The sequence below is a fragment of the Bradyrhizobium sp. BLXBL-01 genome (assembly GCF_051853025.1).
In the GTDB taxonomy this organism is placed as follows: domain Bacteria; phylum Pseudomonadota; class Alphaproteobacteria; order Rhizobiales; family Xanthobacteraceae; genus Bradyrhizobium.
Genome location: NZ_CP182471.1, coordinates 905,023 through 962,693, shown reverse-complemented (window position 1 = coordinate 962,693; position 57,671 = coordinate 905,023). Strand labels below are relative to the sequence as shown.

47 protein-coding genes and 1 pseudogene (2 of these 48 only partly in view) are annotated in these 57,671 nt (G+C 62.7%); 24 read left to right on the top strand and 24 right to left on the bottom strand.

All coding sequences use genetic code 11. The annotated features are described in order from the left end of the window. Both ACNJYA_RS04480 and ACNJYA_RS04475 read left to right on the top strand, forming a co-directional pair. Positions 1 to 714: the 3' portion of an alpha-D-ribose 1-methylphosphonate 5-triphosphate diphosphatase gene (locus ACNJYA_RS04480; RefSeq protein WP_439402105.1), read on the top strand. It extends 480 nt beyond the left edge of the window; the window shows 714 of its 1,194 coding nt (coding positions 481-1,194); its start codon lies beyond the left edge, outside the window; its stop codon occupies positions 712 to 714. A gap of 18 nt (positions 715 to 732) precedes the next feature. Then, on the top strand, positions 733 to 1,431 hold the full coding sequence (locus tag ACNJYA_RS04475) for a DUF1045 domain-containing protein (RefSeq protein WP_439402104.1): 699 nt from the start codon (positions 733 to 735) through the stop codon (positions 1,429 to 1,431). A 129-nt stretch (positions 1,432 to 1,560) separates the two neighbouring features. On the opposite strand, the gene ACNJYA_RS04470 is transcribed toward ACNJYA_RS04475, so the two are convergent. Further along, positions 1,561 to 2,148, bottom strand: coding sequence for a hypothetical protein (locus ACNJYA_RS04470; protein WP_210268235.1), 588 nt, complete (start codon positions 2,146 to 2,148; stop codon positions 1,561 to 1,563). Between the two features lie 83 nt (positions 2,149 to 2,231). Continuing rightward, complete coding sequence (locus ACNJYA_RS04465) at positions 2,232 to 3,632, bottom strand: selenium-binding protein SBP56-related protein (protein WP_439402103.1); 1,401 nt, start codon at positions 3,630 to 3,632, stop codon at positions 2,232 to 2,234. A gap of 48 nt (positions 3,633 to 3,680) precedes the next feature. Between ACNJYA_RS04465 and ACNJYA_RS04460 the strand changes: the two genes are divergently transcribed. Continuing rightward, on the top strand, positions 3,681 to 3,827 hold the full coding sequence (locus ACNJYA_RS04460) for a hypothetical protein (RefSeq protein WP_172785190.1): 147 nt from the start codon (positions 3,681 to 3,683) through the stop codon (positions 3,825 to 3,827). Positions 3,828 to 4,063: 236 nt separating this feature from the next. Here ACNJYA_RS04460 and ACNJYA_RS04455 read toward each other — a convergent pair whose 3' ends face one another. From ACNJYA_RS04455 to ACNJYA_RS04435, 5 genes are all read right to left on the bottom strand, one after another. Beyond that, complete coding sequence (locus ACNJYA_RS04455; RefSeq protein ID WP_439402102.1) at positions 4,064 to 5,002, bottom strand: dihydrodipicolinate synthase family protein; 939 nt, start codon at positions 5,000 to 5,002, stop codon at positions 4,064 to 4,066. Between the two features lie 127 nt (positions 5,003 to 5,129). Further along, positions 5,130 to 7,211 carry a methyl-accepting chemotaxis protein gene (locus ACNJYA_RS04450; protein ID WP_439402101.1) on the bottom strand — a complete coding sequence of 694 codons (2,082 nt, stop codon included), beginning with the start codon at positions 7,209 to 7,211 and terminating at the stop codon, positions 5,130 to 5,132. A gap of 121 nt (positions 7,212 to 7,332) precedes the next feature. After that, positions 7,333 to 8,103: an enoyl-CoA hydratase gene (locus tag ACNJYA_RS04445; RefSeq protein WP_439402100.1), complete on the bottom strand. Its 771-nt coding sequence runs from the start codon at positions 8,101 to 8,103 to the stop codon at positions 7,333 to 7,335. A gap of 14 nt (positions 8,104 to 8,117) precedes the next feature. Next, entirely contained in the window at positions 8,118 to 8,567 is a 450-nt protein-coding gene (locus ACNJYA_RS04440; RefSeq protein WP_172785194.1) for a MarR family winged helix-turn-helix transcriptional regulator, read from the bottom strand. Between the two features lie 45 nt (positions 8,568 to 8,612). Beyond that, positions 8,613 to 9,221 carry a TetR/AcrR family transcriptional regulator gene (locus ACNJYA_RS04435; protein WP_260381881.1) on the bottom strand — a complete coding sequence of 203 codons (609 nt, stop codon included), beginning with the start codon at positions 9,219 to 9,221 and terminating at the stop codon, positions 8,613 to 8,615. A 141-nt stretch (positions 9,222 to 9,362) separates the two neighbouring features. On the opposite strand from ACNJYA_RS04435, the gene ACNJYA_RS04430 reads away from it, so the two are divergent. The 3 genes from ACNJYA_RS04430 to ACNJYA_RS04420 all read left to right on the top strand — a co-directional run bounded on the left by ACNJYA_RS04430 (position 9,363) and on the right by ACNJYA_RS04420 (position 14,011). Continuing rightward, complete coding sequence (locus tag ACNJYA_RS04430; RefSeq protein WP_439402099.1) at positions 9,363 to 10,613, top strand: HlyD family secretion protein; 1,251 nt, start codon at positions 9,363 to 9,365, stop codon at positions 10,611 to 10,613. Further along, positions 10,555 to 12,180, top strand: a complete 1,626-nt coding sequence (locus ACNJYA_RS04425) for a DHA2 family efflux MFS transporter permease subunit (RefSeq protein WP_172785197.1) — start codon at positions 10,555 to 10,557, stop codon at positions 12,178 to 12,180. Before ACNJYA_RS04430 ends, ACNJYA_RS04425 begins: the two co-directional genes overlap by 59 nt. 109 nt (positions 12,181 to 12,289) lie before the next feature. Then, positions 12,290 to 14,011 carry an ATP-dependent Clp protease adaptor ClpS gene (locus tag ACNJYA_RS04420; RefSeq protein WP_439402098.1) on the top strand — a complete coding sequence of 574 codons (1,722 nt, stop codon included), beginning with the start codon at positions 12,290 to 12,292 and terminating at the stop codon, positions 14,009 to 14,011. A gap of 196 nt (positions 14,012 to 14,207) precedes the next feature. Here ACNJYA_RS04420 and ACNJYA_RS04415 read toward each other — a convergent pair whose 3' ends face one another. From ACNJYA_RS04415 to ACNJYA_RS04385, 7 genes are all read right to left on the bottom strand, one after another. Then, positions 14,208 to 15,662: a GntP family permease gene (locus tag ACNJYA_RS04415; protein ID WP_439402097.1), complete on the bottom strand. Its 1,455-nt coding sequence runs from the start codon at positions 15,660 to 15,662 to the stop codon at positions 14,208 to 14,210. Between the two features lie 3 nt (positions 15,663 to 15,665). Then, positions 15,666 to 16,685 (bottom strand): patatin-like phospholipase family protein, encoded by a 1,020-nt coding sequence (locus tag ACNJYA_RS04410; protein ID WP_212259549.1) that lies wholly within the window; start codon positions 16,683 to 16,685, stop codon positions 15,666 to 15,668. 110 nt (positions 16,686 to 16,795) lie between these two features. Then, positions 16,796 to 18,040 (bottom strand): phosphoglycerate dehydrogenase, encoded by a 1,245-nt coding sequence (gene serA, locus ACNJYA_RS04405; protein WP_439365543.1) that lies wholly within the window; start codon positions 18,038 to 18,040, stop codon positions 16,796 to 16,798. Positions 18,041 to 18,164: 124 nt separating this feature from the next. Continuing rightward, positions 18,165 to 19,397, bottom strand: coding sequence for a rhodanese-like domain-containing protein (locus tag ACNJYA_RS04400; protein WP_439402096.1), 1,233 nt, complete (start codon positions 19,395 to 19,397; stop codon positions 18,165 to 18,167). A gap of 76 nt (positions 19,398 to 19,473) precedes the next feature. Next, positions 19,474 to 20,694: a PepSY-associated TM helix domain-containing protein gene (locus tag ACNJYA_RS04395; RefSeq protein ID WP_439402095.1), complete on the bottom strand. Its 1,221-nt coding sequence runs from the start codon at positions 20,692 to 20,694 to the stop codon at positions 19,474 to 19,476. 2 nt (positions 20,695 to 20,696) lie between these two features. Next, positions 20,697 to 23,036, bottom strand: coding sequence for a TonB-dependent siderophore receptor (locus tag ACNJYA_RS04390; RefSeq protein WP_439403380.1), 2,340 nt, complete (start codon positions 23,034 to 23,036; stop codon positions 20,697 to 20,699). Between the two features lie 204 nt (positions 23,037 to 23,240). Then, on the bottom strand, positions 23,241 to 24,125 hold the full coding sequence (locus tag ACNJYA_RS04385) for a dihydrodipicolinate synthase family protein (protein ID WP_260381874.1): 885 nt from the start codon (positions 24,123 to 24,125) through the stop codon (positions 23,241 to 23,243). A gap of 178 nt (positions 24,126 to 24,303) precedes the next feature. Here ACNJYA_RS04385 and ACNJYA_RS04380 point away from each other — a divergent pair, with 178 nt between their 5' ends. Further along, positions 24,304 to 25,716, top strand: a complete 1,413-nt coding sequence (locus ACNJYA_RS04380) for an FAD-binding oxidoreductase (protein WP_439402094.1) — start codon at positions 24,304 to 24,306, stop codon at positions 25,714 to 25,716. A 7-nt stretch (positions 25,717 to 25,723) separates the two neighbouring features. Next, positions 25,724 to 26,398 (top strand): GntR family transcriptional regulator, encoded by a 675-nt coding sequence (locus ACNJYA_RS04375; RefSeq protein ID WP_439402093.1) that lies wholly within the window; start codon positions 25,724 to 25,726, stop codon positions 26,396 to 26,398. Here ACNJYA_RS04375 and ACNJYA_RS04370 read toward each other — a convergent pair. Beyond that, a complete protein-coding gene (locus ACNJYA_RS04370) occupies positions 26,395 to 26,532 on the bottom strand; it encodes a hypothetical protein (RefSeq protein ID WP_172784656.1) in 138 nt (45 codons plus the stop codon). The two genes, ACNJYA_RS04375 and ACNJYA_RS04370, sit on opposite strands and share 4 nt — an antisense overlap. Before the next feature lie 224 nt (positions 26,533 to 26,756). Between ACNJYA_RS04370 and ACNJYA_RS04365 the strand changes: the two genes are divergently transcribed. Further along, a complete protein-coding gene (locus ACNJYA_RS04365) occupies positions 26,757 to 28,778 on the top strand; it encodes a YgiQ family radical SAM protein (RefSeq protein WP_439402092.1) in 2,022 nt (673 codons plus the stop codon). A 699-nt stretch (positions 28,779 to 29,477) separates the two neighbouring features. Further along, a complete protein-coding gene (locus tag ACNJYA_RS04360; RefSeq protein WP_172785208.1) occupies positions 29,478 to 30,335 on the top strand; it encodes an HD domain-containing protein in 858 nt (285 codons plus the stop codon). 830 nt (positions 30,336 to 31,165) lie between these two features. Here the strand turns inward: ACNJYA_RS04360 and ACNJYA_RS04355 are convergent. After that, positions 31,166 to 31,423 (bottom strand): hypothetical protein, encoded by a 258-nt coding sequence (locus ACNJYA_RS04355; protein ID WP_246571937.1) that lies wholly within the window; start codon positions 31,421 to 31,423, stop codon positions 31,166 to 31,168. A gap of 379 nt (positions 31,424 to 31,802) precedes the next feature. On the opposite strand from ACNJYA_RS04355, the gene ACNJYA_RS04350 reads away from it, so the two are divergent. After that, entirely contained in the window at positions 31,803 to 32,288 is a 486-nt protein-coding gene (locus ACNJYA_RS04350; RefSeq protein ID WP_439402091.1) for a hypothetical protein, read from the top strand. 42 nt (positions 32,289 to 32,330) lie between these two features. On the opposite strand, the gene ACNJYA_RS04345 is transcribed toward ACNJYA_RS04350, so the two are convergent. After that, positions 32,331 to 32,669: a hypothetical protein gene (locus tag ACNJYA_RS04345; RefSeq protein ID WP_439402090.1), complete on the bottom strand. Its 339-nt coding sequence runs from the start codon at positions 32,667 to 32,669 to the stop codon at positions 32,331 to 32,333. Between the two features lie 289 nt (positions 32,670 to 32,958). On the opposite strand from ACNJYA_RS04345, the gene ACNJYA_RS04340 reads away from it, so the two are divergent. The 5 genes from ACNJYA_RS04340 (at position 32,959) to ACNJYA_RS04320 (ending at position 37,291) form a co-directional block, all read left to right on the top strand. Further along, entirely contained in the window at positions 32,959 to 33,228 is a 270-nt protein-coding gene (locus ACNJYA_RS04340; RefSeq protein WP_172785211.1) for a hypothetical protein, read from the top strand. Positions 33,229 to 33,393: 165 nt separating this feature from the next. Beyond that, complete coding sequence (locus ACNJYA_RS04335) at positions 33,394 to 34,149, top strand: outer membrane protein (RefSeq protein WP_212259558.1); 756 nt, start codon at positions 33,394 to 33,396, stop codon at positions 34,147 to 34,149. 269 nt (positions 34,150 to 34,418) lie between these two features. Then, complete coding sequence (locus ACNJYA_RS04330; RefSeq protein WP_172785213.1) at positions 34,419 to 34,934, top strand: Spy/CpxP family protein refolding chaperone; 516 nt, start codon at positions 34,419 to 34,421, stop codon at positions 34,932 to 34,934. Between the two features lie 275 nt (positions 34,935 to 35,209). Then, positions 35,210 to 35,728: a hypothetical protein gene (locus ACNJYA_RS04325; RefSeq protein ID WP_246571939.1), complete on the top strand. Its 519-nt coding sequence runs from the start codon at positions 35,210 to 35,212 to the stop codon at positions 35,726 to 35,728. A gap of 177 nt (positions 35,729 to 35,905) precedes the next feature. Beyond that, positions 35,906 to 37,291, top strand: coding sequence for a TAXI family TRAP transporter solute-binding subunit (locus ACNJYA_RS04320; RefSeq protein WP_212259559.1), 1,386 nt, complete (start codon positions 35,906 to 35,908; stop codon positions 37,289 to 37,291). Between the two features lie 666 nt (positions 37,292 to 37,957). Here ACNJYA_RS04320 and ACNJYA_RS04315 read toward each other — a convergent pair. Next, the gene (locus ACNJYA_RS04315) at positions 37,958 to 38,479 is read right to left on the bottom strand and encodes a DUF4188 domain-containing protein (RefSeq protein WP_439402089.1); all 522 of its coding nucleotides are present in this window, start codon (positions 38,477 to 38,479) and stop codon (positions 37,958 to 37,960) included. Positions 38,480 to 39,287: 808 nt separating this feature from the next. Continuing rightward, complete coding sequence (locus tag ACNJYA_RS04310) at positions 39,288 to 39,551, bottom strand: hypothetical protein (RefSeq protein WP_439402088.1); 264 nt, start codon at positions 39,549 to 39,551, stop codon at positions 39,288 to 39,290. Between the two features lie 659 nt (positions 39,552 to 40,210). Between ACNJYA_RS04310 and ACNJYA_RS04305 the strand changes: the two are divergent. Then, positions 40,211 to 40,306 (top strand): annotated as a pseudogene (locus ACNJYA_RS04305) (DUF599 domain-containing protein); the annotation flags it as partial. A gap of 159 nt (positions 40,307 to 40,465) precedes the next feature. Here ACNJYA_RS04305 and ACNJYA_RS04300 read toward each other — a convergent pair. Together ACNJYA_RS04300 and ACNJYA_RS04295 are read right to left on the bottom strand one after the other, a co-directional pair. After that, positions 40,466 to 43,945 (bottom strand): beta strand repeat-containing protein, encoded by a 3,480-nt coding sequence (locus tag ACNJYA_RS04300; protein ID WP_439402087.1) that lies wholly within the window; start codon positions 43,943 to 43,945, stop codon positions 40,466 to 40,468. Between the two features lie 387 nt (positions 43,946 to 44,332). Continuing rightward, positions 44,333 to 45,466: a helix-turn-helix transcriptional regulator gene (locus ACNJYA_RS04295; protein ID WP_172786748.1), complete on the bottom strand. Its 1,134-nt coding sequence runs from the start codon at positions 45,464 to 45,466 to the stop codon at positions 44,333 to 44,335. A gap of 864 nt (positions 45,467 to 46,330) precedes the next feature. On the opposite strand from ACNJYA_RS04295, the gene ACNJYA_RS04290 reads away from it, so the two are divergent. The 5 genes from ACNJYA_RS04290 to ACNJYA_RS04270 all read left to right on the top strand — a co-directional run bounded on the left by ACNJYA_RS04290 (position 46,331) and on the right by ACNJYA_RS04270 (position 51,134). Then, complete coding sequence (locus ACNJYA_RS04290; protein ID WP_036035076.1) at positions 46,331 to 46,717, top strand: nuclear transport factor 2 family protein; 387 nt, start codon at positions 46,331 to 46,333, stop codon at positions 46,715 to 46,717. A 225-nt stretch (positions 46,718 to 46,942) separates the two neighbouring features. Continuing rightward, positions 46,943 to 48,967: a GAF domain-containing protein gene (locus ACNJYA_RS04285; RefSeq protein ID WP_439365526.1), complete on the top strand. Its 2,025-nt coding sequence runs from the start codon at positions 46,943 to 46,945 to the stop codon at positions 48,965 to 48,967. A 295-nt stretch (positions 48,968 to 49,262) separates the two neighbouring features. Continuing rightward, positions 49,263 to 50,306 (top strand): transglycosylase, encoded by a 1,044-nt coding sequence (locus ACNJYA_RS04280; RefSeq protein ID WP_439365525.1) that lies wholly within the window; start codon positions 49,263 to 49,265, stop codon positions 50,304 to 50,306. Positions 50,307 to 50,537: 231 nt separating this feature from the next. After that, the gene (locus ACNJYA_RS04275; RefSeq protein ID WP_271505482.1) at positions 50,538 to 50,759 is read left to right on the top strand and encodes a hypothetical protein; all 222 of its coding nucleotides are present in this window, start codon (positions 50,538 to 50,540) and stop codon (positions 50,757 to 50,759) included. A gap of 108 nt (positions 50,760 to 50,867) precedes the next feature. Beyond that, positions 50,868 to 51,134 (top strand): hypothetical protein, encoded by a 267-nt coding sequence (locus ACNJYA_RS04270; protein ID WP_439402086.1) that lies wholly within the window; start codon positions 50,868 to 50,870, stop codon positions 51,132 to 51,134. Positions 51,135 to 51,192: 58 nt separating this feature from the next. Here ACNJYA_RS04270 and ACNJYA_RS04265 read toward each other — a convergent pair whose 3' ends face one another. Beyond that, positions 51,193 to 51,432, bottom strand: coding sequence for a hypothetical protein (locus ACNJYA_RS04265; RefSeq protein ID WP_172786744.1), 240 nt, complete (start codon positions 51,430 to 51,432; stop codon positions 51,193 to 51,195). A gap of 214 nt (positions 51,433 to 51,646) precedes the next feature. Between ACNJYA_RS04265 and ACNJYA_RS04260 the strand changes: the two genes are divergently transcribed. Next, complete coding sequence (locus tag ACNJYA_RS04260) at positions 51,647 to 52,249, top strand: PAS domain-containing protein (RefSeq protein WP_439365524.1); 603 nt, start codon at positions 51,647 to 51,649, stop codon at positions 52,247 to 52,249. A 154-nt stretch (positions 52,250 to 52,403) separates the two neighbouring features. Here the strand turns inward: ACNJYA_RS04260 and ACNJYA_RS04255 are convergent, their stop codons facing one another. Then, positions 52,404 to 52,697 carry a DUF718 domain-containing protein gene (locus ACNJYA_RS04255; RefSeq protein ID WP_157283331.1) on the bottom strand — a complete coding sequence of 98 codons (294 nt, stop codon included), beginning with the start codon at positions 52,695 to 52,697 and terminating at the stop codon, positions 52,404 to 52,406. 464 nt (positions 52,698 to 53,161) lie between these two features. Here ACNJYA_RS04255 and ACNJYA_RS04250 point away from each other — a divergent pair, with 464 nt between their 5' ends. Further along, on the top strand, positions 53,162 to 55,120 hold the full coding sequence (locus ACNJYA_RS04250) for a LuxR C-terminal-related transcriptional regulator (RefSeq protein WP_439365523.1): 1,959 nt from the start codon (positions 53,162 to 53,164) through the stop codon (positions 55,118 to 55,120). Positions 55,121 to 56,330: 1,210 nt separating this feature from the next. Here ACNJYA_RS04250 and ACNJYA_RS04245 read toward each other — a convergent pair. After that, positions 56,331 to 57,671: the 3' portion of a winged helix-turn-helix domain-containing protein gene (locus ACNJYA_RS04245; RefSeq protein WP_439365522.1), read on the bottom strand. 255 nt of this gene lie beyond the right edge of the window; 1,341 of the gene's 1,596 nt are visible here — the last part of the coding sequence; the start codon falls outside the window, past its right edge — the gene reads right to left on this strand; it ends in the stop codon at positions 56,331 to 56,333.

Genomic DNA, 57,671 nt, shown 5'->3' with positions numbered 1-57,671 from the left:
GCTTTCAATGATCACATGGACGGCACGGTCGCCGACATGGCCAAGCCGCGCAAGCGCAACCGCATGGTGGAGCGCACCGGGCTGTCGAGCGAGGATTTTGACAAGCTGGTCGAGCGTGTGGTCTCGCGCGCCGCCGAGGTGCCGGCTTCGGTATCACGGCTGGCCGCTTTTGCCCGCGCAGCCGAGGTGCGGATGCTCTCGCATGACGACGCGAGCCCAACGATGCGCCGGGACTTTCGCGAGCTCGGCGCCTTGATCGCGGAATTTCCGATCAACGAGGAAACGGCGCGGGCTGCGGCCAGCCACGGCGATGCCATCGTCTATGGCGCGCCGAACGTCGTGCGGGGCGGCAGCCACACCGGCTGGAGCAGGGCCTCCGACATGATCGCCAAAGGGCTCTGCTCGGTGCTGGCGTCGGACTATTACTATCCGGCGCAGCTGCTCGCCGCGTTCCGCCTGGCCGCCGATGGCGTGGTGCCGCTGGCTCAGGCCTGGGATCTGGTCTCCGCCGGCCCGGCGCGCGCAACCGGCCTCACCGATCGCGGCCTGCTCGCGGAGGGACGCCGCGCTGACATTCTCCTCGTCGACGACAGCCTGGAGCTGCGGCCGCGGCTGATCGCGGTGATCTCAGGCGGCAAGCTCGTGCATCTCACCGACGCGACGCGGCTGCTCACCACGGCAGCAACGTCGCGCGAGGCTATCGTTGCGGCATGAATTGGTTATGCTGAGGTAATGACAGGTTTCCCCCGCTACGCGATCTATTTTGCCGCCGGCAGCGACAGCGCCCTCTCCCGCTTCGGCGCGGAGCTGCTCGGCTATGACGCCTATACCGGAGACGAGCTGCCGTTTCCGCGACAAGCGCTGCATGTCGCGCCGGACTGGCGCGAGGTCAGCGCCGATCCCCGCAAATACGGCTTTCACGCCACGCTGAAGGCACCGATGGCGCTGTCGCCTGGCAAGACCGAAGCCGATCTGAAGGCTGCCTGCGCGGCCTTCGCCGCCGAGGCGCGGCCGCATCCCGTGATCTCGCCAATTGTGGATTCCATCAGCGGCTTCATTGCTGTTATTCCGGCCGCGCCGGTCGAAGCTCTGCAGCAGCTTGCCGCCGATTGCGTTCGCGAGTTCGACCCGTTTCGCGCCGCGCTGACGGCGGAAGATCGCGTCCGGCGCAAGCCGGAGAAGCTCAGCGAGCGGCAGCGGGACTATCTCGACCGCTGGGGCTATCCCTACGTGATGGAAGAATTCCGCTTCCACATGACGCTGACGGGGCGCCTGGATGCGGAACGGCGCGGGCCGATCCTGCAGATGCTGCGGGAGCATTTTGCGGCGCTGCAGCTCGACGCGCTGACGGTCGACCGCATCGCGCTGTTCAAGCAGCATGATGCCAAGGCAAGATTTCGCATCACCGGCGAGTGGGCTCTGGCAAGATAGTTCACCACGTCCTCCGTCATTGCGAGGAGCGAAGCGACGAAGCAATCCGGACTGTTTCCAGAGGGAAAATCTGGATTGCTTCGCTTCGCTCGCAATGACGTTTGAAAGACATACTCAACCAAATTAGCGCTAGCTCGCAAGATTGAAAGCGAGCGCCACCGCGCCAACCACAACGAGGCTGGTCGCCCAGACTGCATCCAGGTTGAACCAGCTTCGCGAGACGAACCTCAATCCCAGATGGCGGTAGACCAGCCACGCCAGACATCCGCCGGCGCCGACCATGGCGGCAACGTGCACCAGGGACACCAGCACCGCCATCCCGAGATTTGCCTTCATCAGCGCGCCCGCCGCCTCATGGCCGGCATCGAGATCGAAGGCCTTGCAGAGCCCGAGATAGATCGGCACGAGCATCAGGGCGGCGCCGTGAGCGATGGCGACGGCAAATGACCAGAGCGCCAACTGCGTCGGCGGAATTCGTGCCAGCGTGCGCGGATGACGCCGGTCGATCAGCCGATAGACGCCAAAGCCGATGACGAGAAGGCTCGCACCGATCTGGATCGGACGCTGCCACGCGGCCAGCACGAGCAGGAAGGCGAACGGCAGCAACACGAGAAGTGTTGCCAGCAGATGCCCGGCCGCCAGAGCCCATAATGCACGGAAGAGCGCGCGCGGGCTCTTGTCCATGAGCCCGGCCGAAACGGCGAGCGGCCATCCCATTCCCGGATTGACCCCGTGGTAGAGGCCGCTCGCAACAAGCGCGAGCCACAGCCAGCCAAGGGCCGGGCTCGCATGCGTCCCATCTAGACCGACGGGTAGCAAAAGGAGTCCGTCGAACAGTCGCCGCCCTCGAGCCTGATCTGGTGCGCACGATATCCGTCGGGGAAACTCACGAAATAGTTCTTGTCGAGCTCGAGGCCACCGTTGCGACCGACATTGGCCATGACTTCCACGCCCGGAACCCCGTCGGGATAGAACTGGTCGTCCCAGGTGGAATAGAGCGAATTGGTCCAGTACACGCGCCGGCCGTCGCGGCTGATCTCGACCATCTGCGGACCTGCCGCAAAGGCCTTGCCGTTCGGATGGGGCGTGCGCCGCGCGATACCGCCGATGTGGACTGAGCCCGCAAGCTTCGGCTTTCTGGGATCGCTGACGTCGTACTGGCGCATTTCACCCGTGCCCCAGCACGAGACATAGAGAAACCGGTCGTCCATCGACAGGTCGATGTCCGTCACCAGCGGCGGCACGGCGCCAAATCCCTGCAGCAGCGGCGGCAGCTTCTCCTTGGGCGCGGGTTCAGGAGGAATCGTCGCCGTCTTCTCGGCATGGAATTTTCCATCCTCGCGCCACCAGGTCCAGATCGATGCTTCGAGGTTGGTGGTGTCGACCACCACGCCGACGAACCCGTACTCGCGAACCGGATCGTGCGCCGGCCGCACCTCCAGCGCCATCTGATGATTGGCGCCGAGGTCGATGGTCTGGACGTTGCGGCGGGCGCGAAGGTCCCAGAAGTGGAGACGATGGCCATATTTGTTCGCAAGCAGATCTTCCGGGACGATCCCGTTCTCGAACTGCGGCGGCAACGCCCATTCGCTCGTCACCATGTAGTCGCGCGGCAGATTCCACCAGAAATCATAATGCAGCGTCTGCGGGCCACGGTCGATCTCCCATCGTCCAAGGACCTCGAACGTCTCGCAATCCATGATGAAGACGCCCGGAGGTCCGTTGGTGCCGTCCTTGCCGCCGCCGCCCAGCGTGCTCACGTAAATGCCGTCCGGCCCGCAATGGATCGTGTGCGGCCGTGAGTAGCCGGTCTTCCTGAAGACCTCCTCTGGTTCGATGATCTTGTGGATCTTGGCTTGGGTCGGATCGGGCTTGGTATCGATGACGTAGATCCGCGACGAACGCAGCCCTGGGATGATGAGATAGCGCCGCTCGATGAAGGCGTGTCCGGCGAGCGGCGACAGAGCGGAGGAGCAGGCATTCCAGCCGAAGTGATGAAACTCATCGCCCTTGTTGGGCATCGTGACGGTATGGACGATCTGGCTATAGGTCGGCGATCCCGGCTTGACGTCGATGACCGCGAGAGCGTCCGGCTTTGAGAAATCCGGACTGAGCAGCAAGGTGTAAGCAAAGTTCTCCGCAGGCGCTTCCATCGCAAGCTTGGGCGATGCGTGAAAGGTGGGATCCGGCCTCATCGTCATGGCACTGCCTCCCTGTTCTGTCGGTTTGCACCAACCTGGCTCGGGATCGTGGCAAAAGAAGAGCTGTTGCGCGATGTCTTGTTGCGCGATGCCTGGGATTCTCCGCAGGGCCGGTTGGCGGGCGTACAATATGCCATCGCCGGGCCGGCGGAAACTGGCGGAATTGCGTTAATTCGACGCCTTCAGGCGAAATGAGCGCCCCCGTCATTGCGAGGAGCGAAGCGAAGCAATCCAGACTGTCTCCGCGGAAACAGTCTGGATTGCTTCGTCGCTTCGCTCCTCGCAATGACGGGGAGAGACCTATTTCCCCCAGCGCAGCCTTCGTAGGGTGGGCAAAGGCGCGCTTGCGCCGTGCCCACCAACTTTCGCGATGGCAACAGGTGGTGGGCACGCTTCGCTTTGCCCACCCCACGGCCGCGGGGTATGTGGCTCTACTTCCCCCACCTGAGCGCCAGTGCGTCGCGCTCCTTGGCCAGTTCCAGCAGACCCGCCCGCGTTGCCGGATGCAGCGGCTGCAGCGGATGGCGCACCGCCTCCGACTTGATCACGCCGCCGGCCTGCATCATGGCCTTGCAGGCGATCAGGCCGCATTGGCGGTTCTCGTAGTTGATCAGCGGCAGCCAGCGCTCGTAGGCGGCCTTCGCCTTCTCGCGATCGCCGGCGAAATAGGGATCGATGATCTGGCGGATGCCGTCGGGATAACCGCCGCCGGTCATGGCGCCGGTGGCGCCGGCGTCGAGATCGGCGAGCAGCGTGATTGCCTCCTCGCCGTCCCAGGGACCTTCGATGTCCTTGCCGCCCGCCTCGATCAGGCTGCGGAGTTTCGAGGCCGCGCCCGGCACCTCGATCTTGAAATAGCGGATGTTGGCAAACTCGCGCGACAGCCGCGCCAGCAACTCGACCGACAGCGGCGTGCCGGCCACCGGCGCGTCCTGGATCATGATCGGGATATTGATCGCCCCGGAGAGCACCTTGAAGAATTCGACGATGCCTTTCTCGGGGACGCGGAAGGTCGCGCCGTGATAGGGCGGCATCACCATCACCATGGCGGCGCCGGCCGCCTCGGCCTGTTTGCTGCGCGCCGCGCACACGGCCGAGCTGAAATGCGTGGTGGTGACGATCACGGGAACCCGGCCGGCCACATGCTCCAGCACCGTGTGCATCACCGTCTCGCGCTCGACATCGGTAAGCACGAACTGCTCGGAGAAATTGGCGAGGATGCAAATGCCGTGCGAGCCGGCATCGATCATGAAGTCGATGCAACGGCGCTGGCCCTCGAGGTCGAGCTCGCCGCGCTCGTCGAAGATGGTGGGCGCGACCGGGAACACGCCGCGATAAGGGCGTTGGGCCTTGTGTGGGGTGACCGGCATCGAACTCTCCATCCCTGATGTGTCTTGCGTCTGTCGCTGCGCTCGCGGGAGCGAGGCGGCACAGATGTACCCGCAGTGCCGGGCTGCGGCAATGCCCGCGCGACGCCCGATGGAAAGAGTACGAAAATCAGGCGCTCTTCACGGCGCCCAGGAAGCCCTCGACGGCGACGCGAAGACGATCGGCATCCGCCGACATCTTCTTGACGGACTCCGACAGCACGGTCCCGGCATTGCCGGTCTCCTGGTTGAGCCTGGCGACGCTGCCGATCGTGTCGGTGACCTCGCGGGTGCCCTGGGCCGCCTGCTGGAAGTTGCGCGAGATTTCCGTCGTCGCCGCGCGCTGCTCTTCGACCGCGGCGGCAATCGCCGTCATCTTCTCGTCGATGCCACCGATGGCCCCGCCAATCGACCGGATCGCGGCGACCGCCTGGCCGGTCGCGCCCTGGATCTCCTCGACCTGGCGCGAGATCTCTTCCGTCGCGGTCGCGGTTTGCGTCGCGAGGCTCTTGACCTCGCCCGCGACCACGGCGAAGCCGCGGCCGGCCTCGCCCGCGCGCGCGGCCTCGATGGTGGCGTTCAATGCCAGCAGATTGGTCTGGGCGGCGATCGCGTTGATCATCTTCACGACCTCGCCGATGCGGCTGGCCGTCTGATCGAGGATCTCGACCGTCGCATTGGTCTGCTCGGCCTGGGCCACGGCCTCGCGGGCCTCGCGCGCGCTCGACTGCACCTGCGCGGAGATCTCTCCCACGGAAGCGGAGAGCTCCTCGGTCGCGGCGGCAATGGTCTCGAGATTGTTGGTGGCCTGCTCGGCGGCGGAGGAGACCGCCGCGGTCTGGTTGCTCGATTCCGAGACCAGCGAGCGCACGCCGCTTGCGGTGGCGTCGAGCTCGCGCGTCGAGGCCGCAACGCTCTGGATAACGGCCTGCACCGTATCGTCGAAGCTGCGGCAGGCGGCATCGACGGTGCCGGAGCGGGCGAGCTGAAGCGCCTGCTGCGATTCGCGTTCGCGGCCGAGCCGCTCCGCGGTCGCCGCGCTCTCGCGCAGGCTTTCGAGCGCAGCCGCCATGGTGCCGAACTCGTCGGGATGCCGCGATTGCGGCACCGGCGTCGCATAGTCGCGGGCGCTGATGCGGGCGATGGCGTCGAGGATGGCGCGCACCGGCCGCATCAGGCGATTGCGCACCACGAACACGCCGGCGAGGGTCACGGCCAGCGCGAGCAGGAACGCGAAGGATTGCACGATGAGATTGGTCAACGCTTTGGCCTGGACCGCCTCAGCGCGCGCGATCGACAGGTCGAGCGCCTTGCTCGCGACCGCGACGATGGACGCGAAGGGGGACTGGCACAATGCGTTCCATTCCGAGGCGGGCATCGCGGGCCGGCCGCTGCCGTCGAAGCCCTTGGTGAGCTCGCCGATCTGCTTGAGGGCGCCGTCAGTCTTGGCCCTCGCATCCTTGGCCGTGTTGACGAGTTCGGCCGGCACGTCAGGCGCAGCCAGGAGCTCCTCCATGCCGGTCCACCCGGCGGTCACGACGCCGTTCCATCCGGCCACGGTCTGCTTCTGGGTGTCGTCGAGCGGCTTGCTGGCGTTGACGTTCGGCCGCAGGGTCGAGCACTGGATGCCGTAGCGGTCGCGCACCTGCCAGGCGAGGCGGCGGGCCTGGATCATGCGGGCGATGTAAGGATCGTTCATCCAGGCGCGGTTCGACACCGCGGTGGAGGCGAGATTGGCGGTCTCGATCACCTTGGTGACCGCATCGTACCAGGGTGCGGTGCGCTCCAGCTTGCGCTCGGCGCGCGGCAGCTTGGCCTCGTCGTAGAACAACTGGAATTTTGGTGCGGCCTCACTCCAGCGCTGCTTCAGCGTGCTGGCGAGCTCGTCGCGCGCCGCGAATTCGACGGTGGAGAGCGCAGCGCCGATGGCGTCAAAACCGGCCTGCTCGGCTTTCTCGGCGGCGCCGAGCTTGGCGCGCGGATCGTCCTCGCCGAGCAGCGCGCTCTGGGCATCGCCGCGATTGCTGCGCAGGGCAACCACGCCGTGGAAGATCGACTTGTCGGCATTCGCGAGCCGCTCGGTCTCCAGACTGTCGCTATAGCGGCCGAAAGCCCCGACCATCTGGATGGCCGTGCTGGTCAGCGCGCCGGCCGCCAACAGCGTCATCAGAACCAGGAGAAGCGTGCTTACCGATTTCTTAAAAATGGACATGGACCCAAAGACCCGCTCGCCGAGAGCGGTCACCTTGCACGGCCACATGCCAAAGTTTCGTTAAGGTTTATATCAAATGATAAGCGCCCCGGAGTTGCCGGCCCTGTCCGGGGCAGCCGGCTCACGCCACCTTCGTGAAATCCGGCGGGCGGCGCTCCGCAAACGCCGTAAACGCCTCGCGTGCTTCGGCGGTACGCAGGCGCTGCGCGAACTGCTCGCCTTCGGCCTGCATCTGCGCGACCAGCGCCTCGCCGTTGCGCATCAGCCGCTTGGTGGCGATGAGGGCCCCGGCCGGCTGGCGGGCGAGACGCTGCGCCAGCGCAAGCGCCTCGGCATCGAGCTTGTCCAGCGGCACCACGCGGTTGGCGAGGCCCCATTCCAGCGCGGACTTGGCCGGCACGGTCTCGCCGAGCGCGAACATCTCATAGGCGCGGGCATAGCCGATGCGCGCCGGCATCAACAGGCTGGAGGCGGCTTCCGGCACCAGCGCGAGGCTGACGAAGGGCGTCGACAATTGCGCGTTGTCGGCGAGCACGACGAGGTCGCAATGCAGCAGCATCGTGGTGCCGACGCCGACGGCGCGGCCCTGCACGGCCGCGACCAGCGGCCGGGTGCAGCGCGCCAGCGACTGGATGAAGCGCACCACGTTGCGGCTGCCCTCGGACTTGCCGGCCGCGACGGCCGCGAACTCGCCGACGTCGTTGCCGGCGGTGAACATGTCGCCCTCGCCGCGGATCAGGATCACGCGGGCGGACGGGTCGCGCTCGGCGGATTCGATCGTGTCGGCGAGCTTGCCGTACATCGCATCGGTCAGCGCGTTCTTCTTGTCGGGACGCGCCAAGGTGAGGGTGAGAATTCCGTTGTTTTTCTCGATCCGGACGTGCTCGGTCATTGGTCTGCTCCGTGTTAGTCGTCTGAACTTCTTGGAAACTTGTCCTGAATGCTCGTCAGCCAGCGCGCGACGATGTCGATCTCCGCGGCCGTGAATCCCTCCGTCAGCGCCGCATTGATCTCGGCCGCGCCAGTCTTCGCCTGCGCCAGCGCGGTGCGCCCCTTCGGCGTCAACCAGATGCGAAAGGCGCGGCCATCCTCGCGGTCGGCCCGCCGCTCGACCAGCCGCGCCGCTGCGCTGCGATCGACGAGACCGGAAATCCCGGCCGGCCCGAGATCGAGTGCCGCACCCGCCTCGCCCATCAGAATGCCGTCCTGCCGGCCGAGGATGAACAACAACCCCGCCTGCGCCGGCGTCACCTCGCTCGAAGGCTGCGCGGCCATCCAGCGCTGCAAACGGCGCTGGGCGACGTTCAACAAATAGATCAGCCGATGGTGCTTCGCTGCGGCTCCATTATTTCGCATACGAAATATCTAGCCCAACGGATCCCGATTGTCAAATCAGGGCCGCTAGGCCGACGCGGCGCGACAACCGTCGAGCAGAATTGCGGCGCATGTCTGCGCCCGCCTCTCGATCTCCTTGCGCGAGGGCAGTGCCAGGCTGGCGTAGATCGCCGCGCGCTGCGGCGCCGACACCATCATGCCTATCATCATTCCGGCGGCTTCATCGACGTTATCGAGCGCGATGCGCTTCTTCCTGACTTGATCGCGAAGCCAGCCCGCGAGCGCCGCCACGGTACGGGAGATGCCATCCCTGTAGAAATTCGCGGCAAGGTCGGGGAACGTGGCCGATTGCTGCAGTACCATACGCTGGAGTGCCACGACCTCCGGATCGAGCGCGAGATCGGCACAGGCGACAAGCACGGCAGCCAGACTCGTCTCGACGTCGGCCTGATTGTCGGCCTGAAGATTGACGTCGGAGAGCAACCGATCGAGCCGGTCCGCGCACATCGCCTCGAACAGCGCTGCCTTGCCCGGAAACAGCCGATAGAGAGTCTTGGTGGAGATGCCGGCGCCACGCGCCAGTTCTTCGGTGCTGGTTGCTGCGTAGCCATCGACTGCGAAGGCGTGCCGTGCCGCCTCGATGACGATGCGCTTCGTCTCGTCGTCGGTGCGCACTGGTGGCCGCCCACGCGGGCGGCCTTCTGATGACGATTTTGCCTGAGCCATGTTTTTAGATGATGCCTGTCATTCCATTGACAGTCCTCAAGCTAGCCCTATTTTGGAAATCGTCAAGTTTCCTAATTCAGGGAGCCGGCCATGACCGTGCATACCAATCCATCGAAGAGCGAAACCATCGTGGTGCCAACCAGCCCGCCCGAAGGCATTCTGCCCGCCGCGCCGGTCCCCACCCCGCGCCGAAAGCTGAACTTTCGCAAGCTGTTGCTGGCGGGAGTGGCCGTCGCCGCGCTCGCCGGCGCGAGCTGGTACGGCTACGACTACTGGACGGTCGGGCGCTTCCTCGTCTCCACCGATGACGCCTATGTGAAGGCCGACAACACCACCATCGCGCCGAAGGTCAGCGGCTATCTCGACCGCGTCCTGGTCGGCGATAACGAGCATGTGAAGGCCGGCCAGGTGCTGGCCCGGATCGACGATCGCGACTTCCGCGTCGCGCTCGATCAGGCCAGGGCCGACGTCGCCGCCGCGAACGCGACGGTGACGAGCAAGCAGGCCCAGCTCGAGGTTCAGGAGGCGGTGATCGCAGCCGCGAAAGCGACCATCGATGTCGACACGGCCGCGAAGACCTTCGCCCAGCAGGAGAACAAGCGCTACACGGATCTCGCCAGGACCGGTTATGGCAGCGTGCAGAATGCGCAGCAGGCGCAGGCGCGCGATGCCGGCGCGGACGCCGCGATCGCGCGTGACAACGCCAACCTCATCTCCGCACAGAAGCAGGTCGATCTTCTCAAGGCCGAGATCGTGCAGGCCAGGGCCGCCGCCGCCCGCGCAACCGCGGTCCAGCACCAGGCCGAGCTCAATCTCGGCTACACCACGATCGTCTCGCCGATCGACGGCGTCGTCGGCAACCGCACCTTGCGCGTCGGCCAGTATGTGCAGGCGGGCACGCAGTTGATGTCGATCGTGCCGGCCACGGGCACCTATGTCGTCGCCAATTTCAAGGAGACCCAGCTCACGCATGTCCGCGCCGGTCAGAGCGTCGAGATCGAGGTCGACACCTTCCCGGGCCAAGTCGTGCATGGTCACGTCGATTCCATCGCGCCGGCCAGCGGCCAGGAGTTCGCGCTGCTGCCGCCCGACAACGCCACCGGCAATTTCACCAAGATCGTGCAGCGCATTCCCGTGAAGATCGCGCTGGACGCCGGGACGGTGCCTCCGATCGCGCTGCGGCCCGGCATGTCCGTGATCCCGACGATCGCAACGCGTTCAGCGCCGGCCGCTCAGGCGGCAGCGACGCCCAAAGCAAAACCTGTTTCCGGAGGGTCGTGCCATGTCAAACAGCCTCTCAATATCGACGCCAGCACAAGCAATTCCGGCCGCGACGCCTGAGCGCGTCGCCGCCGACCCCAATCGGGCCAGCGCCACGATCTGGATCGCCGTGTTCGCGGCGATGATCGGCGCCTTCATGGCGATCCTGAACATCCAGATCACCAACGCCTCGCTGCTCAACATCGAGGGCGGCATCGGCACCGGCGCCGACAACGGATCCTGGATCTCGACGTCCTATCTGATCGGCGAGATCATCGTCATCCCGCTGACCGACTATCTGTCGCGGGTATTCTCGTTCCGCAACATCATCCTGAGCTTCGCGAGCCTGTTCGCGGCCTTCTCGGTCGCCTGCGCCTTCACCCATGATCTGCCGTCGATGATCGCGATGCGCGGCCTGCAGGGTTTCTTCGGCGGCGTGCTGATCCCGATGGCGTTCACGCTGGTCTTCACCAAGCTGCCGAAGGGCCAGCAGCCGATCGGCCTTGCCATGTTCTCGCTCGCCGTGACCTTCGCACCGGCGATCGGGCCGACCATCGGCGGCTATCTCACCGAGAATTACGGCTGGCAGACCATTTTCTTCGTCAACGTGCTGCCCACGGCGGTGATGGTGACCACGCTGTTCTTCACGCTGGAGCGCCAACCGCTGAACCTCGCTTTGCTGCGCGAAGGCGACTGGTTCGGCATCGCGACCATGGCGATCGGCCTCGCTTCGCTGCAAGCCGTGCTGGAAGAAGGCAACAAGGACGACTGGTTCGGCTCTCCCTTCATCGTGCGGCTCGCGGTCATCGCCGTGATCAGCCTGTCGCTGTTCATCGCCAACGAGCTGATGGTGGAGAAGCCGCTGCTGCGCCTGCGCCTGTTGACGCAGTGGAATTTCGGCATCGGCACCATCGCGGCGGTGTTCCTCGGCTTCGCACTGTTCGGCTCGGTCTATCTCCTGCCCGCCTATCTCGGCCAAGTGCAGGGCTACAATGCCGAACAGATCGGCAACGTGCTGGCCTGGACCGGGCTGCCGCAGCTTCTGCTGATTCCGCTGGTGCCGAAGCTGATGCAGCGTTTCGACGGCCGCTATGTCGCGACCGTGGGCCTGCTGCTGTTCGCCGCGAGCTCCTTCATGAACATCCAGATGTCGCTCGATTATTCCGGCGATCAGTTCCTGATGCCCAACATCGTGCGTGCGGTCGGCCAGGCGCTGACGCTCGCGCCGCTCTCGGCACTCAGCCTCGGCAGCGTCGCGGCGCAGGATGCGGCGGCCGCCTCCGGCATCTCGAACATGATGCGCAACCTCGGCGGCGCCATCGGCACCGCGGTGCTCGCCACTATCGTCACCAAACGCGAGCAGTTCCACTCCAACATCATCGGCCATTCGGTCACGCTCGGCCGCGAGGAGGTCCGCGCCCGCATCGCGCAGATGACGGACTATTTCATGGCCCACGGCGTCCCCGACCCCAACGCCGCACGCGAGCAGGCCATCATCGCGCTCGGCAAGACCGTGAAGCGCCAGGCGCTGGTGATGGGGTATTCCGACACCTTTGCCGTGATCGGCGTGGTGCTGGTCCTCGCCGCGATCGCGGTGCTGCTGACGCGAAGGGTGAAGGCGCCGGGTGGCGGAGGTGGCGCGCATTAGAGCTCGAAAACGAACGACCAAATCGACGCGGCCGTCACGCTTGACGGCCGCGTCCTTTTATGTTCCCTATTTGTTCATATCAATTATAGGTTGCTCAAGGGGACACTTCATGAGCGATACTCAGGTCGAGGCCGTGCCGGCTCAGCTCGTGCTGCATGCTGACGAAGATACTCCGCGTGAATTCATCGTTGACCTGTTGCGTCGCGTCTTCGGCAAGTCGGAAAGTGAAGCCGCCTCCGTGATTGCCGACATGGAGAGGCATGGCGCGGCAGCCTGCGGTCCCTACCCACCACCGGTCGCAGGCGCCCTGCTGGAATCTGCAAGGCGTCGTGTCGCTGCCGCCGGCCACCCACTCCTGATCACAAGCGAAACGGCGAGGCCCTGCTGCGAGCTTTGCGGCCGACCGATCGCGCAGTCGGAAGCACAATTGGTGGACCGCACGGTGTGGCTGTGCGCCGATTGCGTACTCGCAGCAGCAAGCGCATCGCGGGACCTCCCCTCGGAGGAGTTCAATTACACGTTCGGTGTCTTGAATTGGCACTTCGCCGATGTGCCGCGGAGTCAGCTGGTGACCACGGTACGCCAATTTCCTGGCCACATGCGGGCAGACGTCCAGGCCGCCATCGACCGATTATTTGCGTCTCCGGTCCGGCTATTCGGTATCGCCGAGGACCGCCGCTACGAGACGCTATCCATGTCGAGATTGATGCAGAACGACGGTTTCGCGGCGACGATCGCACCGCTTCAGTACAACGACGTCGATATCGGCGAACCGACACCAGCCAAGTGCCTCGACAATGGTCTTTGGCTTTGCGCAACCGCTGGTCTCCGCTACGCGGTGCTTCTGGCCATTCATCGTGAATACAGCCGCGAGGTCGGCGTGCGGATCGAAATCATGGCGCCGGCCGGGGCCGCAGGCTCAGCGCTTGTCCAGCAGTGCTTCAGCGCGCTGGAGGACGCCGTTCAGGCCGCGCGCACCTACCGTGGCAAGATTCTCTCTCTCGATGCCGATTCCGACTACCGTGGGCGCTCGCGCGGGATCACAGTGCACCGGCTTCCTTCCGTCAGTCGTGACGAGGTGATCCTGCCTGAACAGACGTTACGGCTACTTGATCGTAACGTCCTGAACTTCGTGGGCACGCGGGACGTGCTGCGCCGCCTCGGACAGTCGACCCGGAAGGGTATCTTACTCTACGGCCCACCCGGCACGGGCAAGACTCACACCATCCGCTATCTCGCGGCCCATCTGCCCGGTCATACGACGCTGATCATCACAGCGGAGCAAATCGGCCTGCTCGGCGCCTATATGAATCTCGCTCGCCTCCTGCAACCGGCCATGGTTGTGATCGAAGACGTCGATCTCATCGCGCGGCAGCGCGAGAACATGAGCGGCTGCGAAGAACCGCTGCTCAACCGATTACTTAACGAGATGGATGGCTTGAAGCAGGACGCTGACATCCTGTTCGTGCTGACAACAAATCGGCCTCAGCAACTCGAAGGCGCCCTAGCGGGCCGCCCCGGTCGCATAGATCAGGCCATCGAAGTGCCGCTTCCCGACGAGACCGGCCGCAACAAACTGGTCCGGCTCTATGGCAAGGGACTGCCACTCGACGACGCCGTCGTCGCCGAAGCCGCCAGGCGCAGCGAAGGCACGAGTTGCGCATTCATCAAGGAATTGATGCGGCGCCTGGCACAAGCGAGCCTCGCGCGCGATGGCGGCAATTCCGTCATTTCCGCCGATATCGACGAAGCCCTCGATGACATGCTGTTCTCCGGCGGCCGGCTCAATGCGCGACTGCTCGGCGGCGCGCAGGCGATGGCGGCGGGATGAGCGGAGCATGTCTCCCTCTCCGCGTCTTCGCGGGGAGAGGTGAAGGGTCACTGCGCGCAGAAATAGCTCGACGCCTCCGTCACCGGTCCCGACTTGTAGTGCGGCCAGGCCGGCCAGCGGCACAGTGGCAGCGCGCGGACGACAGGGAACGCGTGCAACCTTCGCCCGTCCGTCAATCGCTGACGCCGGCTTTCCGTCAGAACGACCCCAGCGCACTGCCCAGGGCAATCACGGCCACCAGCGCCAGGAGCGAGGTCACGATGCCCACCATGACGATGTCGAAATAGCTGTCGCGGTGAGTCAGGCCGCAGATCGCGAGCAGGCTGACCACCGCACCATTGTGCGGCAGGATGTCCAGCGTTCCCGCGCCGATCACCGCCACGCGATGCATCAACGCAAGGTCGATGCCGTTGCGAGCGGCAAGTTCGACATAGGTCGGGCCGAGAGCGTCGAGGGCGATGGTGAGGCCGCCCGACGCCGACCCGGTCAGCGCGGCCAGGATGTTGGTCGCGACGGCGAGCGAGACCAGCGGTCCGCCCTCGATCGCCAGCACCCAGTCGCGCACGATCGTGAATGCCGGCAGCGAGGCGACGACGGCGCCGAACCCGACGAGGCTGGCGACGCTGAACGCGGGCAGGACCGACGCATTGGCCCCGGCGTCCATGGTCCGGCGCAGCGCCGGCAGGCGCGCCCAGTTCAGCGCGATGGTGGTGGCGATGGCGGCAGCCAGCGCAACCGCGACCGACCAGACGCCTGCAACAGCTGCAAGCGTGGTATCTCCAAAGCGTTGCTCGGCGAGATAGCTGACATCGAGCCGCGGCAACACCAGGAGCGACATCAAGAGATTGACAGTCACGACGACGACCAGCGGCGCGATGGCATTCAGCACCGGCGAAGGCCGCTTGCTGCGATGACCGTGCTGTAGCTCCGCCGGGTCGAACTCGCGGGCGGTCGTCGCGCGCTCGCGCACGAGCTCGTCGGCGGCTGCGCGCTCGGCCGAGTCCTCAACGTCATCGCCGTAGCCTTCTCCGGTGCGGCGCGCCGACGCTTCGGCGCGATGCAGCCACCACAATCCCGCGCCGAGCATGATGAGGGAGGCGACGATGCCCAGGCCCGGCGCCGCAAACGGCGTCGTGCCGAAGAACGGCATCGGGATCGCATTCTGGATCGACGGCGTGCCCGGCAGGGCCGACATCGTGAAGGTCGACGTCCCCAGCACGATCGCAGCCGGGATCAGGCGACGCGGAATCGAAGCTGCGCGAAACAGCGAACGGGCCATGGGAACGATGACGAAGAACGCTACGAACAGGCTGACGCCGCCATAGGTGACCAGCGCGCCGGCAAGCACGACCGCCAGGATCACGCGCCGCTCGCCGAGGCGCTCCGCCATGAAGCCGGCGACGGACGTCACCGCCCCGCTGTCGTCCATCAACTTGCCGAAGACGGCGCCAAGCAGAAAGATCGGGAAGAACTGCGCCAGAAATCCCGCTGCGTTGACCATGAACACCTGGGTCAGGTTGGCGAGCAGCGGCTCACCGCCGAACAGCGCCGCAACGAGTGCGGCGAACGGCGCGAGCAGCAGGACGCTCCAGCCGCGGAAGGCGAACAGGACCAGCAGAGCGAGCCCGACGAGGAGGCCGAGGAGACCCATGCCTCAACACTCCGACAGGAGGACGTCGAGATCGGCGGTCGAACGACGGCCGATGTCGGCACCATGCTCGGCGAGGAAGGCGTCTGCGGCCATGCGCCCCTCGGCGCGCAGCATCGAGACGAATTCCCATTCCGCGTTGAGCTTCGAGGACGCCCCGAACTTCGCCAGCATGTCGCTCTTGACCCGGTGCGTCCGCATCTTGGCCCAGCGCGCGCCCTCGCCGCTGCCGGGATCGGCCGCCTGCCGCAGCAGCGCGATCATGCGCAGCTCCTTCATCAGCGGCGAGTTGAAGGAGATTTCGTTGAGCCGGTTGAGGATCTCCGCGGCCGTCCGCGGCGCCTCCAGCCGCTCGGTCGGATTGATCTGGACGAGGATGGTGTCGTGCGCGTCGCTTTCGCGGACCAGCGGCGTGATCGTCGGGTTGCCGGCGAAGCCGCCGTCCCAATAGGGTTCGCCGTCGATCTCGATGGCGCGGAACATGGTCGGCAGGCAGGCCGATGCCAGCAGCACATCCGCCGTGATCTCCGCGTTGCGGAAGATACGGCCGCGCCCTGTGCGCACCCGCGTCGCGGTGATGAACAGCTGGATCGGCGAGCGCACGAGGCGTTCGAAATCGATGCTCTCGGCCAGCACCGCACGCAGCGGATTGTAGCCGGTCGGATTGAGATCGTAGGGCGACAGCACGCGCGACATCAAATCGGTCAGGATGTAGAAGGGCGAAGTGTCGAGGGTCCAGCGCCCCATCAAGCGGTCGAGCGGCGAGCGTTGCAGCGGGCTGAAGGCCGCAGCCTTCGAAACACGGCGCCAGTATTGGTCGAGCGCCTCACGCGCGCCCTCGGCGCCGCCGGCGGTCCAGCCGTCCGCCAGCACCGCCGCATTCATCGCGCCTGCGGAGGTTCCGGAGATTGCGGCGATGCTGAGCCAGTTTTCCTCCAGCAGGCGATCAAGCACACCCCAGGAGAAGGCGCCGTGCGAACCGCCGCCCTGAAGCGCGAGATCAATCAGTACGGCGTCCCGTTCCATGGCGGACACTCACGCAACTGAAGCTCAAATTCGACCTGATTGGAACACGTCGAATTCGACCGCAGTGTGGGAGCAGTGGCCGCACAATGCAACCGGAACGTGGTGGCAGTCTAGTGCTCGAATACCAGCCGCGCACCGACCGTGCCGTCGAGCGCGCGGATCTGCTGGAGCAGCGCCGCCGAGTCCTGACCACCGAGATCGGCGTCGAGCACGACGTAGCCGAGATCGCCGGCGGTCTCCAGATATTGCGCGGCGATGTTGATGTCGCGCTGGAGAAAGACCTCGTTCAGCCGCCGCAACATGCCGGGCACATTGCGGTGGACATGACTGAAGCGCGCGCCGGAGGGACGCAAGTGCAACTGCACTTCCGGGAAGTTCACCGCGCCCATGGTCGAGCCGGTAATGAAATAGTCAACCAGCTTGCGCGCGACCTCGCCGCCGATCCGCTCCTGCGCCTCCTCGGTCGAGCCGCCGATATGAGGGGTGAGAATGACGTTCTCGATGCCCTGAATGGGGCTGTTGAAACGATCGGCGTTCGACGAGGGCTCGACGGGAAAGACGTCGACGGCGGCACCGGCGAGATGGCCATCGCGCAAGGCACGCGCCAGCGCATCGAGATCGACGACGGTGCCGCGGCTGTTGTTGATCAGGAACGAGCCTGATTTCATCGCCCGGAGCTCCTTCTCGCCGATCATGCCCGCGGTCTCCGGCGTCTCCGGCACGTGCAGGCTGACGACATCGCTCTGCGCCAGCAGCTCTTCCAGCTTCTCGACCGGCTCGGTGTTGCCATGGCGAAGCTTGTCGGTGCGGTCGAAATAGATCACGCGCATGCCCATGGCTTCGGCCAAGGTCGAAAGCTGCGAGCCGATATTGCCGTAGCCGACGATGCCGAGCGTGCGGCCGCGCACCTCGCGGCTGCCGGCCGCCGACTTGTCCCAGCCCCCGGAATGCGCCGACACCGAGCGCGGAAAGATCCGCCGCAGCAGCATCACGATCTCGCCGATGACGAGCTCGGCGACGCTGCGCGTATTGGAGAACGGCGCGTTGAAGACGGGAATACCGCGCTTGCGCGCCGCCGAAAGATCGACCTGGTTGGTGCCGACGCTGAAGCAGCCGACAGCGAGAAGCTGGTCGGCCGCCCCCAGCACCTCATCGGTGATCTGGGTGCGCGAACGGATGCCGAGCAGCGACACACCCTCGAGCGCGCGCCGCAGATCCGCGCCGTCCAGCGCTTTGGTCAGCCTTTCGACATTGGTGAAGCCCGCGCTCCTGAAAAGATCGACAGCGCTATCATTGACGCCTTCGAGCAGCAGCGCCTTGGCGCTTCGCTCAGGGCTTTGGCCGGGGGCGGACATGGAATCTCCGTAAATGGCAGCCTTGCCGCAGCTCATAGACCGCGGGCGATACGCAGCACAATAGGGCTTGGATACGGGGAGAAGATGGCGAGGCGATGGGTGCGCTTGGCATCCCAGAGCTCGGTCAAATCACATAGAAGCCGTGCGTGGCGTCGCGGCGGAGCTGCTCGACGAGGCCGTATTCCCAATCGAGATAGGCCTGCATCGCAGCTTCGGCCACATCGGTGCCTTCATAGGGACGGCGGTAGCGGTGGGCCGGATCAGGCTTCGGCATCACCAGCGGTGGACCGATTTCCAGCGCTCCGTCATAGCCGCCCTCGAGCACATAGACCTCCCAGCCCATCTGCGCCAGCCAGGACGCCGTCATGTCAGCGCGGACGCATCTGTCGTCGGTCAGGAGGATGCGCGCGCCGCGCACCGGTGCGGCCATGTCGGTTTCCTGCACGAGCTGGCCGCCGGGATAGTGGCGGAAGCCGGGGAGATGCCCGGCCGCATAGTCCTCGGCATCGCGCACGTCGAAGCGATACAGCGTGCGATCGGTCTCTGCGACCAGCGCCGCCATCTCGTTCGCGCCGATATGACGGACACCGGCGCGATAGGCGACGTCGCGGGCTTTGGCCGGCCCGCCCTCGAACGGGCCGATCGCGCCGCGTCTGTCGGCGCCGTGATCGAGCGCGTGCCGCGCCAGCGTCCAGCCGATCGTGCCGTTGCGCAGTGCCCGCACCTTGTTGGGCACGCCGGCATTGATCAGCGACTGGGTGCCGATGATGGAGCGGGTGCGGCCGGCGCAATTGACGATGATGGTGGTGTCGGGATCGGGCGCGGCCTGCCCTGCCCGCAGCACCAGCTCCGCGCCGGGGACGCTGACCGAGCCCGGGATGTTCATGGTCGCGTATTCGTCGAAGCGGCGGACGTCGAGAATGGCGATGTTGGCCTTGTCGGCGATCAGCTTTGCCACCTCGTCGGCGCTGAGCGAGGGCGTGTGACGACGCGACTCGACCAGTTCGCCGAAGGCCTTGGAATAGGAATTGACGTCCTCGAACACCTCGAAGCCCGCATCGCGCCACGCCGTCAGCCCGCCGTCGAGTGCGCTGACATTCGTGTAGCCGAGTGCAGCAAGACGCTCGGCACCGGTCACGACCAGCCCCTCGCCGTCATCATAGAGCACGATCGCAACGTCCTTGCGCGGCAGCCGCATCTCGGCCTCAACTGCAATCCGGTCCGCAGCCATGTTTGCGGCGAACAGCGGATGGCCGGTGGCAAAGGCCGCCTCGTATCGGAGATCGAGCAGCGCGATCTCTTTGCGCAAGAGCAAGGCGCGGCGGATATCGGCGGGGGTAACGGTGGGAAGCTTCATGGCGTGAACCTGACAAGGACGTGCCACGGGCTTTTGAACGATTGTCGAGGTGTTGGCTAGCCTCTTCGGCAGCAGCTCACTCGCCCGGAACGAGCCGGCCCTGCGGCGCCTGCGCCGGGCGCCGCAGCCTGGGGCGCGACAGATAGAGCAAAATGCCGGTGACCGAGAACAGCGGCATCAGGGCCGCGGCAATCATGAAGGCGAGCTTGCCGGGCCAGCCCAGGACAGCGCCGCGATGGATATCGAGCACGTTGGCGATGATCTTCTCGCCGAACGTCTTGTCGGAATAACGTTCGGCGGAGGCGACCTGACCGGTGACGGCATCGATCCGGAATTCGTCGCGCGCGGTGTCGAGCGCCGAATTCCTTCCCCACGACCGGATCCGTATCACCGTGCCGGGGCTGGGCGGCAGCGTCAGCAGAGCCCTGGCAAAGCGGTCGCCCTCCTCACGCCGGAACGTCGTCCATGCCAGGTCGAACCCGATCGGCCGGGTCGGCTCGGAACGGGCCGCCGCACGCGGCGCCTTCGCAGACATTTTTGGCTGCATCTTCGCAGCAGAGACTTCTGGACGCGACAGCAGCCAGACGACGCCGTCCTTGTACCAGTCGAACGAGTACCACAGGCCCGTCAGCGTCATCACCAGATAGACCGGAAGCACCCAGGTGCCGATGACCGCATGCAGCGAGCGATGCAGCCCGCGCCCGCTGAGACCGAGATTGGGCTTGAGCCACATCTTCACGCTGCGCGCGCGACGTGGCCAGCGCAGCACGAGACCCGAGACCAGCATGACGATCAGGCCGAGCGCGGCCACACCGGTGATCTGGCGGCCCCAGCCCTTGGCATCGCCGGGGATCAGCAGCCAGCGATGCAGCTTCCGAACCGTCGCGAAAAACGCCTCGCCACGCGGCGCACCCAGCACGCGCGCATCATAGGGATCGACATAAAGCGAGTTCGGCCGCGCGCCCTGCTCGTCGCGCGCGAAGCGGATGCGCACGGCGGCGGCCGGATCGCTCGACAGCATGACGGCCGAGACCTGACCCGAGACTTGACCCGAGACTTGGCCGAAATCCTGCCCCGCCATCAGCCGCGCGACCAGCTCGTCCGGCATCAGCGCCGGCATCTCGCGCGGTGCTACGTGCATGATGCCGGTGTTGAGATGATCGACGATCTCGTCCTCGAAACTCATGATCGCGCCAGTTAGCGCGATCAGGGCGAGCAGCAGCGCGAGCACCAGGCCCGCGATGGAATGGACCTGGAGCAGGACAGCTTTGATCATGTGCCCCGGCCGCACTGCCATCGCTAGAACTTCACCGTTGCCGAGAGCGAGAAGCGCCGCGCGTCGCCGATAGCAACATTGAGCGCGTTTCCGGTGCTGGAGGTATAGTAGACCTTGTCGAACAGATTCTTGATGTTGAACTGGTAGGTCACCGGCAGATTGTCGATCTCTGTGTCGTAAGTCGCAAAGACATCTGCGACGGTATAAGCCGGCAAGAAGAACTTGTTGGCGGAGTCGCCCGGCCGGTCACCGACATAGTGCGCGCCGCCGCCGAGCCGCAGGCGTCCGGGGAGCTTGTCGCCGAAATCGTAGACGAGATAGAGCGAAGCCGTGTTCATCGCAGCATTCAGCAACTTGGCGTTGCCGTTGATGGGATCGTTCTCCAGGCGGGCATCGGTATAGCCGTAGCTTCCGATCATGCTCCACTGATCGCTCAGCTTGCCGGTCACGTCCAACTCGACGCCGCGCGACCGCGCCTTCGCGGACGTTCGTACCAAGACCGTACCGCTAGTAAAAGGGTCGGAGACCAGCACGTTCTTCTTCTCGATATCGTAGACCGCAAGAGTGCCGGACAGCCGCTTGTTGACATCGAACTTGACGCCAGTCTCCCATTGGGTGCCCTCTTCGGGCAGAATGGTGGAGTCGACGACGAAGCCGATGGGAGCACCGGTGAAGGGCGCGATGGTCGAGGTCGGTTTCAGCGACTGCGTGTAGCTCACATAGTAGGACAGCTGATCGTTCAGCTTGAAGATGACGCCGCCGAGCGGCAGCACCTTGTCGCCCGACAGATTGGTGTTGGTGACGAACACAGGCCGGCCTCTTCCCGCGAGCTGCTCGTATTCCATCCAGCGCACGCCGCCGACCACCGACAGCCAGCTGGTCACGTGGAACGTGTCCTGGGCGAAGAAGCCACGGGTGCCGAGCTTGTCGGTCTGCTCGCTGTCCGTTGCCGAAACGGTCGTTCCCGGTGTGATCAATCCGTAAACGGGGTTGTAAAAATTGAAGCTCGGGGTCGCCTGGCGGATCAAATCGTGGCGGTCGATCGTGCGATACAGCGCCTCGCCCCCGAACAGGATCTCGTTGCGGAAGCCACCCACCCAGACGTCACCCTGCAGATAGGAGGTGCCGTAGCTGGCGTTGCTCAGCGAGTCCCTGGTGCCGTCGTTGCTGCGGGTCTCGACGCCGGTCTTGGCGTTGACGCCGGTGATGCGAAGCTGATTGGCGCTGTAGGTCTCGGTGTTGTAGCTGTAGGCCGCCGTGACCTTCCAATTGTCGTCCAGCTTCTGCTCGACCGAGCCCTGGATCAGGTCGGAGGTGCCCCACATGTTGTTGAAGGGCTCGTCGAGCCGGCGAGTCTTCGGGATCGCCAGCGGCGCGCCGTTGACGAAAGCGGTGCCGCGGTCGAACGGATAGATGAACTCGCGGTGCTCATAGGTGAGCTGGACCGTCGTGGTGTCGCCGTACCAAGCCAGCGAGGGGTTCACCAGCATCTCGCGGTGACGGCCGAAATTGCGCCAATAATCTTCGCTGACGCCGTAACCGATGAAACGATAAGCGAGACCGCCGTCGCCGATCGGACCGGTGATGTCGAGCGTACCGTCGGCTCCGTTGCGGTTGTTGGCGTAGGTCGAGCCAAGCAGCGTGACCGAGCCGTGCTGATAAAGCTCGGGCCGCTTGCTGATGGTGTTGACGATGCCGCCGGGATCCATGATGCCGTAGAGCAGCGAGGCCGGGCCCTTCAGTACTTCTACGCTCTCGACCGCGGCATTGAGGCTGCGGCCCTGCACCAACGGCATGCCGTTGCGCATGATCGAGCCGTCGCGGTTGTCGCCGAAGCCGCGGCGGATCACGGCGTCCTGTGTGCCGGCGAGCGTGTTGGTCTGGGTGATGCCGGATATATTGACGAGAGCGTCGTCGATGTTGCGCGGCAGCTGGTCCTTCAACACTTGCGCCGGAACGACGTTGACGGACTGCGAGGTGTCGAGCGGCGAGGCGCCGCTGCGCAGCGTGGTCGCGCTCGGCATTGCACGATAGCCGAGCTTGGCCGCCTGTTGCGCGGCGGCTTCGGCGGCGGCGCGCTCCGACAAGGTCGGCACCGCGGGTGCGGGATTGCGGCTGGGTTGGCGGCGCACGACGGCTTGGTTGCGGCGCGACGACTGATCCGATGCACGGGCCGGCTTCGGCCGCGGCGCCGGCGCTTCAACCGTCACCGGCGGCAGAGCCGATTGCGCCTGAGCGCTCGTGGTGTTGGAGGGGCTTTCGGCAAGCAGCACGGCCGCACCGATGAGAAGACCTGCTCGGCTCTTGCCGGCACGGGTTCGATGGCCGCTGACGCAGCCATCCACGAAGGCACGCACTTTGATTCCACTTCAAGTCAAGAACGTTGAAGTGTGCGCCTGTAACAGTCGCCGCAATCGAAGAGAACCGTAGCCGAGCTTGAATCGCTCTAGTGTTGAATCGTTCTAAACACCGTGAGGCGCGGGGCAACAATCACCGATTGCCCCCGCAGCGATGGCGACACGCTGCACGCGAATTTCGCGGCAACGTGTCGGGACGCCATCGCGATCTCACGCGATGGCGGGCGCCACCATTTCGTCGAGCTTCCGCTTGAGCGCGGTGCCGTCGGCCAAGGCGCGGAGCGGCGGTCGCACGCGCAGCCAGCTTGCATCGCCGGTCTGCGCCGCAAGGATCGCCTTCAGCGTCGTGAGGAAAGACGGCGACTTCACCACGATGTCGATCGCCGCCTGCATGCGCGCTTCGACGTCCTTGCCGTCAACCATCGCCTTGACCAGCTCCGGCGCAATGTTGGCCATGCCGCAGATGGTGCCGGCGCCGCCGGCGGCGATCGCGCGGGTGATATCGGCTTCGTTGCCGACGGTGATGGCAAGCTCCGGCGCGGCGGCACGGAACGCTTGGAACTGCTTGAAGTCGCCGCTGGAGTCTTTCAGACCGGCGACCACCCTGCCGTAACGTTTGCGCAAGTTCGCAGCGACATGGGTCGGGATCGCAACGCCCGAGATCTGCGGGATGTGATAAAGATAGGCGCGCAGGCGATCGTCGCCGACGCCGTCAATGATCGCAGCGAAGGCGTCCTCGATGCCTTCGGCTGTGACGCTGCGGTCGAAATAGGGCGGCAGCAACAGAACGTGGCGCAGGCCGAGCCCGAGCGCGGCGCGCGTCAGCGCGATGCTGTCGCTGATGGCGGGAAAGCCGCCGCCGATTCCGATGCGCTCCGGCGCCACACCGGCCTTGAGGACGGCTTCAACGGTCGCAACGCGTTCGGCGGCATTGAACGAAGTGCCTTCGCCGGTGGTGCCGAACAGCACGACGCCGTCAACGCCCTTGCTGAACAGCTGCTTGGCGTGAGCTGCCAGCTTTGCGGCGTCCACGCTGCCGTCCGCTGCCAGCGGCGTCGCCGACGCCACCCAGAACCCGCGAATCGCCTCCGTCATCACACCACCCTTTGTTGCGGCCGCCAGCTAAGCCTCTGATCCCAAACGATCTTCTCTGCGAGGCGAAGCCTTGTTTTTGCTTTACTTTCCACCTTGTACCTTACATACAAGACGGGTGCAAACCCTTTCCACGTCGCGGCGCGCATGCGGCGCAGTCGAATCCTAAAGGAGGTCTCGCATGAACATGGTGAGCCCCATTGAGCATCCCGACCAATTGCTCGGCGCGTTGCGCGACAGGCTCGGCGCGGCCGCGGTGCTCGTTGGCACCGATGTGCCGGCGCGCAATTGCAACGACTGGAGCGCGAGCCTGCCGCAGACGCCGCTGGCGGTGATCCGCCCCGTCGATGCGCAGGGCGTTGCCGATGCGATTGCGACCTGCCGGCAGGCGCATCTGCCGTTCGTGCCGCAGGGCGGCTTGACCGGCCTGTGCCGCGGCGCTTCGCCGGAAGCGGGCTGGGTCGCGATCTCGCTGGAGCGCATGACCGGCATCGAGGAGATCGATCGCGCCTCCGCGACGATGACGGTGAAGGCGGGCACGCCGCTGGAGACGATCCAGAAGGCGGCGGACGAGGCCGGCTTCTTCTTTCCGCTCGATCTCGGCTCGCGCGGCTCCTGCGCGATCGGCGGCAATCTCTCGACCAATGCCGGCGGCAACCGCGTGATCCGCTACGGCATGACGCGCGAGCTGGTGCTTGGCCTCGAAGTGGTGCTGCCCGACGGCACCATCATCACCAGCCTCAACAAGCTGATGAAGAACAATGCCGGCTACGATCTGAAGCATCTGTTCATCGGCTCGGAAGGCACGCTCGGCATCATCACCCGCGTCGTGCTGAAGCTGTTTCCGAAGCCGCGCTCGACCATGGCCGCACTGTGCGCGCTGAAGGATTACCCGGCGGTGATCGCGCTGCTCGATGCGGCGCGCTCGGGGCTCGGCCCGCTGCTGTCCGCCTTCGAGGTGATGTGGCCCGATTATTGGGACGTGATCACGACGCGCGCCGGCGTGAAGCCGCCGGTCGGCGCAGGCCACGGTCTCTACGTGCTGGTGGAAGCGCAGGGCACCGACGAGAGTGTCGATGCGCCGCGCTTTGAGAGCTGGCTCGAGGAGCTGATGGACCGCGGGCTGCTGGCGGATGCCGCGGTGGCGCAGTCGCTGGCGCAGACGCAAGCCTTCTGGCGCGTGCGCGACATCTGCGCCGAGTTCGGCCAAGTGCTCGGCCCGCACATCTCCTATGACATCGGCCTTGCGGTGGCGCGGATGGACGAGTTCGTCACACGCTGCAAGGCGGCGCTCGCTTCCGGCATCAAGGGCTGCGAGAGCGTCTATTACGGCCATATCGGCGACGGCAATCTGCATCTCGTCTCCTGGGTCGCGGGCCTATCCGTCGCGCAGCAGCCGAAGGAGGAGATGGACGCGATCATCTACGGCCTCGTCCGCGAGCTCGGCGGCAGCGTCTCCGCCGAGCACGGCATCGGCACGTTGAAGAAGCAATGGCTGGGCCATGCCAGGAGCGAGGCTGAGATCGCGCTGATGCGGACGCTCAAGGCGGCGCTCGACCCCGATCACCTGCTCAATCCCGGCAAGGTGATCTGAGCGCACCATGCGATCGCTCAAGCTCGATACGCCGAAATCGCTGTCGCAGCGGGTGATGCAGCGGCTGCGCCAGGCCATCATCGACGGAGAGTTTTTGTTAGGCGCTGCCATCTCCGAGGAGATGGTGGCCAATTCCTTCGGCGTCAGCCGCACGCCGGTGCGCGAGGCGATGGGACAGTTGCAGGCGCAGGGGCTCGTCGTGATCCGGCCGCAGGTCGGCAGCTTCGTCTTCACGCCGAGTGCGGACGACATCAATGCGCTCTGCACCTTCCGCATCGCGCTGGAGCCCAAGGCCGCCGAGCTCGCCTTCCGCCACGACCGCGACGGCACACTTGCGACCATGAGCGCCGCGATCGCGGCGATGGAGCCGGCCGTCGCGGCAAAGGACAACATCGCCTATGGCCGCGCCGACACCGCTTTTCACGAAGCGCTGTTCGCCCATTGCGGCAATCGCTATCTCGCCGAATCCTATCAGCTCGTCTCCGGCCGCGTCGCCGCCCTCCGCACCAATTTGACCTCGCCGATCGACGTGCGCACCCGCACCTCCTTCGACGAGCACCGCAAGCTGCTCGATTTGTTCGCACGCGGCGATTTCGTCGCCTTCGGCGAATTGATGACCACGCACATCACGAATTCGGGAATCGTCTACGCCAAGGCGCTGAAGGTGGATGAGCGCGTCTAGCGCTCCTCCTTCGACCCCGGCCTGTCCAGAAAATCCAGCGCGGTGTTGATCTGCTCCAGCTGATGCTCGATTCTGTCGCGATCCTCCACCGACGGCGCCGCTTCCAGCTGCTCCACCAGCTTCTGCTTCCGCATCAGCAAGTTCTCTATGACCGTACCCACGATTCCCCCATCGCCAGAGGCGACGTCACGGACGCCGAAACGATGGAGGCGCGCGCAACCCGGGCCCGCGTCGAACCCGTAACCAGAATGCACGCGGGCACGGTTGGTTCCTGCGGCCGGTCCGACCGGCGCCGGAACCGCATCACCGGACAGCGAGCGGTTGAATTCGCCCGCCCCTCGCCCTATGCGTAGGCGCCATGGACACCCAGATGATCACCGCCGAAAAGCCGCTGATGGCCCAGGCCCGCCCGCGCAAGCCGGCGCCGTTCCTCCCGATGAGCCGCGCCGAGATGGATGCGCTCGGCTGGGACGCCTGCGACATCGTGCTGGTGACCGGGGATGCCTATGTCGACCATCCGAGCTTCGGCATGGCCATCATCGGCCGCCTGCTGGAGGCGCAGGGTTTTCGGGTCGGCATCATCGCGCAGCCCGACTGGCATTCGGCCGAGCCGTTCAGGGCGCTCGGCAAGCCAAAGGTGTTCTTCGGCGTCACCGGCGGCAACATGGATTCCATGGTGAACCGCTACACTGCGGACCGGCGCATCCGCAGCGATGATGCCTATACGGCGGGCGGCGAAGGCGGCAAGCGGCCGGACCGGTCGACCGTCGTCTACGCCCAACGCTGCCGCGAGGCGTTCAAGGACGTGCCGATCGTGCTCGGCGGCATCGAGGCCTCGCTGCGCCGGATCGCGCATTACGATTACTGGTCCGACAAGGTGCGCCGCTCGGTGCTGGCGGACGCCAAGGCGGACTTGCTGCTCTACGGCAATGCCGAGCGTGCCGTGGTCGAGGTGGCGCATCGGCTTGCCGCCGGCGAAGCGCCGCGCGCGCTCGACGACATCAGGGGCGTGGCGCTGTTCCGCAAGGTCCCGGACGGCTACACCGAGCTGCACGCCGACGATCTCGATTCCGCCGACGAGGGCGCATCGCGCCAGAAAGGTGCGACCGTGATCCGCCTGCCGGCGCTGGAGCAGGTCGAGCAGGACAAGGAAGCCTATGCGCGCGCCTCGCGCGTGCTGCACCGGGAAAGCAATCCCGGCAATGCGCGGCCGCTGGTGCAGCGCCATGGCGACCGCGATCTCTGGCTCAACCCGCCGCCGATACCGCTGACCACGGAAGAGATGGACGCGGTCTACGATCTGCCCTACGCGCGCGCGCCGCATCCGTCCTATGGCGAGGCACGAATCCCCGCCTGGGAGATGATCAAGTTCTCGGTGACGATCATGCGCGGCTGCTTCGGCGGCTGCACCTTCTGCTCGATCACCGAGCACGAGGGCCGCATCATCCAGAACCGCTCGGAGGGCTCGATCCTGCGCGAGATCGAGCGCATCCGCGACAAGACGCCGGGCTTCACCGGCGTCATCTCCGACATCGGCGGCCCCACCGCCAACATGTACCGAATGGCGTGCAAGGACCCGAAGGTCGAGGCGGCCTGCCGCCGGCCGTCTTGCGTCTTCCCGGAGATCTGCCCGAACCTCAACACCTCGCATGACGATCTGATCCGGCTCTATCGCAAGGTGCGCGAGACCCGTGGCATCAAGAAGGTGATGGTGGCCTCCGGCGTGCGCTACGACCTCGCGGTCGAAAGCCCCGAATACATCAAGGAGCTCGTCACCCATCACGTCGGCGGTTATTTGAAGATCGCGCCTGAACATACCGAGCGCGGCCCGCTCGACAAGATGATGAAGCCGGGCATCGGCGCCTACAACAAGTTCAAGCGGATGTTCGATGAAGCGGCCGAACGCGCCGGCAAGAAATATTACCTGATCCCCTATTTCATCGCGGCGCATCCGGGCACGACCGACGAGGACATGATGAACCTCGCGCTGTGGCTGAAGAAGAACCGCTATCGCGCCGACCAGGTGCAGACCTTCCTGCCCTCGCCGATGGCGACCGCGACCGCGATGTACCACACCGGCGTCAACCCCTTGCGCGGCGTGCGCCACGGCGGCAGCGACAAGGTCGAGGCGATCAAGGGCCTGCGCCAGCGCCGCCTGCACAAGGCGTTCTTGCGCTACCACGACCCCGACAATTGGCCGCTGCTGCGCGAGGCCCTGATCGAGATGGGCCGCCGCGATCTGATCGGCTCGCAGCCCCACCAGCTCGTGCCTGCGCACCAGCCGCCCGGCACCGGCAAGGCCGCCGGCACGAAGCGTCCCGTTCGACCCGGCGGCAAGACGCAGAAGTTCACGACCAAGGGCCTGCGGGTGATGAAGTAGCGCGCGAGGCCGGATCAGGCGCGGTTCGGTTGCGCTTTCGTGCGCTCCCAAACAAAAAGTTCGAAAACAACCCCATGCACAGTAGGCGGGGACAGCAAAATCAACGGCTTAGCGCGGCACACGATCGAATGAGGCGTGACCTCGCCTTAGCCTGTTGATTGAGCACGATCTTTTCGAACGGCCGCTGCGCATTCTGCTGATTTTACGAAACCGTTGCTTCGTCGGGCAAAACAGGAGCAGAATGACAGCATCGGAAGGACCGGGATCGGATGCCACGTACGTTGCTCAGTGCCAGCGTCTTCGAGCTCACGACCGCGTCGTCCGCGCAATCCGTTCCAGCGGCCGCGCTCCGCTTGATCACCGGCGGCCCAGCAAGAGCCTGCGACACCCCGCTGCCGGCTTTACCCTAGCCGCACCGCTCGAGGTGCTCGCGGCTCGTGGCCCATCTGCGAAGTTGCGTGGGGTCTGACGGAGGTCCGCTCATCGCGGCAGAGCGGACCAGATTTGCCAAACCTGAGTTCTTCACGTTTTGACCCTGAGCGGAAGGCGCTACTGGGCAGACGCGTAGTCCGGCGTCGCTGCTGTTGATCCAAGTCAACTATCACCCATCCTTTGGCTTCACACTACTTCGGTCGTCCTCTCCCTCCCGAACCTGCAGAAGGCCTTCTGAAGGTTCGGCACCAAAGTGAGAGATTGCTCATGATAACAATCCCAGAACTGACGTCTCAGGCGCTCGGTGCGTTCCTGATCTCGGAGACAAGTGGTCGCTTCGGCTCGTCCCACGCCAGCTTGCCGGAATTGCTCCCCTATGCAGCAAAGCTGGCCCTGGAATGTATTGGTAACAGCGATGCACTCTACCACAACGTCGAACACACCTTGTTGGTCACGCTGGTGGGACACGACATCCTGATCGGGCGCTCCCTTCTTAGGCCAACGACGGCTAGCGACTATGCTCACTTCATCCTGGCGTGCCTGCTACACGACATCGGCTACGTTCGGGGAATAGTTCACGGAGACCAGGACGGTGCCTATGTGGTTGATGGTACTGGCCGAACGGTTGAATTACCAGTCGGCTCCTCCGATGCAGCGCTTGCGCCCTATCATGTCGACCGCTCAAAATTATTCACCGTGGAGCGTCTTGACGCAGTTGACGAAATTGACGCCGCTCGCGTTGCTCGAGCCATCGAATACACTCGTTTTCCTTATGCAGACGCATCAGCGAATGAACTCAAGGATGATCTTGACGAAGAGGAGGGTTTGTTGCTTCGCGCCGCCGACCTGATCGGTCAACTCGGCGATCCGAACTACATGAAGAAATCAAATGCGCTGTTCTACGAGTTCGAGGAGATAGGACTCAACAAATCGCTCGGATACACCACGCCCGCGGACGTGGTGTACAAATATCCTCAATTCTACTGGACCAAGGTCGCACCGCACATCCAAACTGCCGTCCGCTATTTGAATGTAACCTCGAGCGGAAGACAATGGATCGGCAGTCTCTATGGGAATGTCCTGCGCGCTGAGCGAGAGGTCGGACTTTCTGGTCCGGAACTGTAGGCGTTCCAATAGCGTGATTTCGAGTGGATCCCGATCAATTCTCCGACGCTCAGAACCAACAATAGCTGACTTAGACGGTGGCTCCAGTCGGGTCCCGGTGTTCGGCGCGTTTGCTCCTGGCCCATCGGCGAAGTTGCACCTCGGCGGTCGTTAGTCCGCTCATTGAACCAGAGCGGACCAGATTAGCTCAACCTGAGTTCTTCACGTTTGACCCAAAGCGGACCGGACTCGGCGACAGATCGTCACCAATATCTAAAGCCAAACCAAGCAGCCGGTCCTTGCCGCGCCGCCAGAAGGATCGGCGGCTCCGCATGCCGCCTTCCAGCATATTTCCTGCTCGGTTGTCGCTTCCGCTGTTCAAGCGATGCTGCGCGATGCGACCCGGGCAGAGGCAGCCGCGCAAATGCGTCGCGCACTCTGGCATCATTATTAGGACCGGCCGGTACAGTGCCAGGCGGCGCCGGAGGGTTCGTGTCCCATGGCGCAGGTGTCGGCGCCGCAAGACTCGCCTGTGTTGTATCGAAGACGACGAGCGCGGGTAATTTCCGCTCCGAGTGGATGTGTATGACAGGCGGACTAGCTGCCGCTCTTTGGGCGACGGGCGAGGTTGGCAGATAGAAACCCGCGATCAACAGCAGCGCGAGCAACACGGCGCCGACGTTGCGGAAATAGGCCAACAAAGGCATCTGTCGCTCCGCACCCTCAAACTACTCGGGCTCAATGCGCGACACGTTGACAAAGGCCGGGCCCTCCCGGGAGCAGATTGCTCGTCGTAAGACCCTGCCATCTTCGGCCTGAGCGCGAGTTGCGCTCAACCATCCTGCTTCGCCTTAGCGACCAGCCCCAATGCGATTGACGCCGCCATTTGCATTGCCACCGACATTATGACGGACCGCAGCGCGAGCCACCGGTCGGGGCCTCAGCACCACTCCCGCGCGCGCAACGCAACCGGCGGGATAGCCGACGTACGTGCAGTACACGACCGCACCTGCCGGCTTGCTGCTGAACGTTGCGCCCGCAATTCCCAGCAACGCGCTGCATGCGAGACCCGCGAATGCAAGTTTTGTAAGAGAGGGAAACTGCAGCATCGGAGCCTCCTGATCTCACGAGGCTTGATCGCATGCCGTCGGCTGCGATCAGCGCCTGACATTGTGAGGCTGCCGACGCATAGCGGCCTTTGATCCAGGTCAAGCCCTGAGGCCGATTTGCGATGTCGGCGACTCGCGAAAGGAGAGACACCAATATTGTCCCATCGGTGCACACTGGGCAGCCGAGGCTACTTCCACTACGGCGACCGCGCGGCGCTGTCCTGCTCCTCGGCAGGCCAAGCGACAATGCCGGATGCTGGAAATGGCCCGCGGGGAAGGTGGGGATTTATCGAAAATCGCGAGGCCTTCCGACTCCGACGTCTTCCTGTCGCTGGGCGTGGCAGGCTACATTGTTGCATTCTGATCCTGGGGGCGCGGGATGCTGCGACGGGATTTTCTTGGCTTGATCTGCGGCGCGACAGCATGGTCGCACTCGGCCCGGGCGCAGCGGTCGAAACCGCTAGGTTCTCTCGAACTGACCGAGCCTAGTGGAAAGCCGGTTCACATCAACATTGCGCTGGTGACCTTCGTCCGATCTGACACGCATATTTCAGGTGCTAACGCCGAACTAGGTCTCGCAAGCGGGAAATCTCAAGGCGTCCGGGAGAATGTCGACGAGGTCATGCAGTTGATCATGACATTACATCGCGGCGAAATGTCCTGGATCAAACTGACTGAACCGAACGGCAAGCTCATCCACATCAACGTGTCACAAGTAACGACCGTCAGGTTTGAAGATCGAATTCCGGGCGCAAATGCCGAACTTGGTTTCGCGAGTGGAAAGCTTCAGGGCGTGCGGGAAAGTGTCGATGATGTCATGCGACTGATCACGGTCGTCGCAGGGCAGAAAGGGAAATCGCCATGACCCTGCGCGACGTCTCTACTCTGGGACCGATTTGCGATCGAACTAATCGCAGCCCGTGATGCGCTTCACCGCCTTCGCGTACTTCATGTGAAGCGAACCGAGAGGCTCATCCGAAGGTGCATTACGAGCGAGGAGGCGATCCGAATCGATGCATGTCTGGAGGTCGAGCTGAATGTGCGAGCAGGATCCCAGGGCGTTCTTCTCGGCCTCCTCCCTTGATGCTCCAAATCCAACAAAAGTCTGCACACGCCCGGCCTCGGTGTCGACCGCGGATACAACCGTGACTTCCGAAATGTAGTAGGACGAGCACGGGGCGGCGAGCACCTCAGCGGAAAGCCCAAGCAATCCAAGACTGAGTGCGCCGAACGAAACTGCTTTCATGTTCGCTCCTGTACAGCGAAGCCCACAATGGCGACTGGTCGCATCATTGTGCTTATCCTTACGGTTCGAGTACCGACTTCCAATCGAACGATTCAGTGCGGGATAACCGTTGACCTAAATCAAAGCGCCAGCGGGCACACCGGATTGGCGTAGGCCGGAATCAGTCGCGTGAGGGCGCAAGTCCACGTGAGCGCGTTCGCCGGTAAGTACGCGTCCACGGCAGCACGCCGCAGACCAAGTGCGCTCGTTGGCCAGTTTCGCGAGACTGCGCGTTCGGAGTTCCCGTGAGATGACGCCAACCTGGTATGTCACTTTTGAGAGTCGTCCGCGCATCCTGCGTGCAAGAAGGCGAAGCCCACGCCAAACCAGAACATTCGCAACCGAAGACGAAGCCAAGATCTTTGCGCGCTCAAAGGTCGAGGAAGGGCTGATTGTATCAACGGGAACGATCAATCCGCATCTGCCGCGGCGGCATATCCCGTCCAGTCAAGTTCACCAGTGGCTTTCAGAAGGGCAGGAGGATTCCGTCGAATCCGCGCCGCTTCCTGACAACGAATGAGCGCTGTGACCCGCACGCGCCGTGTCGGATATCGCTTGGGTGTTGCCATTTTATTACATGGGCATGAGGCGGTCACGACTAAACTCGCGATTGTTATGAAGTACTTATGCACGATTACGTGCACAAGCGTTATCAATCAACAACAAGGGATACGGAGACAATCTCATGAGGAAACTCCTGGTAGCCGCTGTCAGCGTGGCATCCATGGGCCTGGCTGCCCCTGCATCGGCTGCCGACATGGCCGTCAAGGCCCCGCCACCAGCACCGGTCGTGACGATCTACAACTGGAGCGGGTTCTACATCGGCGCTAACGGCGGTTGGGGACGAGCCGAAAGCTGCGTGGATTTCGTGACGCTCGCCGGGACAGTGGCGGCCGGTTGTGCTGATCGCAACGGTGGTCTGATCGGTGGTCAGATCGGCTATCGCTGGCAGACCAATCAATTCGTCTTCGGCCTCGAAGCACAGGGCGATTGGGCCGACATTGAGAGAACGCGTGTGAGCCTGGTCGATCCGCTCATTTCGACCACGGGCAAAACCGATGGCATCGGCCTTTTCACGGGCCAACTCGGTTGGGCATGGAATGCGTCGCTGTTCTACGTGAAGGGTGGCGCGGCCGTCACTCACAATCGCTTTGACATCTTCAACAACGTCACCGGTGTCGGCCTCGCCTCGGCTGGCCACACGCGCTGGGGCGGTGCCCTTGGTGTCGGCTGGGAATATGGCTTTGCACCGAACTGGTCGTTCGGCGTGGAATACGACCATCTTTGGATGGGGCGCGACAACGGTACCTTCGCCGGCGTGGTCACGCCCGGAGGCTTGACGCTTACGGGCAGCGGGGTCAGCCAGGACGTCGATATGATCACCCTACGGCTCAACTATCGCTTCGGCGGTTACACGGCCCCGGTCGCAGCACGTTACTAGTCCACGAGCGGTACCCGGCAGCTGGCCCCGGGGTTTCCCCCCGGGGCCTTCTGTTGTTCGTATGACGAACGCCGCGTCGCGCTGTGCTGCGATGAAAGGTTGAGGGCCGCGCGTCCGAATGGGGGCACAAGAACGGACATGTCGGAGTTCGCGCCTGACCTGTGCGCCACAATTCTTTCTCCAGATCTCTTGATTTGAATCAACGCGGCATCGTCCTGCCGACGATTGTTTGCGCGGTGCCTGGGGGCCACTTACCAAGGAGGTCGCCGATGATGAAGATCGTAGTGATCGGAACAGTTGCACTCCTTCTTGCCGCACCGTCGATTGCCAGGGCGCAAGCTACCTCCGCTACAACGCCAGAACGGCTCAACGCAGTAGACCGAAATACACTGATGGATATGCGGATCGATTTGACCAAGGCCGCCTTGCAGCTGACACCTGACCAGGAAAAGCTCTGGCCGCCTGTCGAGAGCGCCATTCGTGCCAGGGCGGAGGATCGGAAGGCCCGGGTTGCAAAGATTTCGGAAACAGTGGGTAGACGGACCGACCAAAATGCCGTCGAAACCATCCGCAATCGTGACCCCATCGCCTTCTTGCAACGACGCTCGGAGGCATTGGCGCAACGATCAGCCGATTTGGATAAGCTCGCCGAGGCGTGGCAGCCACTTTACAAGACCCTCAATCCCGAACAGAGGCAGCGCATGGGGGCTATCGCGGTCCTTGTACTTCACGACATGAGTGATGTCGTGGAGCGACGTCGTGCGCAGGCCGACGACGAAGACTGAATTTGATTCAGACCTGCCGCGTGATGGTCTGAACATGCGCGGCTAACTGACTTTAGGCCTGGGCGATGTCCGCTTTGCCAAAGCCGACATCCCCGGGCCAACGTCTACGGTCATGGGTCTCTTGAAAAGCCAATGATTGGAAGTCCCCCTGGTGCGTCAGCGTTGGTGCCTCGTTGAGACACAACAAGCGGAGGAACCGTTGATCTAGCGCAACGCACGCTTCGAAGAGGAGGTTGAATCATCGGGCCGGGGCAGGAAACGGTGGAGTAAGGTCCATGATGCAGATGAATGTACGAAACGTTGCATTAGCAGCCTCGACGTTCACTTGTGCGATGCTGCTCTCCTTCAGTTGGTCCGAGCAAGGCGGCGCTTCGCTTTCTACCGATAGCGCACAAGCACGGGTCGGTCGTCCCCTGACACCCGTGAGCGTTGCGGGTGTTGCACGCCGACAAAACCGGCGGGCTGCATATGGATACGGGGCGGGCGTCGTCGGCGCCGGCGTAGGCGCTGCAGCGGTTGGCACCGCCGCCGCAGTTGCGGCCACCCAACCCTGGAACTGGGGTGGTACCGGATACTATGGCAGGCCATACGTGGGCAGCGGCGCATTGGCGGCCAACGCCTATTATGGCGGTCCGATTGAAACCAGTCCCTACTATCTCCAAAAGGCCTACCCGGCGAATGGCCCCTGGTATGGCTTTAGCGGATGGGCCGACTACAAGGCTCGCGGCGGCATTGTCTGCGATCCCGGCACCATGATCAAAGGCCCTGATGGCCTGATGCATGTCTGTCAGTAAAACTCGAGCGCGAATGAGGCTGGAGGGGGCGGCTCAAGAGCCGCCTCCTGGTGGCAGAAATGCAACTCCGGTGGGTGTGGAGAGTCGTCCCGCTGTTCGGGTAGCTAACCTTGACCAATCGGCGGTGCTCGGAAGTCTGCAAGGCCTGCCGTTGGGACGAAAGGCCAGCCGGGTACTATGGATGATCTGTCGAGAATTCGCATTGACGGTGCCAAACTGCCGATCTGGCTTCGCATCGTCGTCGTCCTGGCGCTAGCACTGCTGGCCGCGGGCGCAAGCCTGTTCGCGTATCGCTGGTACGTCCAACCGGTGACGCTGTCGATCGCGGTTGGGTCATTGGACGGCGACGCCCCCAAAATCGTGTCGGCGCTGGCGAGCAGGCTTGTCCTCAACAACGCGCCGGTCCGGCTGAAGGTGGTGGAGACGACCGGCCCAATTGAATCCGCGGAAGCGTTTTCCTCCGGCAAGACGGACCTTGCTGTGGTCCGCGGTGATGTCGGCGACCTTTCACAAGCGCAAGCCATCGTCGTCCTCGCCGAGGCCGTTGCGCTGCTGTTTGCACCGCCGGGATCCACGATCAAGGACATGGCTGGCCTAAAGCGCACAACAATAGGGGTGGTTGCGGGCGAGACTAATGAGAAGATCGTCAGCGTATTGACAAAGGCATATGACCTCGACCGCGCCAACGTTGCTTTCAAAAGTGTCGCGCTCGACCAGGTTCGCCGCACCCTCGACACAAAGGAAATACGTGCCGTCCTTCTCGTCGCGCCGCTGAGCGAGAAGTACGTATCATTGGTGCGAGGTCTATTCCCGCAGACTCCGAAGAGCGCACCGGTCCTGATTCCGATCGAGAATGCCGGTGCAATTGCCGAGAAGGAGCGCGCTTACGAGAGCTTCGACATCCCAAAGGGAACACTACGCGGATCTCCTCCCGTTCCTGAGGACGACGTGACCACTTTGAAGGCTTCTTTCTACATCGTCGGCAAGAAGAGCCTGGACAACGATATGATCGCCGACTTCACGCAAGCCATTGCACGCGCTCGCAGAGACGTTTTGGCCGAACTGCCGGTTCTCGCGCAGTTCAAGGCGCCCGATACTGACGCCGGCGCCTACCTCCCCGTTCACCCCGGCGCTGCAGAGTTCTACAACGGTAGTCAACTGACTTTCCTGGACAAGTGGAGCAACGCCATCTTCCTGGCGCCAATGGCGCTCGGCGCGCTTGCCACGATCCTTGCGGCGGCATGGCAGTTTCTTAGATCCGGCGATCTCAAGCCGAGAGAACCCGCGCTGGATTTGCTCTATGCATTGGGGAGACGAATAAGGCACGCCGAGAACGAAGCGAATTTGTTGGAGATCGAGACTGAGATCGACCAGGTACTGAGCGCGCAACGCGCCAGAGCAGATGCGGACGTATCCACCCTCGATACGGCCACGCTCAACGTTGCCGCACATCGGCTCGAGAACCTCATACAAGATCGTCGCGCGGCACTCGGTGCGCGACCTCCCGGGGAAGCGCACAATGCGAAGCGGGCAGCGCTCGGGCCAGTATCGAAGGACAGTTAGAGCACGGGACGCTGAATGGTCTGGGCGACGACAGCCGGTCCACGCAAGTCTTGAATGGAACGGGCCGTGCTGAACGAGTATCGCGGCGCCTGCCGTCACCCCAGAGCAGCGGGGTCCCCCTGAAACCACGCGCACTGCGAGCCAGATCTTTGACCTATCTCAAGCCTCTAGCGACCCATGCTGCCAGCTTTTCGAGCGGGGCCAGTGCCAAGGGAGGATCGAATGATCCGATTGATCGCTGTTCTCGCCTTCACCTTGTCGGTTCTAACATCGGCGCACGCCATGGGGCCTGCACCGCTCCCTTCGATCGAAAATGATGAGATTACGCAAATCGCGGCCGCCTGTGGTCCGGGCAGGACGCGAGTCAACGGTGTATGTGTGGCAAGGACGACCATCCGTCAAACCCGCCGAGCGGTTCGCAGGTGTGTGCGTTGGCAGGGTGGCGTTTGCGCTCTGTACGAGTGAAGGTCGCCGCGGGATTCGCCGGACCCCAACATAGCGAGCACCTCGAGCGCGGTGTGGCTAGGGTCAAGCCGGCAGCGGGTATCGCAGGCCTTTGCAAGGCTGGCGGGTCATCCGCCATCGGATCTGACCGGAAGCCATCGCGGCCGGACTAAACCGACGCGCTTGTCTCAAACGAGACATCACTGGAATCGAGAGCGAAAACTACGCGGGTCCGTCCCCACCGTAAAATTGGGCCTCTTCGATCACTGAGGGAAGCAACTGGCCGGATAATCTGGCCCGGTGGCGGGCGGAGAACATTGGCCCGCGGGCGGGCTGCAGCGGCGCGAACTGTGCGAGGCCAATGGGCGCCGGCAGGTCATCGTAGATGGCCTCCATACCGCCCCGCATGAAGTAAGTTTCATGCCAGAAGCCAGTGCCGCGCGATGACTTCAAAAAATCCTGCCACCATTGGCGGTGCGGCATCGAACGGGACCACGCCTCCAGCGCATCAAAGTCGCGCCAATATTGTCGCATGCCAAGGTGCAATGGAAACAAGGACATGATGAAATTCTCATGCAGGAGAAGCCCTTCAGGTCGCTTGTCGACTGCGTCCTGAATCTGCGGACCCAAGCCGAGCAAGGTTCTGATCCCGGTCCACGCGTTGACGCGCATCCCGAGATAGATCACGACCAGATCGGGAAACGACGAAAGGTCGACAGTTTGTCGTTGGACTGCGCCCTTCATTCTGACCTCCTGACGCATAATTGCGTCCGCCATGGATGGCCGCGAGCTCCGCCTATAACGACGGTGGTCGTGTTGCGCCCGAAGAGTTCCTGCAAGCCATCGCGTGCACCTTGCAAACCGCCGACGAATTTGGATCAGGGGCGGCACCTCGTGCTGACGGAGCATAAGGGCCACCCGGTTCGAACGCATGTTGGGCAGATCACATCACGCAAGGTAAGCGAGTTCCGCCATGTCAGCAAGGTCGGCTTCCCGCCCATCTGCGCAGTTACGTGGGGTCTGACGAAGGTCCGCTCCTCGCGGCAGAGCAATCCCCGCGCGTGCGGGAGCGCGAGAGCCGGCGGACGCATGACTTATTATCACCACGCTTTTGCGTGCTCGCGGAGACTGGGTCTTGTTCTCCAAAGGAGTTGGGAGCGAAGGTCAGCTTGCAGTGAGACAGATCGCTCGGCCTAAAGATAAGGCTCGGCGTTCCCTTGCCGAGCCTTCTTTCTATTTGTCTATCCGTCGACTCTAATCAGACAAAGGCGATCTCTACTTCACTTGGCGGCTATCACACGGCAAACGGCCCGTGTTTCTCGGTCGTAGTGATCCGGCTGTTTCAGGACAGCTGCACAGCGACGCAACACCCGCTGCTGCTCTGCGACCTCCAATGTCGCGAAGGCTGTGCCGACGTTGGCAGGATTGAGGCCTGCCAATCCAGAGCTGTTGTTTCCATTGGCAACGCCACTATTTGAAATGCCCACGGCTCCCGCGGCACCAGGACCAATGCCAACAGTGCCAAGCCCGCCGGTGCCGAGGCCCCCAGTACCTACGCTGCTAGAACCGACACCAACTCCCGCGCCTGCCCCACCAACTCCTGCAACACTCGCACCTGCGCCAGCTCCTGCCGCGCCTCCGCCGACACCCACGCCCCCCGTAGCGCCAATTCCGCCAGCTCCGGCGCCAACGCCGGCACCCACGCCACCATCGCCCACTCCGGCGCCGGCACCCGCGCCAACGCCCCCAACTCCGGCACCAACACCGGCGCCGACGCCACCGCTACCCACTCCCGCACCAGCACCAGCACCTGCACCGACACCTCCAACACCGGCGCCAACACCCGCGCCCACCTGGGCTTGCGCGAGTGGTGCTGCTGCGGACAACGCAACGCAGACCGTGGCTGCATAGAAAAGCTTCATTCGCATACACGCCTCCATGAATTCCCGGCGCCCGCAAAGGGACGCTCTGCAACAAGATTCTTGTCCAAGAGGAAGCGATGATTTGTGGGTCCGTTCCTCAACCGGCTGCAAGTAGGTTAACGGGACGAAAAGAGCAGTCTGAGAATTTTGCGATTGCGGAACCAGCGCGCGGTCGCGAGGCTGTCGAGTTCGCAATTCATCTCGTCGCTTTTGGGGAAGCGTTTGGTGGCTCACGCGCGGTTTCGTAAGCTCCGCTTTATGGGCCGTGCTAGCTCGGAGGATGGGTAGAGCGCCAGCGAATCCCATCAATTCCCCGCTTATGCCAAGCATGATGGATTTCGCAACGGGCTCAATGGAAACAAGGACATGATGAAATTCTCATGCAGGAGAAGCCCTTCAGGCCTGTTGTCGACTGCGTCCTGAATCTGCGGACCCAAGCCGAACAAGGTTCTTATCCCGGTCCACGCATTGACGCGCATGCCGAGATACACCACGACCAAATCGGGAAACGACGAAAGGTCGACAGTTTGTCGTTGGACCGCGCCCTTCGTGAGCCCCCTGGGTGCTGTTCGTCACGACCGCAGCGGTGGTCATCGTAACGTGGCGGCGGCAATTTGCGTCGAGCGCGTGGGCGGAGATGGTACCGGAAGGCACCTCCCCTGTCGGCAAGAGCACTCGGGCCGGAGGACAATATAGTGGCGGCGTGCATCCGCGGCCTGTGGATCCTGAATGGCCCCGACACGCCTTTGTGCCGGGGTCAAACAGCGGTAGAGCGCATCCTGCTTGCTCAACGCGCACGAAGCCGACATCAAAGGATGTAAAAGTCGCTCGCGTGGTTCACTAGATCAGACTTCGTGATACCGACAAGAGTTATCGTATCGGCACTATCGTAAGTGATCACGGCATTGCCCTTTACGTCCGCGGTTGCTTTCAGAATCGCGTCGACATTCGCAAACAAGTTATGATCGAATGCCAAAACGTCCTTCGTGAGATCGAAGCTGGTGATCGTATCCTTTCCGAAGCCGGCGTGAAAAACGAACGTGTCCGCCGTTCCAGCTCCTCCCGTGAGCTGATCTGCGCCGCCGAGGCCCTCGATGAGATCAGCAGCACCCGCGCCCGTGATCTTGTCGCCGCTCGAGCTGCCGAGCACTGCGACTGAGCTCAATCCGCCCTGATTACCCGCCACGTCCACTGCGCGTGCCAAAAACGTATGAACCACATCCGACAATTTTGAAATCGTGAAATTCCAATGTCCGTTGCCGTCCACTTTGATGGGGGTGGTACTACTTACGGAAGTGCCGTCCTTAAAGAGCGTTATCGTGCTCCCTGCTTCCGACGTGCCGCTGATTGTCGCGTTTGTTCCCTTTGAAGTCGTGACCAATATATCGCCGATGGCGGTCACGGGCGGGGCCGTGTCGAGCGTGAAGGCGAACGCCGTTGAATTGCTCGACGTGTTACCCGCCACGTCGGTTTGGTGGACGATCACGCTCTTGAGGCCATCACCCGTGAGCGTCAGGCTCGTGCCGGTGCCGTTGAGCCAGTGCGCGCCGTTGTCGGTGCTGTATTGCCAATTCGCTCCTGTCTCGAGGCCAGTTACGTCGACGAGGCCCGAGTTGGTGATCTTGTCGGTGCTCGAGCTGCCGCTGTCCGTGTGCAGCTTGAGCGAAGGCGCAACCGGCGCGATGGTGTCAAGCCTGAACGTCAGGCTCGCAGCCGCACTGACGTTGCCCGCACTGTCCTGCTCTTGGACAAAGACGGTGTGTGGACCATCGGCCGTGCCGTTGGTCAAAAACACCGGCGCGATTGTCGAGAAGCTCGTCGCACCGTCGGCCTTGTACAACAGCGTGTCGCCCGCGGCCGAGGCCGTATAGGTGATGGAAGGATCCCTGGTGACCTTGTCGCTGTTCAAGCTGCCGGAATCGTTCGTCAGGGCCAGAGTCGGCGTTCCCGGGGCCGTCGTGTCCTTCGTGGAGGTGTCGCCGGTGCCAGCAGCCGTATTGCCAGCCGTGTCGGTCACAGAGATCGACGCCGTGATTGGGCCGTCAGTCAGCCCGGACAGATCAACCGCGCTAGAGCCATCGCCGCCAGGTCCACGAACAACATCGTGGAGAGGATTGCCATCCGAGAACCTCACCATCGCAACCGCATCAGGATCAACGCCCACAATCGTGAAACCAACTGCCGACCTCTCGCCAGCGTTGATGAAGCCGTCGCCGTCGTTGATCGTCACAGACGCTGTTGGCGATGCATCCGCCGTCGTGTCCTTCGTGGAGGTGTCGCCGGTGCCAGCAGCCGTATTACCAGCCGTGTCGGTCACAGAGATCGACGCCATGATTGGGCCGTCAGTCAGCCCGGACAGATCAACCGCGCTAGAGCCATCGCCGCCAGGTCCACGAACAACATCGTGGAGAGGATTGCCATCCGAGAACCTCACCATCGCAACCGCATCAGGATCAACACCCACAATCGTGAAACCAACTGCCGCCTTCTCTGCATCGCTGATGAAGCCGTCACCGTCGTTGATCGTCACAGACGCTGTTGGCGATGCATCCGCCGTCGTGTCCTTCGTGGAGGTGTCGCCGGTGCCAGCAGCCGTATTGCCAGCCGTGTCCGTCACAGAGATCGACGCCGTGATTGGGCCGTCAGTCAGTCCGGACAGATCAACCGCGCTAGAGCCATCGCCGCCAGGTCCACGAACAACATCGTGGAGAGGATTGCCATCCGAGAACCTCACCATCGCAACCGCATCAGGATCAACACCCACAATCGTGAAACCAACTGCCGCCTTCTCTGCATCGCTGATGAAGCCGTCACCGTCGTTGATCGTCACAGACGCTGTTGGTGGTTCATCCGCCGTCGTGTCCTCGTCGTAGAGGGTTGCTGTTGCGGTACCGGGATCACCAACCGTGTAGCCGTAGTTGCTGACAAGATAGACCCCGAGGGACTCGGATCCCTCGGTCATCCCGTCGCTGAAAGTCGTGAGGCGGTGCTCGTAGGTGTCCGAGCCGGCCTCAAATCGGGGCGGAAGACCATTGTTGCCGGCCCACGTAAAGTCGACCTCGTTGGTGGCCGAACCATTGTAGCCGAAGTCCAACTGCATCGAGCTGCTGAGACTCCCGGTGCGATGGAACGTGAACACCACGTCATTACCTTCGGTCGCGGTGCTGGTGGTGGCGGTCACCGTCACGACGGGCGGATCGTTGTTGGTCGTGTTCAGCAGCACAGATACGGTATTGTCGCCGAAATTTGAAGCGATGATGTCAAGCTTGCCGTCGCCGTTCACATCGCCGAGCACATCGGAGGAAGTTCCAGAGCCCGCCGCAAAGGTGGTCACCGGCTGGAAGGTGCCGTCACCATTGCCGGGCAGCACCGCCACTCCATTTGCGACCGCGACGATATCCGGCTTGCCGTCCCCACTCACATCGCCGACCTGAACGAAACCTTGACCGGCTCCGACATCATAGTTGGTCTGCGGCAGGAAGGTGCCGTCGCCATTGCCGAGCAGCACCGAGAGGTCATTGGAGGTTTGACTTGCGACCACGATATCCTGTCGACCGTCCCCATTCAGGTCGGCGACTTGTACTAGACCAGGCTGGCTTCCCGCCGCATAGCTGGCTGCCGCTTGGAAAGTGCCGTCGCCGTTGCCGAGTAGCACCGACGCCGTATTCACACTGTAGTCTGCGGTGGCGAGGTCCAGCTTGCCGTCACCATTCACGTCGCCGATCGCAACCGAAATAGGCCCGGGAGCAGACGCTACCGCTTCAGTGGTCCGGGATTGAAATGTCCCGTTGCCGTTGCCGAGCGATATCGAAACCGTACCGGAGTTGCTGTTGGCGTTGACGAGATCCAGATTCCCGTCCCCGTTCAAGTCGCCAATGACCACCTGGTGAGATTCCCCGACCTCGACACTTGTCTGGGGTTGGAAGGTACCGTCGCCATTGCCGAGCAGGATACTGTCCGTGCTAAACGAATTACCATTCGCAACAGCAAGGTCCAGCTTGCTGTCACCATTCAGGTCGCCGATCGCAACGGAGATAGGTCCAGGTCCCGTTCCATACGTCGTCTGTGTCAGGAAGCTGCCGCTGCCATTGTTGAGCAGCACCGACAGGGTGTTATTGTTGGCATTTGCGGTGACGATGTCCAGGTTGCCGTCCCCATTCAAGTCTCCACTTGCAACGGAATAGGGTCCAGATCCGGTCGCGTAGGTCGTCTGCTGGAATTCGGTTGGCATCTTCGCCTCCTTTGGTTTGGCAATGCAGGGCATTGCGCATTCGATGAAGGCCAGCACCGCGGTTTCAGCCAATAAAGCTGTGGGTCTCGCCTTCTCCGTGTGAGACTGCGCGAAGCGATCAATGCCGCGCGTCCAAGATCCAATTTGTCGCCCCATTGAGGTCTGCGACCGGAACGAATATGGAGCCGCCCGTAAGGCGGAAGTGAAAGGGCCTGCCGATGGCACTAGCGCTGCCGCTTACAAGAAACGGTGAGTTCGGCACGTCGCCGATTTACGGGCAGCAGGTGGCAATATTGCCTGCGTTGGTAACTGTGCTCTCTCCCGCAGTCATGATGCAAATGTACTATGCGTTGCAAAATTTCCTCAGCAGCCCACACGTTCTGCGCAACGCCTCCGTTTGAAGCAAATCAAAGCGGGAAAAATTCTGTGCGCAGTCCTTTGAAGCTAAGCCTCTCCGCCGTCCATGGCGTGAGGGCCAGCGCAGTGTAAGCGCGCGAACAGCGCCACGATTTCCGCCTGCCGGTGCGTGTCCGTTTTCGCGAAGATCGCCTGCATCTGATTGCGTGCCGTTTGGTAGGCAACACCGATTTCATCGGCAACGTGCTCGAGGTGTTCGCCCGATGCCACGCGCGTCGCAAGTTTGGCTTCGGCAGAAGTCAGGCCGAACAAGTTCCTTAGATGCGCTTCGGGCGGCATGGAGCATTCTTCCAGATCTCGGATAACCACAATTGCACGCACGACGGCCAACACGTCGCGGACCACGCCGCCGCTCGTTGGCACCGCGTAGACCGCCATCGGCCGGCGGCCGGGCCGCGCAATGGCAACGGGCGGCATGATGGTCGCGCCCGCGTCGGCGTTTTCCAGCGCGCGCTCGATCAGCCGCTTGAGCGCGCTCGCGGCATTCCGATCATCTGTGATCAGGTGCCCGTCGACGATACGCAGGTGATCGCCGAGTTTGCTGTCGGCCACCTTGTTCGTCCTGACGACGCGTCCGTATTGGTTGATCAGCAACGCGGCCGTTTCCATCATGTCGAAAGCGTCGGAGATCGCGAGCGCCCGCACGAACCCCAGTTCGCGTGCTACAGTGGCGGCGCTGGTCAAGGGGGCGCGAAGAGCGACAAGCCGTCGTTGCTCAGCTGGGCTAAACGGCCCCTGTTTGGGACTGCGCTGAATTGCAAGACACCAATTGTCCTCACCCGCATCTAACGCCACGCCGGCGAACCATCGAAAACCACATCTGCCGAGAAGGTCGTTGTAGAATGGTGAGCGACGCATTTCCTCCGGCGAGGTATGATCCTGATCCACCATGATCCCGGTGCAGAGCAGTTTGGGAATGCCTCGACTCCGCTCGTCGTGCTCGTACCAGCCTTCCTTGATGTACCGGTCCATCAATTCGGCGACGCCGGCCGTGAAGGTAAGGCCGAGGGGCCTGTCGCTTGTTTTGATCGGAATCAGCGCCGCGCCGACAGCGCCGGCAGCCGCCGCAATTTTATCCATTGCCGGCGTCCAGCAGGACGGGTCGAGCGCCGCCTGGGTGATCGCTGCATGTATTGCGGTTAGGTCCCACGAGGTACGCATGCCTGCCTCGCGTCCGGTCGTGTTGGCTGCTAGCCTGTTCAAAACTGCATCAAACTATCCGCGGAACAACAACCCCGCATTAATACTGTGAGAAACGGTGACCTTTCTCGGGCAGACGTCCTTTGTGCGCGAAGCCCTACTCAACATCAATGGACGTTATTTGACGCACGGCAGGCAGGGAGAACAACTCCCGCTTTTTCTCCCGAAAGCTAGCGCGGACAGCAGCTCTACGACCCGCTCCCGCGGGGGGAACGACAGGTCGAGCACCTTCCATTCCTCATAATTCTCCGCCGGCAGCATCTTGTAGGGCTGGCAGGCTTCCAGCGCGCTCTTGGCTGACATGGCGAGAAGTAGGAGGCGGGCTAATGCGATGCTAATGGAATCCCCCAATGCCAATACAGTCTTTCGGAACATCTCATCGTTGATTGTTCCGTACAGCCTAGAGCCGATCCATATGCCAGCGACCATGAACGGAAGACCGATGCATGGCTTCGAGCGTGTACGATCCTGCGATCAACTGCGAGATCGAGATGATCACAAGGCTGCAAACAGCACCGGCTGAAAAACGGCGCGCTGCTCAACCGTCCCGACACCTGCCCTCCAGTTCCTTTCAGGGCATCTGCGAGCGCTTCCGCTGAATGCCTTGGCGCCACCCACTTCTCACAGGATGTCTCCTCCTGGCCCACCGCTTCCAAGTAGCGGCGAGTTGTCCGAAGTCGGGGATAAACCGGATGCGCCCGACCGCTGGTCAAAACGGCGCTTTCGACCCGAAGGCGACATCGACCAGACGTCTAATCGGCCCTTCAACTCACCTGTGTGCCCTTGTGTTATTGTATCCCTTCCGAGAACTCGATGGAGGGAAGGATGGACATTCGATCGAAATTGACGGCGCTGTGTGAAGCGTTCAACGCGCACGACTTGGATTCCATCATGGAGTTCTTTGCCGACGATTGTGTCTTGGAGATGCCGAGGGGAAGCAAGCCTTGGGGCTCCCGCTTCGAGGGCAAACGCAACGTACGAGACGGGCTCGCGACGCGCTTTGAAGGCTTACCGGATGTTCACTACGGCGACGCCGAGCATTTTGTGGATACGATGGCAAACACGGGCATTTCAAAATGGACGCTGACGGGCACGACAGGCGAAGGAAAAAAGATCGAGGTCCGAGGATGTGACTTTTACACTTTTCGCGCGGACGAGGTGATCCGCAAGGACTCGTATTGGAAGATTGTTGAAGGACCTTCGTCAGCCTAACGACGCACATGTCCGAATGTGGCCCATCGCCTCCATTAGGGCGTAGCCGCGAGTTGTCCGGGGTCGGAGGTAAAACGGAAGCGCTCGACCGCTGGTCAAAACGGCGCTCATGACCCTTCTCGGACATCAGCCCGGCCCGGTGACATGCGATTCAGGCTATCCCGGCCCTTCCTGAATGATGGTTTGGACCGATAAGATACCCTTCTTGACCCTTTGGGGACGGATATGGCGCGGCCATCAAGAACGGGCAGCAAGACGAGCCAGGCGAAGACCCGCAAGGGCAGCAAGACCACCAAGAGCAAGCGCCGCATTGCGCCAGCGGCCAGCCGAGCGAATCGTCGTTCGGTCGCCGGTCTGAGCAAAGACCTGAAGGAGGCCCGCGAGCAGCAGGCGGCGACGGCCCAAGTATTGAAGGTCATCGCAAGTTCGCCCGACGATGTACAGCCGGTATTCGAGGCGATTGCGATCAGCGCCAACAGGCTTATTGGCGGTTTCTCTACGGCAGTGTTTCGATATATCGACGGCATGCAACACCTAGAGGCGTTCACGCCGACAAATCCGGTCGCTGACGAAGCATTGGGAGCTTCGTTCCCGCGGCATCTCACAACGTCTGCGGCGCCCTTCGAGTTGCTGCGTAATGGCAAACCAATGCAGATTGTCGATACCGAATCCTCGCCAAACATGCTGGCCAGGGATTTGGCGCGATTGCGCGGCTTTCGCAGCATGTTGTTCACGCCGTTGATGAGCAATGGGGTGCCTATCGGCTCGATCACCGTGACGCGAGTCGAGACCGGTTCATTCGCCGACCATCACGTGCAATTGCTACAGACCTTCGCCGACCAGGCGGTGATTGCGATCGAGAACGCGCGATTGTTCAATGAAGCGAGGGAAGCGCTGGAGCGGCAAACCGCGACGTCGGAAGTGCTACAAGTCATATCCAGTTCGCCTGGCGGACTTGGGCCGGTGTTCGAAGCCATGCTGGAAAATGCCGTGCGCATCTGCCGTGCCAGTTTTGGGACGCTGCTCCTATACGAAGGCGACAGGTTGCGGCGGGTGGCGCGAATGGCGGCGAAAAACGTGCCGCAATTGTACGCGCCCGACCAGGAAACGCCGCCACACTTCATCGCGCCGTTTGATGGGGCGCCTTCGCTGGGGCGCCTCGTCGAGACCAAGGCGCTGGTTCACATTGCCGATATCGCCACAGAGCATCCCGACGATTTGATCTACAAGGTCGCCGCAGCCCGCACCGTTCTGATTGTGCCGATGCTGAAGGAGAGCGAGCTTGTCGGTGGCTTTGCTGTCTACCGCAAGGAAGTGCAAGAGTTCAGCGACAAGCAGGTCGAGTTGCTGGAACATTTTGCGGCACAAGCGGTGATCGCCATCGAAAACACACGACTGCTCAAGGAGCTGCGGCAGCGAACCGACGATCTCTCGCAATCCCTCGACGACCTCCGCACCGCACAGGACCGCCTGGTGCAGACCGAAAAGCTTGCCTCGCTCGGCCAGCTCACCGCGGGCATTGCGCACGAGATCAAGAACCCGCTCAACTTCGTCAATAATTTCGCAGCCCTTTCAGCGGCGTTGACCGAGGAGTTGAACGAGGCCCTCAAGCCCGCCGAACTCGTCGACAAGATCCGCACCGAAGTCGACGAGCTGACGGCGCTTTTGAAGAGCAACCTCGAAAAGGTCGTGCAGCACGGCAAGCGGGCCGATTCCATCGTCAAGAACATGCTGCTGCACTCACGCGAGGGACCGGGCGAGCGTCGCCTCGTCGACATCAACGCCCTGGTCCAGGAGAGTCTCAATCTCGCCTACCATGGCGCGCGCGCAGAGAAGTCCGACTTCAACATCACGCTCACGCAGAACCTCGATCCCGACGCAGGCGAAATCGAGGTATATCCGCAGGAGATCACGCGCGCGCTGCTCAACGTGATCTCCAACGGCTTCTATGCCGCGACCAGGCGCAAGTCCGAGGCGGGAGACGAGACCTTTGAGCCTGTGCTGAGTGCGACCACGAACAACCTTGACGATAAGGTCGAAATTCGCATCCGCGACAACGGCACCGGGATTCCGATCGAGGTGAAGAAAAAAATGTTCAATCCCTTCTTTACTACCAAGCCAGCTGGTGAAGGCACGGGGCTCGGTCTGTCGATGACCCATGACATCATTGTCAAACAACACGGCGGAACCATCGATGTCCAAAGCGAGCTGGGTGTGTTTACCGAGTTCATCATCGCGCTGCCGCGATGACCTCTTTTGGCCCGAAGGCGACGACCGCGGTCTCGGCCGGAACGTCCGCACTTGAAGCCAGACCGGAAATGCTTGAGGCCCGCCGGAAACGACACGCTTGACCCCTAGCCGACCCCACGAGCCTCTCCCGCCAGCGGCCGCTGGTGAACCAAAGGGGGACAGATCGAGTTGCGAGGCGAAAGCCTGCCCTCGTTCACCACATTTAAACCTTAAGATTCTACCAAGAGTACTCACCCACAGGCCGCAGGACCATGCCAACAGCCTTCGTACAGAAGCCATCGGTGGACTTCGGGCAATGAAGGTCTGGCAGACCAGCTGCATCGTGGCTGTTGTCGCATCCGCAGGACTCTATCTGGCCGCCGGTAACAGGCCGGCCGCGACTTTGCCGGATGTCATGCCGGAAGCGGCAGCGAGCACACCGGCTGCGCGCATGGCGGCTCCCGCGAACATGGTGACGCCTGCGGTGTACGCTGAGGCATCCGCCAGACTCGCGGCAGCGCTTCGGGCCGAAAGCGCAGAGCTGGGCGCGGTGACGTCAGCAGATTCCGGGCCGCCACGCACCGAAGCCGAGATCGTCGACGAACCCGTCGCGCCGAAATTGGCGTCGTTGGGACAGGATGTCGTCCAAACGCTGCCGCCAGAACGCGATGCGTCCAACGATGCTCCGAAAGCGGCGTCGACGCCAGATTTTCGTTATCTGGTCTACTACGTCTGGTCCGAACTGCCGCCCGCCGAGAAACCGGCGGAGATCGTCTTGCGTGCGTTCAAGGACATTCCGGTCGGAACGCCGACTGAGGAGATCAAGCGCGCTGCCGACGCGTTTGGTCTCGATTTCAATTTCATGATGGCGGTTGCCAAGATCGAATCCGGTTTCAACCCCAATCAACGCACCGGGTCGTATATCGGGCTGTTTCAGCTGAGCCATTATGAGTTCGGCAAGTTCGGCTTCGGGCAGATCCGCAGTCCGCGGGATAACGCCGTTGCGGCCGCCTACAAAATCATTGCCGAAGGCGTCCAATTCGAGTGGATCACGCGCCGCAAGCCGGACATGAGCGATCTCTACCTGATCCATCAGCAGGGCTGGGAAGGCGCCGCCGAGCACATCAGCAAGCCCGCTCGCCTCGCCTGGAAATCCATGTGCGCCAGCAGCGAAGGCAAGGAGAAGGGTGAGAGGTGGTGTAAACGCGCGATCTGGGGCAATGCACTCCCGGCCTTCAAGCGCACCTGGAAATCGGTCGACAACGTGACGTCAGAGGCGTTCGTCGGCATGTGGCGCGGCCGGGTCGCCGAATTCTACACGAAATACGTGGCGACTGCTGCGGCGGCGGCAAGCCAATAATTTGAAGCTTCACTAACTTGACGGGTTGCAGACCCCAGCGCTGACGGTGGCAACAAGTCTGCCGCGCACATTGCGAAGGCGGGTCGCTTTGGAGTGCCTATGAGGCTGCGCCGCCTCGGCGATGCCAACTGTTCCGATTGATGGAACCATCGGCTGCTTCGGACATTACGCGAAACATTTTTCATTCCCCTAACTTAAGTTAATCGTGGGGCCTAATCGAAAGGTCTCGATATGGAACCAGCCAATCGAATATCGGACCACATCGACCGTAAGACGGCCCGGTCGATCTGCGACGAGGTGGGCGACAGGTTGCAACAGCATTTACTTCACGAAGCCTCGCCACTGCCGTCCTACCTCGAACGTCTCGTCGATGAATTGCGTGAACGGGAGCGTCATCAAATGGATGGCGTCGGCGCGCCCGCTGACCGTTTCCTTCACGCCGCGCGGCGATAATCGCGGGCTGACCGCCGCAGAACTTTGGCACGGCCCTAAGTTTCGTTTCTTGGCTTTCGCGCGGACTGTTCTGCAGAACAAGCCAAGGTCGTGCGGCGTTATAGTCCGATGCAGGACGAACTTCTTCAGCGGGCGGACACGGCGATTGCAGCGAGCGAACGGCTCGTCGATGAGCTGTACGCAGCGATGGAAAAGGCAAGGAAGCTAGACGAGCAGCTTCATTGTATCCACCAGCGCCGGATTGCGGACGAGCTGTCCAGGAAGCAAGGCAGGCCGCCTCAATTGGTGGCCTCCTTCGCTGGCAGGCAACTGGAAAGTTGCAAGCGTCGCGATCCGAGCGGTCGAACCTCATCGCACTGGCTCGGGAACACCTGAAACGCCGCTTGGCTCCGAATAGGTTCCCGGCGCGTGTTCCTGGGATTACCTGCAGAACCTAGAGCTCTCCAGCGTCGATACCCTCAATGGTCCTGATGATGTGCTTCCTGTACTCCTGCATCTCTTGGAGAGTACGGCGGAAAGTTTCCAGCATTTGCTCCGCCAATTCCGTGTTGTGACCACCTTCGCGTAGCCGCTCTATCTCGATCAGCTGATGTCCGATGGACCGTTCTGCGACGGCGACGTGACGATCAGCCTCTGCAAGATGCTGAACCTCAGCGTTGCGGTCCAAGGACATGCCATTCTCCCAATCTGTTAGGAAAGTGAAATCGAACGGCCGAAGTTCCCGAAGCGACCATTTCCCCCTAGAAGAGAGGTCGCCCGCGCCAGGCCGGGGGAAGCGTCGCAATCGGTTCCATGTTCCCAAAAGGCTTGCGAACGCCTATTTTCGACAAAACAAGGTTGCCCGCACCGAGCCAAGCGGCAAGACGCGCTGAATAACGGGTCGAGACATGACGATCGCCACTCGCCAACCGAACTTCCGGTCGCCCGCTGCTGTGATGGCCGAAGCACAGAACGTGTGGCGGCGGCTGTTCGAGCATTCGCCTCTTCCGATATTGGTCCTTGCGCCGGACTTGAGAATAGTCGACGCCAACGAGAGCTACCTCCGCGAGGTCTCGCGCTCGCGGGAGACGCTGGCAGGTCTGGACATGTTCGAGGCGTTTCCGGACAACCCACTTTGTGCGGGGGCGGATGGCGTTCGCAATCTGAGCGCGTCGTTCGAGACCGTGCTGCACACAGGGCGGGGACACGTTATGTCTCTGCAGCGCTATGACATCCAACCCGATGGACGACCATGGCAGGTACGTTATTGGTACCCGAAGAATTGGTCAGTCCTCGATGACAAGGGATCAACAGTCGCGCTGGTTCATCATGTTGCCGACGCGACCGCTTCCGTCTTGCGCAGAAAGAAATTGCCGCTGCCTTCGTCATCCCGCTCGTCAGAGGATGTCTTGCAACAGGCCGACGAGGCGATTTGGGAAGCGCGAGAGCTGGTGAGGCAGACTCACGAGAGCATTCTGGCATGCCGCGCAGGCATGAAAGCGAGAAGCTAAACCCCCCGGCTCGCAGCCCCACCAGTTGGTCCCTGCGCACCAGCCGCCCGGCACCGGCAAGGCGGCACCAGGCGTCCGATTCGCCCCGGCGGCAAGACGCAGCGGTTCACGACCAAGGGTTTGCGGGTGATGAAGTCGCGGGGCTGCTCGCCGGCTACAGCGCGAGCACGACCTCGCCCGACACCGCGTCCGTCACACCGCGTCCATTGCCCTGGTCCTCGAGCACGGACCTGAAGCTGTCGAGGGTCTTGATCATCGCGGAGCGTGCCGCCACCAGCGCATCCTGGCTGGACCACGTGCCGATGAGGCAGAAGGTCTGATCACCGGTCCTGATGATGACGCCGTGCTCCAGCCCCGGCCATTTGGCCTTGCCGTCCCGGTGCGCATCGAGGAAGGCGCCTTCCTCGCCGGGCTTCACCTTGAACTTGACCACATTGTAAACCTGCATGATGCGTCTCCGAAAAATGAATGGATGAAAATGCGAGCGCCGGACCAGATCGGGTTCGGACAGATACTTTTGCACCCCCGTTACAAAAAGTCGAAAACAACCCCATGCACAGTAGCCGGATGCAGCAAAATCAACGGCTTAGTGCGCGACGAGATGGGATGGCTTCCCGCCGCGGCCCTGGCCGCTCGAGCGAAGCACGATCTGATCGAATGATTGCTGCGCGTCCTGCTCATTTTACGAAACCGTTGCACCGTCGGGCAGAACAGGGGCAAGATGGCAGCATTGGAAGTAGCAGGATGGACGAGCCCCTTCCGCTGCTTCCGGTGCCAGCATCCCTGGGCTTCACACCTTGCGGAACCAAGCGACGTGCTCCGCGTTGCTGCGGTGCTCTTGAAGGTGACGCCGCCAAGACCCGGTCGCCTTGCTGAGCCAATCAAGGCGGGAAGCCAGGCGGGCCAGACCAGATGCGTCGTATCCGACTCGTGATCGCAGATCGCCGTCCGATCGTCTTGCAGGGTTTTGAGTCGCTATTTGCGACGGAGCGTGACTTCGAGATCGTTGCATCCTGCACCAATGGAGCCGAATGCCTCGAAGCCGTCCGGACGTTGACGCCGGATGTCGCGCTCGTCGAGGACGGATTTTCCGACGTGACGGCGTCTGGAATGCTCGCCGCCGTCAATGCCGAAAGCCTTGCCACACGGCTGGTCTTCTACACCGCATCGATCGCCCGTGGCGATCTCGCGGCGGCCATCGCTGCCGGTGCCTGCGCTGCTATACCGATGCGCGAAGAGCCGGAGAACCTGTTGCAGTCGTTGAGGCTGGTGGCGCCAGCCGCAGCCCGCAGGACCGGTCATGGCGCCTTGGGCGAAGCACTGACGGACCAGGAGCACAAGATCATCCGCCTGGCCGCCAGCGGCATGTCGAACAAGCAGATTGCGCGCCAGATCAAGGTCGCTCCAGCCCGAGTTGAGGCGCGTATCGAAGAGATATCTGCGCAGCTTGGCATAAAGAACCGGACGGAACTCGCAAGGTTCGCCCTGTCGCGCCTTTACGGCGGCGTCGGCGTGCTTGCAGCTCTGATTTGGGCCGTGCTCGACGACATTCAATCCGCAAACGCGACCGCAGTCGACCATGCGGATGCCGATAACGTCACGATCATGACCGCCGACGGCACCGGCGCGGTCGTGACCATCAAGATCAGCCCCCAAAAAACGTCTGCTGCTTCGGAGAAAACGGCCAAAGCCGTCGGCAAAGTCCTCCGGTTGGAGCATTCGTCGGCTGACATGCCGATGCGGGCGAGCAAGCTCATCGAATCCCGAGCCGATATTGCTGGCAGCACGATCACAGTGCCGACACTCAACCCTTCAAGGCCGGTGAGCAGCGCCGGCGCGTTCATGATGACGGCGGTCGGCCTCTCGATCTACGAACTCCTCAGCCGTCACGCCCAGGCGTCCACCGTTTGGGACAGCCCGAGCGATGTCTTTGCGTGGGCTGACGCGAACGCCCGCAGCGAGTTGGTCGCCCTCAATAGTCCCGGCAGGCCCGACTTCAACGGCTTCGACGGCCTGCCCTGGCTTGATTCCGACAGACACCATGAATCATTCGCCTTCGAGGCTGCCTCAGGCGATGCCATGGCCAGAGCCGACGAAGTTCAGACCATCGATGCGGCCGCGCGCGAGGACAGCTTCCGCGGCAGCGATAACCCTCACATCGGATCCGGTGCCGTCGACGCACTGAGTGGTCATGGCGGCGTCGAGCAGGCGGCCGCAGCAGACTCACGCAATCATGAACAATCGCAACGCGAGTTGCACGTTTCGGAAGACGGCGCAGCAGCAGGCAAGCCGCATGCCGAGCACGAGCCACCGGGTCACGATCCAAGTCACAGGCAATCGCAGCGTGACTTGCATGCTTCGGAGAACGGCGCAGCAGCCGACAAGCAGGATCCAACCGGACACGACTCCAATCCTGGGCAACTGCGTCACGCTTCGAAGGACGGTTCCGCAGCTGCCGAGCAGCATGTCGAGAATGATGGACCGGGAAGCCACGCCAATCCCGGCCAGTCGCAACGTGACTCGCAACAGACCCATTCAGACGCTTCCACGAAGCTGCATGCCGAGCCGAGCCAAAAGGCTCGGGGCAACGATCCAGCGGAGCATGACGCCGGTCAGGCACAAGCGGCTGCCTCGCCCAGCGCCGGAGATTCCTTCCATTTCAAGAACGATATGCCATGGGCCAAGGATTCGGATCATCGTGCGAATGGCTACGGCGCCGACACGGCTGAACATGGTCCGCACCGAGGCGGATATGCTGATCTGGCGCTGATCCCGGATGCAGACCTGATTGGCCCGTCGCGCGCGGAGCAAAGCGCAGTCGATCACACACCAGGCGTCGAGCACCATCCGACGCATGATTTCTTTGTGTAGCTGGTTCGACGCCTCGCGCACCGGCATCGGTGCGGACATTCAACAGAAGCCTCGAAGTTCCATTCACGAAATTCTGGCCCCGCGCGCGCAGCGCGAGCCCGGAACGATTTTTACCGAAGGTTGTGAGGTAACCACCGCTCGCGGAGACAAGATCGGTCGGGTGGAAGTCTAGTTTGGGATATGCCTCACAAAGTTCCGAAGGCGGCTTTATCGAAAATGCCGGCAAGGGTCACGCTTAGCAGGATGCCGGTCTAGCAACCCGACTGCGATAACCGCCCCCTGGTTCTAGAGCGTTAGCCCGGAGGATGGGTAGAGCGCCAGCGAACCCGTCCTCCGCCTCTCGCGAGGCTTGATGGGTTTCGCAAGGGCTCAACCCACCCGACGTGCGTACTGTGCCTCGCCGAGGGACGGCGCTCAACCCGGACCTCGGCTGCATTTCCGTGCACGCGCCTGATGCAATCCGAAGCAAACTTTGGGCTAAAACAACATACGATTCACATATGTTGATGCTGGAACAACGTCGGCGGATTTCAGTCGCGATTGCATCATTTTCCCGATTGGTCCACCGCCGGGCCATGATCCAAGCCCGTTCGAAAGCTTGGTTTGGGGGTTACACGACATGCATGAAGATCGTGACCTAGCGGCTGACGCCGCTGTGCTGCTGCATGAGCGTGTGGAACAGCTCACGTCTCTGTTGTCCGAATTGGAAAGTCTTCGCGCCCGCGTGCTTGCGGCGGAGCGTACCACCGCGGCCGAAACCAATTCGGTCCGAGTGCGAGCGCCATCGCGGCACACGCCTTCTTCAATTTCTCCGGCCGCTACATCGGCTTGGAGTTGTGCTAATTCCCGATGATGCCCCCGCGTTGCGAACCGTTCCGTGAGAATTGGCGGATGCAGGCAGCAGACCACCCGCCGACTTGGCTGCAGCGAAAACCCTTCTGGCGAGTTGGCGGATTTGCCGCCGTTGCACCGCTCGCGGAAAGCGGACTTTAGCGAGCAATGGCTTTAGATCGAATCGATTGCGGCGGCTCGTTCACCTCTCCTGCTTGCGGGAGGGGTCGGCGCAAAGCGCCGGGTGAGGGCCTTTCTCCTCTTGGAGGTCTGCTTCTTGAAGAAACCCGAACAGAACAACCCAAACAGAACTATGCAAGCTGGCCAAGGCAGGCTTTAGCCTAAGCGGACATTGCGGCTGCCAGAACAGCCCTGCGGATCATCCCTCCGGCACGCCGGCTAGGCGCAAACCCTCGAAGCAGCGTTGGCGTCGCGCCAGATAGATCGGATTGTCGCCTTTGGCGTTGATGCGGTAGCGACGGATCGTGAAGCCAGGATCGAGTGCGAGTCCTGCTGCGGCGATCGATCGAGCCTCCTGGAGGTCTCCAACCAGGGCCAACGCGGTCGCGAAGTGAAAATGAGATAGCGCGTGATTTCGATTCGCTTGGAGGCTCCGGCGAAACCAATCGAGAGCCTCGCGATCTGCGTTGACGCTCAACTTGGCCAGCCCAACAAACATATACCATAGGAAAGCGCGCGTATCACGCGGGGAAAGCCGGAGCGCCTCCTGAATGTGGCCCTCGACCTCCTCGCTTCGTCCCGATTGATACTTGCCGAGGCCAATAAACCCATGTGCATCGGCCAGATTTGGATCGAGCGTCAATGACCGCCGGCATTGGGCGACACCGTTGTCGATACGATTCGTCTGGATCTGCACGGCGCCGAGTAGCATGTGCGCTCTGGGATGATTGGGGGCGTGAAGCAACGCGCCGTCCAAGGCCATCTCTGCGGCGCGAAAGTGCACATTGACGTCATCGGCCATGAAGGCCGATCCCACCGACACGTCGACCTGGGCGGCGGCAATTGCCGCTTCGATGTTGCCAGGATCGAGCGCAAGCGATCGCGCAAAAAAATCCCTGGCCTGAGTCAGAAGCGCTCGCGTCACGCCTTTGTTCTGGAGTGCTCGCCCCTGGAAATACAGATCCATCGCGTCTGGGCGAGGCGAACGTTCCGCGCGTCGCGCTTCGGCGGCTATGAGCTCCGCGTTCAAGGTGTTGGCCAGCCGGGACACGATCTCGTCTTGCGTGTCCAATAGTTCGGCCGCCGGCTTATCGAAGCGGTCCGCCCACACATGGCTTCCGGTTTCGGTATCGATGAGTTGCGCATTTAGGCGGAAACGGTTGCTACCACGCTGCACCGAGCCTTCCAGCACGTAGCGCACGTTCAGGTCACGGCCGATCTGCCTGGCATCGACCGGTTTTCCTTTGAAGGTAAACGCGGTGTTGCGGCCGATCACGAACGAGCCGGCGATGCGCGACAAATCTGTCGTCAGGCTTTCGGTCACCCCATCGACGAAATAGTCCTGCGCAGGATCACCGCCGATATTGGAGAAAGGCAGGACGATGATCGACAGATGCGGCATTGACGAATATCCCGATAGCTCTTCGAGACCGGCGGGCTGCGGCGTATTGCCTGAGACGACGTTTGTGTTGATCGGCCTTTCACCGGCCACCAGCACGTAGCCACGGCGAGGCAGTGTCTTCAGGGCTGATCTGCCGCC

Bases quoted from the DNA above. Each gene is read 5' to 3' on its own strand.
- ACNJYA_RS04415 (WP_439402097.1), bottom strand. From the start codon at position 15,662: ATGGGTCTCCTCGGCCTCCTCGTCGGGCTCGCTCTGCTGGTCCTGTTC.
- ACNJYA_RS04285 (WP_439365526.1), top strand. From the start codon at position 46,943: ATGGCGCGGCCATCAAGAACGGGCAGCAAGACGAGCCAGGCGAAGACC.
- ACNJYA_RS04255 (WP_157283331.1), bottom strand. From the start codon at position 52,697: ATGCAGGTTTACAATGTGGTCAAGTTCAAGGTGAAGCCCGGCGAGGAA.
- ACNJYA_RS04420 (WP_439402098.1), top strand. From the start codon at position 12,290: ATGAGCGATACTCAGGTCGAGGCCGTGCCGGCTCAGCTCGTGCTGCAT.
- ACNJYA_RS04250 (WP_439365523.1), top strand. From the start codon at position 53,162: ATGCGTCGTATCCGACTCGTGATCGCAGATCGCCGTCCGATCGTCTTG.
- ACNJYA_RS04430 (WP_439402099.1), top strand. From the start codon at position 9,363: ATGACCGTGCATACCAATCCATCGAAGAGCGAAACCATCGTGGTGCCA.
- ACNJYA_RS04320 (WP_212259559.1), top strand. From the start codon at position 35,906: ATGGATGATCTGTCGAGAATTCGCATTGACGGTGCCAAACTGCCGATC.
- ACNJYA_RS04425 (WP_172785197.1), top strand. From the start codon at position 10,555: ATGTCAAACAGCCTCTCAATATCGACGCCAGCACAAGCAATTCCGGCC.
- ACNJYA_RS04375 (WP_439402093.1), top strand. From the start codon at position 25,724: ATGCGATCGCTCAAGCTCGATACGCCGAAATCGCTGTCGCAGCGGGTG.
- ACNJYA_RS04380 (WP_439402094.1), top strand. From the start codon at position 24,304: ATGAACATGGTGAGCCCCATTGAGCATCCCGACCAATTGCTCGGCGCG.
- ACNJYA_RS04265 (WP_172786744.1), bottom strand. From the start codon at position 51,432: ATGTCCTTGGACCGCAACGCTGAGGTTCAGCATCTTGCAGAGGCTGAT.
- ACNJYA_RS04355 (WP_246571937.1), bottom strand. From the start codon at position 31,423: ATGCTGCAGTTTCCCTCTCTTACAAAACTTGCATTCGCGGGTCTCGCA.
- ACNJYA_RS04365 (WP_439402092.1), top strand. From the start codon at position 26,757: ATGGACACCCAGATGATCACCGCCGAAAAGCCGCTGATGGCCCAGGCC.
- ACNJYA_RS04290 (WP_036035076.1), top strand. From the start codon at position 46,331: ATGGACATTCGATCGAAATTGACGGCGCTGTGTGAAGCGTTCAACGCG.
- ACNJYA_RS04280 (WP_439365525.1), top strand. From the start codon at position 49,263: ATGAAGGTCTGGCAGACCAGCTGCATCGTGGCTGTTGTCGCATCCGCA.
- ACNJYA_RS04400 (WP_439402096.1), bottom strand. From the start codon at position 19,397: ATGAAGCTTCCCACCGTTACCCCCGCCGATATCCGCCGCGCCTTGCTC.
- ACNJYA_RS04445 (WP_439402100.1), bottom strand. From the start codon at position 8,103: ATGACCGAGCACGTCCGGATCGAGAAAAACAACGGAATTCTCACCCTC.
- ACNJYA_RS04325 (WP_246571939.1), top strand. From the start codon at position 35,210: ATGATGCAGATGAATGTACGAAACGTTGCATTAGCAGCCTCGACGTTC.
- ACNJYA_RS04450 (WP_439402101.1), bottom strand. From the start codon at position 7,211: ATGTCCATTTTTAAGAAATCGGTAAGCACGCTTCTCCTGGTTCTGATG.
- ACNJYA_RS04455 (WP_439402102.1), bottom strand. From the start codon at position 5,002: ATGCCGGTCACCCCACACAAGGCCCAACGCCCTTATCGCGGCGTGTTC.
- ACNJYA_RS04270 (WP_439402086.1), top strand. From the start codon at position 50,868: ATGCAGGACGAACTTCTTCAGCGGGCGGACACGGCGATTGCAGCGAGC.
- ACNJYA_RS04315 (WP_439402089.1), bottom strand. From the start codon at position 38,479: ATGAAGGGCGCAGTCCAACGACAAACTGTCGACCTTTCGTCGTTTCCC.
- ACNJYA_RS04410 (WP_212259549.1), bottom strand. From the start codon at position 16,685: ATGGAACGGGACGCCGTACTGATTGATCTCGCGCTTCAGGGCGGCGGT.
- ACNJYA_RS04295 (WP_172786748.1), bottom strand. From the start codon at position 45,466: ATGCGTACCTCGTGGGACCTAACCGCAATACATGCAGCGATCACCCAG.
- ACNJYA_RS04260 (WP_439365524.1), top strand. From the start codon at position 51,647: ATGACGATCGCCACTCGCCAACCGAACTTCCGGTCGCCCGCTGCTGTG.
- ACNJYA_RS04340 (WP_172785211.1), top strand. From the start codon at position 32,959: ATGACGCCAACCTGGTATGTCACTTTTGAGAGTCGTCCGCGCATCCTG.
- ACNJYA_RS04470 (WP_210268235.1), bottom strand. From the start codon at position 2,148: ATGGGATGGCCGCTCGCCGTTTCGGCCGGGCTCATGGACAAGAGCCCG.
- serA (WP_439365543.1), bottom strand. From the start codon at position 18,040: ATGTCCGCCCCCGGCCAAAGCCCTGAGCGAAGCGCCAAGGCGCTGCTG.
- ACNJYA_RS04330 (WP_172785213.1), top strand. From the start codon at position 34,419: ATGATGAAGATCGTAGTGATCGGAACAGTTGCACTCCTTCTTGCCGCA.
- ACNJYA_RS04350 (WP_439402091.1), top strand. From the start codon at position 31,803: ATGCTGCGACGGGATTTTCTTGGCTTGATCTGCGGCGCGACAGCATGG.
- ACNJYA_RS04475 (WP_439402104.1), top strand. From the start codon at position 733: ATGACAGGTTTCCCCCGCTACGCGATCTATTTTGCCGCCGGCAGCGAC.
- ACNJYA_RS04275 (WP_271505482.1), top strand. From the start codon at position 50,538: ATGGAACCAGCCAATCGAATATCGGACCACATCGACCGTAAGACGGCC.
- ACNJYA_RS04385 (WP_260381874.1), bottom strand. From the start codon at position 24,125: ATGACGGAGGCGATTCGCGGGTTCTGGGTGGCGTCGGCGACGCCGCTG.
- ACNJYA_RS04335 (WP_212259558.1), top strand. From the start codon at position 33,394: ATGAGGAAACTCCTGGTAGCCGCTGTCAGCGTGGCATCCATGGGCCTG.
- ACNJYA_RS04370 (WP_172784656.1), bottom strand. From the start codon at position 26,532: ATGCGGAAGCAGAAGCTGGTGGAGCAGCTGGAAGCGGCGCCGTCGGTG.
- ACNJYA_RS04465 (WP_439402103.1), bottom strand. From the start codon at position 3,632: ATGACGATGAGGCCGGATCCCACCTTTCACGCATCGCCCAAGCTTGCG.
- ACNJYA_RS04440 (WP_172785194.1), bottom strand. From the start codon at position 8,567: ATGCGAAATAATGGAGCCGCAGCGAAGCACCATCGGCTGATCTATTTG.
- ACNJYA_RS04360 (WP_172785208.1), top strand. From the start codon at position 29,478: ATGATAACAATCCCAGAACTGACGTCTCAGGCGCTCGGTGCGTTCCTG.
- ACNJYA_RS04395 (WP_439402095.1), bottom strand. From the start codon at position 20,694: ATGGCAGTGCGGCCGGGGCACATGATCAAAGCTGTCCTGCTCCAGGTC.
- ACNJYA_RS04345 (WP_439402090.1), bottom strand. From the start codon at position 32,669: ATGAAAGCAGTTTCGTTCGGCGCACTCAGTCTTGGATTGCTTGGGCTT.